Source organism: Stakelama pacifica (genome assembly GCF_004361835.1).
GTDB classification, from domain to species: domain Bacteria; phylum Pseudomonadota; class Alphaproteobacteria; order Sphingomonadales; family Sphingomonadaceae; genus Sphingomonas; species Sphingomonas pacifica.
In genome coordinates this window covers 57,672-115,342 of record NZ_SNWD01000001.1, presented here as the reverse complement: position 1 = coordinate 115,342, position 57,671 = coordinate 57,672, and the positions used below count along the sequence as shown (strand labels likewise).

49 protein-coding genes and 2 tRNA genes (1 of these 51 only partly in view) are annotated in these 57,671 nt (G+C 62.9%); 26 read left to right on the top strand and 25 right to left on the bottom strand.

The window, feature by feature from the left end:
• Both EV664_RS00470 and EV664_RS00465 read right to left on the bottom strand, forming a co-directional pair.
• Positions 1 to 333 carry the start of an exo-beta-N-acetylmuramidase NamZ family protein gene (locus EV664_RS00470; RefSeq protein ID WP_133493740.1) on the bottom strand. The gene continues 864 nt to the left of window position 1, outside the view, so the window shows 333 of its 1,197 coding nt (coding positions 1-333); its start codon is at positions 331 to 333; the stop codon falls past the left edge of the window.
• Positions 330 to 890, bottom strand: a complete 561-nt coding sequence (locus EV664_RS00465) for a DOMON-like domain-containing protein (protein WP_133493739.1) — start codon at positions 888 to 890, stop codon at positions 330 to 332. Before EV664_RS00465 ends, EV664_RS00470 begins: the two co-directional genes overlap by 4 nt.
• Positions 891 to 1,084: 194 nt before the next feature.
• Between EV664_RS00465 and tyrS the strand changes: the two genes are divergently transcribed.
• Both tyrS and EV664_RS00455 read left to right on the top strand, forming a co-directional pair.
• Positions 1,085 to 2,311, top strand: coding sequence for a tyrosine--tRNA ligase (gene tyrS / locus EV664_RS00460; protein ID WP_133493738.1), 1,227 nt, complete (start codon positions 1,085 to 1,087; stop codon positions 2,309 to 2,311).
• A 36-nt stretch (positions 2,312 to 2,347) separates the two neighbouring features.
• A complete protein-coding gene (locus EV664_RS00455; protein ID WP_229668017.1) occupies positions 2,348 to 2,668 on the top strand; it encodes a PilZ domain-containing protein in 321 nt (106 codons plus the stop codon).
• A gap of 15 nt (positions 2,669 to 2,683) precedes the next feature.
• Here the strand turns inward: EV664_RS00455 and recG are convergent, their stop codons facing one another.
• A complete protein-coding gene (recG, locus tag EV664_RS00450; RefSeq protein WP_133493737.1) occupies positions 2,684 to 4,747 on the bottom strand; it encodes an ATP-dependent DNA helicase RecG in 2,064 nt (687 codons plus the stop codon).
• Positions 4,748 to 4,919: 172 nt separating this feature from the next.
• Between recG and EV664_RS00445 the strand changes: the two genes are divergently transcribed.
• Positions 4,920 to 5,186 carry an FAD assembly factor SdhE gene (locus EV664_RS00445; RefSeq protein ID WP_133493736.1) on the top strand — a complete coding sequence of 89 codons (267 nt, stop codon included), beginning with the start codon at positions 4,920 to 4,922 and terminating at the stop codon, positions 5,184 to 5,186.
• 114 nt (positions 5,187 to 5,300) lie between these two features.
• On the top strand, positions 5,301 to 8,756 hold the full coding sequence (gene mfd / locus EV664_RS00440; RefSeq protein WP_133493735.1) for a transcription-repair coupling factor: 3,456 nt from the start codon (positions 5,301 to 5,303) through the stop codon (positions 8,754 to 8,756).
• A 113-nt stretch (positions 8,757 to 8,869) separates the two neighbouring features.
• Here mfd and EV664_RS00435 read toward each other — a convergent pair whose 3' ends face one another.
• Both EV664_RS00435 and EV664_RS00430 read right to left on the bottom strand, forming a co-directional pair.
• On the bottom strand, positions 8,870 to 9,334 hold the full coding sequence (locus EV664_RS00435; RefSeq protein ID WP_133493734.1) for a DoxX family protein: 465 nt from the start codon (positions 9,332 to 9,334) through the stop codon (positions 8,870 to 8,872).
• Positions 9,335 to 9,341: 7 nt separating this feature from the next.
• A complete protein-coding gene (locus EV664_RS00430) occupies positions 9,342 to 11,066 on the bottom strand; it encodes a DUF885 domain-containing protein (protein ID WP_133493733.1) in 1,725 nt (574 codons plus the stop codon).
• Between the two features lie 159 nt (positions 11,067 to 11,225).
• Here EV664_RS00430 and EV664_RS00425 point away from each other — a divergent pair, with 159 nt between their 5' ends.
• Genes EV664_RS00425 through EV664_RS00415 form a run of 3 tightly spaced genes read left to right on the top strand, consistent with a single transcriptional unit; the run spans position 11,226 to position 14,862 of the window.
• Positions 11,226 to 12,551: an MFS transporter gene (locus tag EV664_RS00425; RefSeq protein WP_133493732.1), complete on the top strand. Its 1,326-nt coding sequence runs from the start codon at positions 11,226 to 11,228 to the stop codon at positions 12,549 to 12,551.
• On the top strand, positions 12,548 to 13,468 hold the full coding sequence (cysK, locus tag EV664_RS00420) for a cysteine synthase A (RefSeq protein ID WP_133493731.1): 921 nt from the start codon (positions 12,548 to 12,550) through the stop codon (positions 13,466 to 13,468). Before EV664_RS00425 ends, cysK begins: the two co-directional genes overlap by 4 nt.
• A gap of 11 nt (positions 13,469 to 13,479) precedes the next feature.
• Positions 13,480 to 14,862: a cell wall hydrolase gene (locus tag EV664_RS00415; RefSeq protein WP_229668016.1), complete on the top strand. Its 1,383-nt coding sequence runs from the start codon at positions 13,480 to 13,482 to the stop codon at positions 14,860 to 14,862.
• On the opposite strand, the gene EV664_RS00410 is transcribed toward EV664_RS00415, so the two are convergent.
• The 4 genes from EV664_RS00410 to EV664_RS00395 form a co-directional block, all read right to left on the bottom strand.
• Complete coding sequence (locus EV664_RS00410) at positions 14,859 to 16,661, bottom strand: acyl-CoA dehydrogenase C-terminal domain-containing protein (protein ID WP_133493730.1); 1,803 nt, start codon at positions 16,659 to 16,661, stop codon at positions 14,859 to 14,861. The two genes, EV664_RS00415 and EV664_RS00410, sit on opposite strands and share 4 nt — an antisense overlap.
• A 31-nt stretch (positions 16,662 to 16,692) precedes the next feature.
• Positions 16,693 to 17,124 carry a MerR family transcriptional regulator gene (locus EV664_RS00405; protein WP_133493729.1) on the bottom strand — a complete coding sequence of 144 codons (432 nt, stop codon included), beginning with the start codon at positions 17,122 to 17,124 and terminating at the stop codon, positions 16,693 to 16,695.
• An 81-nt stretch (positions 17,125 to 17,205) separates the two neighbouring features.
• The gene (gene hisI, locus EV664_RS00400; RefSeq protein WP_133493728.1) at positions 17,206 to 17,568 is read right to left on the bottom strand and encodes a phosphoribosyl-AMP cyclohydrolase; all 363 of its coding nucleotides are present in this window, start codon (positions 17,566 to 17,568) and stop codon (positions 17,206 to 17,208) included.
• 40 nt (positions 17,569 to 17,608) lie between these two features.
• A complete protein-coding gene (locus EV664_RS00395; protein WP_133493727.1) occupies positions 17,609 to 17,857 on the bottom strand; it encodes a DUF7218 family protein in 249 nt (82 codons plus the stop codon).
• Between the two features lie 133 nt (positions 17,858 to 17,990).
• On the opposite strand from EV664_RS00395, the gene purF reads away from it, so the two are divergent.
• Positions 17,991 to 19,448 carry an amidophosphoribosyltransferase gene (purF, locus tag EV664_RS00390; RefSeq protein ID WP_133493726.1) on the top strand — a complete coding sequence of 486 codons (1,458 nt, stop codon included), beginning with the start codon at positions 17,991 to 17,993 and terminating at the stop codon, positions 19,446 to 19,448.
• Between the two features lie 45 nt (positions 19,449 to 19,493).
• Positions 19,494 to 20,207 (top strand): SDR family NAD(P)-dependent oxidoreductase, encoded by a 714-nt coding sequence (locus EV664_RS00385; RefSeq protein WP_133493725.1) that lies wholly within the window; start codon positions 19,494 to 19,496, stop codon positions 20,205 to 20,207.
• A gap of 226 nt (positions 20,208 to 20,433) precedes the next feature.
• On the opposite strand, the gene EV664_RS00380 is transcribed toward EV664_RS00385, so the two are convergent.
• The 5 genes from EV664_RS00380 to EV664_RS00360 form a co-directional block, all read right to left on the bottom strand.
• On the bottom strand, positions 20,434 to 21,810 hold the full coding sequence (locus tag EV664_RS00380) for a cryptochrome/photolyase family protein (RefSeq protein ID WP_133493724.1): 1,377 nt from the start codon (positions 21,808 to 21,810) through the stop codon (positions 20,434 to 20,436).
• A 127-nt stretch (positions 21,811 to 21,937) separates the two neighbouring features.
• Positions 21,938 to 22,537, bottom strand: coding sequence for an EF-hand domain-containing protein (locus EV664_RS00375; protein WP_133493723.1), 600 nt, complete (start codon positions 22,535 to 22,537; stop codon positions 21,938 to 21,940).
• An 85-nt stretch (positions 22,538 to 22,622) separates the two neighbouring features.
• Positions 22,623 to 23,648: a 2-oxoacid:ferredoxin oxidoreductase subunit beta gene (locus tag EV664_RS00370; protein ID WP_133493722.1), complete on the bottom strand. Its 1,026-nt coding sequence runs from the start codon at positions 23,646 to 23,648 to the stop codon at positions 22,623 to 22,625.
• Between the two features lie 137 nt (positions 23,649 to 23,785).
• Complete coding sequence (locus EV664_RS00365) at positions 23,786 to 25,654, bottom strand: 2-oxoacid:acceptor oxidoreductase subunit alpha (RefSeq protein ID WP_133493721.1); 1,869 nt, start codon at positions 25,652 to 25,654, stop codon at positions 23,786 to 23,788.
• Positions 25,655 to 25,671: 17 nt separating this feature from the next.
• Entirely contained in the window at positions 25,672 to 26,652 is a 981-nt protein-coding gene (locus EV664_RS00360) for a histone deacetylase family protein (protein WP_133493720.1), read from the bottom strand.
• A 62-nt stretch (positions 26,653 to 26,714) separates the two neighbouring features.
• Between EV664_RS00360 and EV664_RS00355 the strand changes: the two genes are divergently transcribed.
• The 7 genes from EV664_RS00355 to EV664_RS00325 all read left to right on the top strand — a co-directional run bounded on the left by EV664_RS00355 (position 26,715) and on the right by EV664_RS00325 (position 32,954).
• Positions 26,715 to 27,689, top strand: coding sequence for an alpha/beta hydrolase (locus EV664_RS00355; protein ID WP_229668015.1), 975 nt, complete (start codon positions 26,715 to 26,717; stop codon positions 27,687 to 27,689).
• Positions 27,686 to 28,177: an RNA pyrophosphohydrolase gene (locus EV664_RS00350; RefSeq protein ID WP_133493719.1), complete on the top strand. Its 492-nt coding sequence runs from the start codon at positions 27,686 to 27,688 to the stop codon at positions 28,175 to 28,177. The genes EV664_RS00355 and EV664_RS00350 overlap by 4 nt, the downstream gene beginning before the upstream one ends.
• A gap of 59 nt (positions 28,178 to 28,236) precedes the next feature.
• The gene (locus EV664_RS00345) at positions 28,237 to 29,157 is read left to right on the top strand and encodes a DUF481 domain-containing protein (protein ID WP_229668014.1); all 921 of its coding nucleotides are present in this window, start codon (positions 28,237 to 28,239) and stop codon (positions 29,155 to 29,157) included.
• 38 nt (positions 29,158 to 29,195) lie between these two features.
• The gene (locus EV664_RS00340; RefSeq protein WP_133493718.1) at positions 29,196 to 30,401 is read left to right on the top strand and encodes a hydrolase; all 1,206 of its coding nucleotides are present in this window, start codon (positions 29,196 to 29,198) and stop codon (positions 30,399 to 30,401) included.
• Positions 30,398 to 31,411: an arginine N-succinyltransferase gene (locus EV664_RS00335; protein WP_133493717.1), complete on the top strand. Its 1,014-nt coding sequence runs from the start codon at positions 30,398 to 30,400 to the stop codon at positions 31,409 to 31,411. Before EV664_RS00340 ends, EV664_RS00335 begins: the two co-directional genes overlap by 4 nt.
• A gap of 4 nt (positions 31,412 to 31,415) precedes the next feature.
• Entirely contained in the window at positions 31,416 to 32,672 is a 1,257-nt protein-coding gene (locus tag EV664_RS00330; protein WP_133493716.1) for an N-succinylarginine dihydrolase, read from the top strand.
• A gap of 66 nt (positions 32,673 to 32,738) precedes the next feature.
• Positions 32,739 to 32,954, top strand: a complete 216-nt coding sequence (locus EV664_RS00325) for a hypothetical protein (protein WP_133493715.1) — start codon at positions 32,739 to 32,741, stop codon at positions 32,952 to 32,954.
• Positions 32,955 to 32,973: 19 nt separating this feature from the next.
• On the opposite strand, the gene EV664_RS00320 is transcribed toward EV664_RS00325, so the two are convergent.
• The 4 genes from EV664_RS00320 to EV664_RS00305 all read right to left on the bottom strand — a co-directional run bounded on the left by EV664_RS00320 (position 32,974) and on the right by EV664_RS00305 (position 37,785).
• The gene (locus EV664_RS00320; protein WP_133493714.1) at positions 32,974 to 34,413 is read right to left on the bottom strand and encodes a TolC family protein; all 1,440 of its coding nucleotides are present in this window, start codon (positions 34,411 to 34,413) and stop codon (positions 32,974 to 32,976) included.
• Positions 34,413 to 35,507: an efflux RND transporter periplasmic adaptor subunit gene (locus tag EV664_RS00315; RefSeq protein ID WP_211338434.1), complete on the bottom strand. Its 1,095-nt coding sequence runs from the start codon at positions 35,505 to 35,507 to the stop codon at positions 34,413 to 34,415. The genes EV664_RS00320 and EV664_RS00315 overlap by 1 nt, the downstream gene beginning before the upstream one ends.
• Positions 35,500 to 37,179: an ABC transporter transmembrane domain-containing protein gene (locus tag EV664_RS00310; protein ID WP_133493713.1), complete on the bottom strand. Its 1,680-nt coding sequence runs from the start codon at positions 37,177 to 37,179 to the stop codon at positions 35,500 to 35,502. The genes EV664_RS00315 and EV664_RS00310 overlap by 8 nt, the downstream gene beginning before the upstream one ends.
• Positions 37,180 to 37,708: 529 nt before the next feature.
• A tRNA-Arg gene (locus EV664_RS00305) sits at positions 37,709 to 37,785 on the bottom strand.
• Positions 37,786 to 37,867: 82 nt separating this feature from the next.
• Between EV664_RS00305 and EV664_RS00300 the strand changes: the two genes are divergently transcribed.
• Positions 37,868 to 38,365, top strand: coding sequence for a hypothetical protein (locus EV664_RS00300; protein WP_133493712.1), 498 nt, complete (start codon positions 37,868 to 37,870; stop codon positions 38,363 to 38,365).
• A 23-nt stretch (positions 38,366 to 38,388) separates the two neighbouring features.
• On the opposite strand, the gene hemB is transcribed toward EV664_RS00300, so the two are convergent.
• Positions 38,389 to 39,375: a porphobilinogen synthase gene (hemB, locus tag EV664_RS00295; protein WP_133493711.1), complete on the bottom strand. Its 987-nt coding sequence runs from the start codon at positions 39,373 to 39,375 to the stop codon at positions 38,389 to 38,391.
• Here hemB and EV664_RS00290 point away from each other — a divergent pair.
• Positions 39,374 to 40,357 (top strand): diacylglycerol/lipid kinase family protein, encoded by a 984-nt coding sequence (locus tag EV664_RS00290; RefSeq protein WP_425326414.1) that lies wholly within the window; start codon positions 39,374 to 39,376, stop codon positions 40,355 to 40,357. The genes hemB and EV664_RS00290 overlap by 2 nt on opposite strands.
• On the opposite strand, the gene EV664_RS00285 is transcribed toward EV664_RS00290, so the two are convergent.
• The 6 genes from EV664_RS00285 to EV664_RS00260 all read right to left on the bottom strand — a co-directional run bounded on the left by EV664_RS00285 (position 40,342) and on the right by EV664_RS00260 (position 48,761).
• Positions 40,342 to 41,385, bottom strand: coding sequence for a collagen-binding domain-containing protein (locus EV664_RS00285; protein WP_373287479.1), 1,044 nt, complete (start codon positions 41,383 to 41,385; stop codon positions 40,342 to 40,344). The two genes, EV664_RS00290 and EV664_RS00285, sit on opposite strands and share 16 nt — an antisense overlap.
• 111 nt (positions 41,386 to 41,496) lie before the next feature.
• Positions 41,497 to 44,265, bottom strand: coding sequence for a valine--tRNA ligase (locus EV664_RS00280; protein WP_133493709.1), 2,769 nt, complete (start codon positions 44,263 to 44,265; stop codon positions 41,497 to 41,499).
• Positions 44,266 to 44,317: 52 nt separating this feature from the next.
• A complete protein-coding gene (locus EV664_RS00275; RefSeq protein WP_211338433.1) occupies positions 44,318 to 45,928 on the bottom strand; it encodes a histidine kinase famiy protein in 1,611 nt (536 codons plus the stop codon).
• A gap of 34 nt (positions 45,929 to 45,962) precedes the next feature.
• On the bottom strand, positions 45,963 to 46,520 hold the full coding sequence (locus tag EV664_RS00270; protein WP_229668012.1) for a DUF2497 domain-containing protein: 558 nt from the start codon (positions 46,518 to 46,520) through the stop codon (positions 45,963 to 45,965).
• Positions 46,521 to 46,593: 73 nt separating this feature from the next.
• Positions 46,594 to 48,087: a TolC family outer membrane protein gene (locus EV664_RS00265; protein ID WP_133493708.1), complete on the bottom strand. Its 1,494-nt coding sequence runs from the start codon at positions 48,085 to 48,087 to the stop codon at positions 46,594 to 46,596.
• A gap of 5 nt (positions 48,088 to 48,092) precedes the next feature.
• The gene (locus tag EV664_RS00260) at positions 48,093 to 48,761 is read right to left on the bottom strand and encodes a protein-L-isoaspartate O-methyltransferase family protein (RefSeq protein ID WP_133493707.1); all 669 of its coding nucleotides are present in this window, start codon (positions 48,759 to 48,761) and stop codon (positions 48,093 to 48,095) included.
• Between the two features lie 191 nt (positions 48,762 to 48,952).
• On the opposite strand from EV664_RS00260, the gene EV664_RS00255 reads away from it, so the two are divergent.
• From EV664_RS00255 to mobF, 8 genes are all read left to right on the top strand, one after another.
• A tRNA-Cys gene (locus EV664_RS00255) sits at positions 48,953 to 49,026 on the top strand.
• 166 nt (positions 49,027 to 49,192) lie between these two features.
• Positions 49,193 to 50,437, top strand: coding sequence for a tyrosine-type recombinase/integrase (locus tag EV664_RS00250; protein ID WP_133493706.1), 1,245 nt, complete (start codon positions 49,193 to 49,195; stop codon positions 50,435 to 50,437).
• A gap of 92 nt (positions 50,438 to 50,529) precedes the next feature.
• Positions 50,530 to 51,396: a hypothetical protein gene (locus tag EV664_RS00245; RefSeq protein ID WP_133493705.1), complete on the top strand. Its 867-nt coding sequence runs from the start codon at positions 50,530 to 50,532 to the stop codon at positions 51,394 to 51,396.
• A gap of 174 nt (positions 51,397 to 51,570) precedes the next feature.
• The gene (locus EV664_RS00240; protein ID WP_133493704.1) at positions 51,571 to 51,756 is read left to right on the top strand and encodes a helix-turn-helix domain-containing protein; all 186 of its coding nucleotides are present in this window, start codon (positions 51,571 to 51,573) and stop codon (positions 51,754 to 51,756) included.
• Between the two features lie 89 nt (positions 51,757 to 51,845).
• Positions 51,846 to 52,421: a hypothetical protein gene (locus EV664_RS00235; protein WP_188656342.1), complete on the top strand. Its 576-nt coding sequence runs from the start codon at positions 51,846 to 51,848 to the stop codon at positions 52,419 to 52,421.
• Positions 52,422 to 52,619: 198 nt separating this feature from the next.
• Positions 52,620 to 52,991, top strand: a complete 372-nt coding sequence (locus EV664_RS00230) for a hypothetical protein (RefSeq protein WP_133493703.1) — start codon at positions 52,620 to 52,622, stop codon at positions 52,989 to 52,991.
• Positions 52,992 to 53,257: 266 nt separating this feature from the next.
• Positions 53,258 to 54,865, top strand: coding sequence for a type IV secretion system DNA-binding domain-containing protein (locus EV664_RS00225; RefSeq protein WP_308423504.1), 1,608 nt, complete (start codon positions 53,258 to 53,260; stop codon positions 54,863 to 54,865).
• The gene (gene mobF / locus EV664_RS00220) at positions 54,865 to 57,627 is read left to right on the top strand and encodes a MobF family relaxase (protein WP_133493701.1); all 2,763 of its coding nucleotides are present in this window, start codon (positions 54,865 to 54,867) and stop codon (positions 57,625 to 57,627) included. The genes EV664_RS00225 and mobF overlap by 1 nt, the downstream gene beginning before the upstream one ends.
• Positions 57,628 to 57,671: the final 44 nt, after the last annotated feature.

The following is a 57,671-nucleotide window of genomic DNA, read 5'->3' as shown; positions in this document are numbered from 1 at the left end:
CAGATCCTGAAGATCGATGAGGATCGTATCGAAACTCTGCATCGACTGCGCGGTCGGGCGGCGCACTTCGCCATACAGGCTGAACACCGGAACGCCGTACACCGGATCGGCGAAATCGGGCGATTCCATCATATTGTCCTGAAGGTCGCCGCGAACCCCATGCTGCGGCCCGAACACCGCGCTGATGTTCACGCCGCATGCGACCAGCGCGTCGAGCGAATGGGTGAGGTCCGCCGTCAGCGATGCAGGATGCGCAAGCAGCGCGACTCGCTGGCCCTCCAGCGGTTTGCGTAAGGCAGCGTCTTCGAGCAGGCGATCGATACCGAATTTCATGCCGCTTCAGGTGCCGCGATCCGCGCCGCAAAGCAATCGGCATGATGAAAATCGGGTGAACCCGCGGGATGGCGAAGCGCCCAATAGGATTTGGCCCCGTCTTTCGCTTCAATCACCGCAGACAGGCCGACCATCAGATCGGAGCGGCGATATTCGGGCGGCAGTTCGATCAAAGCGTGCAACTCGGCGCGCTCCGGCAATCGCCGCCATTTTCCGGCAAGCAGCGCGACGTCGTCGGCACGCGCCGTGTCCGCGCGATATCCGGAGAAGCGATAGCCCGCCCATTTGTCCGACATGGCGAGGTTGATCTCGCGATAACCCGGCGCGTCGGCACGTGCGATAAAGGCTTCGAAACAGCTGTGCCGCCACAGTTCGTCCGCGCGCGTCCATGGCCCCTCGCCCCGCGGCTCCGTGCCGGGCCAGCATATCGCATCCACCTCGCCGCGCGCGCGGAACGACAGGCTGAGGCATGCGCCCCGGCGCGGGCTGATGGTGACAGTGATGCCGGACAGCGCGCTTTGCGGCGTATCGGGATGACAGGAAAGAGCTAACTGCATGTTTACGGCGTAGAAGAAAGGACGGGCCTTCGACAAGCTCAGGCCCAGCGGGAAAAAACGGCACCTTGCCACACCTGTTGACACTGAGCTCGTCGAAGTGCCGTCCTTCCTGTTTGATAAAAAGCAACCCTCGCCACCATCACGCGCAAACAGGGGTGCAAATATCGCGGACAGCGATTATTCGGCACTTCATCATGACCGAATACAGATCCGACCTCCTCCGCCTGCTCGATTCCCGGGGCTATATCCATCAGCTCACCGATGCCGCCGGGCTGGACCGCCTTGCTGCGAAACAGGTGGTGCCGGGTTATATCGGGTTCGATCCGACCGCGCCTTCGCTCCATGTCGGCAGCCTCGTCCAGATCATGCTGCTGCGCCGCCTGCAACAGGCGGGGCATAAGCCCATCGTGCTGATGGGCGGAGGGACCGGCAAGATCGGCGATCCGAGCTTCAAGGACGAAGCGCGCAAGCTGATGACCGACGACGTCATTGCCGGGAATGTCGCGTCGATCAAACGCGTCTTCGAACGCTTTCTGACCTTTGGCGACGGTCCGAGCGATGCAGTGATGCTCGACAATGCCGAATGGCTCGACCGGCTCGAATATATCCCGTTCCTGCGCGACATTGGCCAGCATTTCTCGGTCAACCGGATGCTGAGTTTCGATTCGGTGAAGCTGCGCCTCGACCGCGAACAGTCGCTCAGCTTCCTCGAATTCAATTACATGATCCTTCAGGCCTATGACTTTCTGGAATTGTCGCGCCGCGCGGCGTGCCGGTTGCAGATGGGCGGATCGGATCAATGGGGCAATATCGTCAACGGCATCGAATTGTCGCGCCGGGTCGACGGGACCGAAGTCTATGGCGTCACCACGCCGCTGATCACCACGGCCGACGGCGGCAAGATGGGCAAGACCATGGCGGGCGCGGTCTGGCTGAACGAAGATCAGCTTCCTGCTTATGAGTATTGGCAATTCTGGCGGAACACCGACGACCGCGATGTCGGGCGGTTCCTGCGCCTGTTCACGGATCTGCCGCTCGACGAAATCACCCGGCTCGAAGCGCTGCAGGGCGCCGAAATCAACGAAGCGAAGAAGATACTCGCCGATGCCGCCACCGCGATGTGCCGCGGCGAGGATGCGGCGCGCGAAGCCGCCGAAACCGCGCGCAAGACCTTTGAAGAGGGGAGCGCGGGCGATGCCTTGCCGAGCATGAACGTATCGGGCGAGATCAATATTCTCGACGCGCTGGTCGGCCTCGGCCTCTGCGCGTCCAAGGGCGAGGCGAAGCGGCTGATCAAGGGCGGCGGCGCGCGCGTTGCGGGCGAGAAAATTTCCGACGAAGCGCATATGATCGCGATTGGCGGCGAAAGCCTGAAAGTGTCGGCGGGTAAAAAGAATCACGGCCTGCTCAACCCGGCATAAGCGCCCCCGACCGATCCGGTTCGAAAAGGAGATAAGGTGACCGAAGGCGACGCGAAGGACAGCGTTTACGACCGTCGTTATGCAGTCCGCGATATGGTCGATCATCGCGCAAGGGCGGTGCTTCCCAAAGGTACGGAGCTGGCGCTGCGCATAATCAATATTTCGCCGGGCGGCCTGATGGCGCGATGCGATCGGGATATCGCGCCCGGCGAATGCATCGGGATCGACCTTCCGGTCGCAGGGACGGTTTCGGCACGGATCAAATGGTCGCTGGACGGGCGGATCGGCTGTCGGTTCGACACCGAATTTGCGCCTCGGGATTTCGAGGCCGTGCTGACCGTGATGCGTATCCGATAGCCGCCCTGTCCGGCGCTATCCCGATCGCAACAAGCCGACCGCCGCGTCGCGTTCGAACAGATAGAGCGCCAGCCGCGCCGCCTGCCCCCGATCGCCCTCCAGCCCGCCGTCGCGGTCCATCAGCAACCGCGCATCGCCGTTCGCAGCCGGAAGCAGCGCGCCTAGGCTTTCCGGCGTGGCGAGGCGGAACTGCATCTCCCCCGATTGCCGCGTACCGAGCAATTCGCCAGCGCCGCGCAACCGCAAATCCTCTTCAGCAATACGGAAACCGTCATTGGTCTCGCGCATCAGCGCAAGCCGCGCGCGCGAGGTTTCGCTGAGATGCTGCCCGCGCAGCAGCAGGCAGATCGAATGCCCGCCGCCGCGCCCTACCCGCCCGCGAAGCTGATGCAACTGGGCCAGCCCGAACCGGTCGGCGCCTTCGATCACGATCAGCGTTGCGTTGGGCACATCCACCCCGACCTCGATCACCGTGGTGGCGACCAGCACGCCGGTTTTGCCGCTCTGAAACGCCTCCATCACTGCATCCTTGGCCGGTCCCTTCATCCGGCCATGAACCAGCCCGACGCGCTCGCCGAAACGCTGACGCAGTGCCTCCGCCCGCGCCTCTGCCGCCGCCTGATCGCTCTTCTCGCTCTCCTCGACCAGCGGGCAGACCCAATAGGCCTGACCGCCGTTCGACAAATGCCGGGCAAGCCCGTCGACCACCGCGTCGAGCCGCTCCTCCGACACCACCCGCGTTTCGATCGGCTCACGACCGGGGGGCATTTCGTCGAGGCGGCTGGTATCCATCTCTCCATACTGCGCGAGTGTCAGGGTGCGCGGGATCGGCGTCGCGGTCATCACCAACAGGTGCGGCGGGCGCTCGGCCTTCGCCTGCAGCATCATCCGCTGCGCGACGCCGAAACGATGCTGTTCATCGACCACGGCAAGGCCGAGATCGTGATAGCGCACCCCTTCCTGAAAAATCGCATGGGTGCCGACCAGAATATGGATCGACCCGTCGGCCACCCCCATCAGCGTCGCCTCGCGCGCCTTGCCCTTGTCGCGCCCGGTCAGGATCGCGATTTCGATCGGCAGCCCGGCAAGCAGCTTGCGCAGCGTCTCATAATGCTGCCGCGCAAGGATTTCTGTGGGAGCAAGAAACGCGCCCTGCGCACCTGCCTCCACTGCCATCAGCAGCGACATCAGCGCGACGAGCGTCTTGCCCGACCCGACATCGCCCTGCAGCAGGCGGAGCATCGGGCGGCTTTGGGCCAGATCGCCCTCAATCTCGCTTATCGTCCGCGCCTGCGCACCGGTGGGCGAATAAGGCAGTTTCAGCATGTCGCGTAGCCGCCCGTCGCCGGTCAGCGGACGCCCCCGCTTCGCCCGCGCCGCGCCGCGCACCAGCAACAGGGCAAGCTGGGTCGCAAAAATCTCGTCATAAGCGAGCCGCTCTCGCGCTTTGGCATCGGCCGGATCGGCATGGATTCGCGCCAGTGCGTCGCGCCAGTCGGGCCAGCCATGTTTCGCCTTCAGCCCCGGCTCGATCCATTCGGGAAGTGTGGGCGCACGCTCGACCGCCTGCGCTGCCAGCCCGGCAAGGCGGCGCGAGGTCATCCCTTCCGACAGCGGATAGATCGCCTCACGCGTAGGATGATCTTCCGCCTCATCCAACGGCACGACATAGTCAGGATGCACGATCTGCAATTCCTGCCCATAGGTTTCGAGCTTGCCCGACACCCGGCGCTTTTCGCCGAGCGGCAGCAATTTCTTCACCCATCCCGAATTGCCGCCGAAATAGACGAGGCTGACCACATTGCCTTTCTCGTCCTGCGCATGCACCCGCACCGGGGACCGGCGCGCGCCGCTGGTGCGGTAATCGATCGCGGTCAGGGTAATCGCGATCACCCGCCCGGCATCGGCCATGTCGAGTTCGTCGCGCGGCATCCGGTCCACCCATCCCGTGGGCAAATGAAAGGCGACGTCCACGACGCGCGCCAGCCCCAGCTTTTCCAGCGGCTTGGCAAGCTGCGCCCCGACCCCTTTCAGGGCCGTGACCTCGGCGAATAACGGATTGAGCAGTTCGGGACGCATGGAAACGACCTAGCCAAAGCAAGGCCCGGCGAAAAGCATCTCTGCTCGCTCCGGGCTGTGCGCACTCGCCACTGGCCTTTTCCGCGCTCGCACCCTATCTGTTCTCCCGAACCGTTCCGCCGACAGCGCATCCTCGCGCCGCCGGCCCTTTGGCTATTGGAAAGCGACGCTTATGGACCGCGAAACCCGCCTGAAACGCCTGCGTTTTCGTGCATGGCATCGGGGCACGAAGGAAGCCGACCTGATGATCGGCGGTTTTTTCGACGCGCACCATCTGGCTTTTACCGATGAGCAGATCGCGCTGTTCGAGGAAATGCTGGAAGAGCAGGATGTCGATATCATGGCCTGGGCATTGGGAACCCAGCCGGTCCCCAAAAAGTTTGACGGCGAGATTATCGCGAAAATGAAGCAACTGAATTTCGTACCGATTTCCAGATAAGTCCTCCCCGTTCGCCCTGACCTTCGAAGGGCCATACTGCCTTCTTCCCGACCAGAAAGAGAAAGACCGTGCTTCGACAGGCTCAGCACCAGCGGGTTTGCGAGGCGTAACGCCATGCCCGATCTGAAAACCGTCCTCACCGCCGCCCGCCCGCTCACGCTCTCGGGCGTTCCGACCGGCTTTCTGCCCCCGCTGCTCGCCGATCTGGCGCGCGGGAGCAAAGGCGGCGCGGTGTTCATCGCGCCGGACGAAAATGCGATGCGGGCGATGGCTTCGACCGCGCCCTATTTCGCCGCCGAGCTGGAGGTTATCAGCTTCCCCGCATGGGACTGTCTGCCCTATGACCGGGCAAGCCCCACGCTGCGCGTTATGGCCGAACGGCTCGCGGCGCTCCACGCGCTGCAACAGCCCGCGAAAAAGCCGCGGCTGATCCTCACCACGGTCAATGCAGCGACGCAGCGCACGCTCACCCGTTTTCGCATTCGCCAGCTGGTCGCCCGGCTCGCGCCCGGTGAGCGGATTTCGCTCGACCGGATTTCCACGCTGCTCGCCGCGAATGGCTATACCCGCGTCGATACGGTCAACGATGCAGGCGAATTCGCGGTGCGCGGCGGACTGGTCGATCTGTTCCCCAGCGGGTCGGAAGCAGCGCTTCGGCTCGATTTCTTCGGCGACGAGATCGAAAGCGTGCGCACCTTCGATCCCGCCGATCAGCGCACCACCGGGCGGATCGACGGCTTCACCCTGCTGCCGGCGAGCGAGACGCTGCTCGATGAGGACAGCATCAAGCGCTTCCGTGCGCGCTATCGTGAGAAGTTCGGCGCGACCGCGACCGGCGATCCGCTCTATCAGGCGATTTCGGAGGGGCGCCGCCTTGCCGGGATGGAGCATTGGCTGCCGCTGTTTGAAGAGAAGATGGAGACGCTGTTCGACCATCTTCCCGACGGCGCGGTGGTCGTTCGCGACGCCAATACCCCCGGCGCCGCAGATGCACGGTTCGAAGGCATCGCCGATTATCAGGCGAACCGCGTGCGCGCCCAGTCGAGCGATGCGGGCAGCTATCGCCCGCTCGGCGCGGATCAGCTTTATTTGCTCAGCGCGGAGTGGAAGGCGAAGCTGGACGAAGCGCCAGCGCATCTCACCTCGCCTTTCCACGAGCCGGAAAGCGATACGGTGCTCGATTTCGGCGTCGACGGACCGCGCGATTTCGCGCCCGAACGCGCGAGCGGCACCAATATTTACGAAGCCGTGGCCGAGCATGTCGCCACGGTGCGGAAGCAGGGCAAGAAGCCGGTGCTGGCGAGCTATTCGCCCGGCGCGCGTGAGCGGCTGACCGGCTTGCTGCAGGACCATGGGCTGACCGGCATCCGCCCCGCCGATGGTTGGCAGGAGGCGCTGGGCGCTGCGGATAAGGGCGTCGCGCTGATCGTCCTGCCGCTCGACCATGGCTTTACCGCGCCCGATATCGCGCTGCTGACCGAACAGGACATGCTGGGCGACCGGCTGGTCCGGCGGCGCAAGCGCAAGAAATCGACCGACGCGTTCCTTAACGAACTGGCGACGCTTTCGCCCGGCGATCTGGTCGTGCATTCGGATCACGGCATCGGCCGCTATGAAGGGCTGATGTCGATTCCGGTCGGCCAGAGCCCGCATGATTGCGTGGCGCTGAGCTATTCGGGCGGCGACAAGCTCTACGTTCCGGTGGAAAATCTCGAAGTGCTTTCGCGCTACGGGTCGAGCGAGGAAGGCGCGAGCCTCGACAAGCTGGGCGGCGAGGCATGGCAGCGCCGCAAGTCGAAGATGAAGGAGCGCATCCGCGAGATTGCGGGTGAGCTGATCGCGACCGCCGCCAAACGTGCGCTCCGCCCGGCAGAGGTCGCCGAGCGTGATACCGGCTATCCCGCCTTTGTCGATCGCTTCCCCTATGAAGAAACCGACGATCAGGATCGCGCAATCGACGATGCACTGAACGATCTTGCTGCGGGCAAGCCGATGGACCGGCTGGTCGTGGGCGATGTCGGTTTCGGCAAGACGGAAGTGGCGCTGCGCGCTGCGTTCGTCGCTGCAATGGCGGGGATGCAGGTCGCGGTCGTGTGCCCGACGACGCTGCTCGCGCGCCAGCATTTCAACCAGTTCACCGCCCGGTTCGAAGGCTTTCCGATCCATATCGGCCGCATGTCGCGGCTCGTCACGGCTTCGGAAATGAAGACGACGAAGGAGCGGCTTGCCTCGGGCGATATCGACGTCATCGTCGGCACCCATGCCGTGCTCGCCAAATCGGTCGAATTCAAACGGCTGGGGCTGGTGATCGTCGATGAGGAACAAAGGTTCGGCGTGACGCACAAGGAGCGGCTGAAGGCGCTCAAAAACGATGTGCATATGCTGACGCTTACCGCGACGCCGATTCCGCGCACGCTGCAAATGGCGATGAGCGGCCTTCGCGAATTGTCGGTGATCCAGACGCCGCCGGTCGATCGGCTCGCGGTGCGGACCTATGTCATGCCCTGGGACCCGGTGGTGCTGCGCGAGGCATTGCTGCGCGAACATTATCGCGGCGGGCAAAGCTATTTCGTCACGCCGCGCGTCGCCGACCTTCCCGATATCGAGCAGTTCCTGCGCGAAGAGGTGCCGGAGGTGCGCTATGTCGTCGCGCATGGCCAGATGAGCCCTGCGCAGGTCGAGGAGCGGATGAGTGCCTTCTACGACAAGAAGTTCGAGGTGCTGGTGTCGACCACCATCGTCGAAAGCGGCCTCGACATTCCGTCGGCGAACACGCTGATCGTCAACCGCGCGGACAAATTTGGTCTGGCGCAACTCTACCAGCTTCGCGGTCGCGTCGGCCGGGCGAAGACGCGGGCCTATGCCTATATGACGACGCCGCCCGAGCGGATGATGACCGATGCCGCCGAAAAGCGGTTGAAGGTGCTGAGCGATCTCGAAAGCCTCGGCGCCGGGTTTCAGCTGGCGAGCCATGACCTCGACATTCGCGGCGCGGGCAATCTGCTCGGCGACGAACAATCGGGGCACATCAAAGAGGTCGGCTACGAACTCTATCAGTCGATGCTGGAGGACGCGATCCTCGACGCGAAATCGGGCGGCCTGCGCGACGAAGCGAAGCAGGATTTTTCGCCGCAGATCACCGTCGATGCGGCCATCCTTATCCCCGAAGACTATGTCCCCGATCTCGACCTGCGCATGGGGCTCTATCGCCGCCTGAACGAAGTCGAGGATCGTCAGGGGATCGAGGCGTTCGCGGCAGAGCTGATCGACCGGTTCGGCAAATTGCCCGAACCGACCGAGAATCTGCTGAAGCTGATCGAGGCGAAGCTCGCCGCGAAGAAAGCGAATATCGCGAAGCTCGATGTCGGGCCAAAGGGCGCGCTCGTCACCTTCTTCAACGACACCTTCCCCAATGTCGAAGGGCTGCTCGCTTATGTCGACCGGCTGGAGGGAACGGCGAAGCTGCGCCCCGATATGAAGCTGGTGATTACCCGCGCATGGGGCGATCCGAAATCGCGGCTCAACGCAGCGCTGAAACTGTCGCGGGGGCTGGCGAAAGCGGCGGGCTAAGGCTCGCTGCTATAGCGCGGTGCATTGATCGGAACCGGGGGCACGATCGTCATTGCGAGTCCGCAGGGCGAAGCAATCCAGAGCAGCGTCCACATCGCCGGATCGCTTCGCCGCTATGCTCCTCGCGATGACGATCTGGTCGGTGAGTTGCGCCTGCCCCGCCACCGTATCAGCCTGACCGGCCAGTCGATCGCGCCGCTCGCCCATAAGGCCCACCAGATGATCAGCGGCTGCGCGAACTGGCGCGGGATATGATACCATGCGGAAAGGCCGGTGCCGCTGCTCAGGTCCATTACCATGTGATGTACATTGGCGGGCCAGACGCATACAGCATAAAGCGCAAGCCCGATCCCGGCCGCACGGCGCAGGGGCGGCAGCATCAGCCCCGCCGCCCCTGCGATCTCGCAAAGCCCGGTCGCGAGCACAGTCAGGCGCGGTACCGGCACCCAGTCGGGAACGATGCCGATAAAGGGCTCAGGGATAGCAAGGTGCAGCACCCCCGCCGCCAGAAACAGGACGGCGAGAACCAGCCGCGCGACTTTGCGCGGCCGACCCTCGTCCTGCCCTGCTATCGCCATGCGCTGATCAGAAAACCGCGCGCGGCTTGGCTTCACCCATCATCTGCTGACGGACCAGCGGGATCGGCGGGCCGCCATAGCTGAGGAACTGATCGTGGAATGCCTTCCACGCCTTGCGCCCGCCCCGGCTCGCCGTCCAGTCGTCCCGCAGCTTGCGGATCATCAGCTTGCCCAGCGTATAGTTGAGATAGGCCGGGTCGTAGGTGCCGCGTGCCGCCTGCTGCTCGGCATTGCCCGGATCAATATAGCATTGCTGTTCGAACATCTCACGCGACTGAGCGACGGTCATGCCGCGTGCATGCAGCCCGATCGCCGACAAGAAGCGGCAATCGCGCAGCAACGCGTTCGAAAGCTGGCCGATATGCACTTCGGGGCTGCCGTCGCCATAGCCCGCATCCCACATCATCTCTTCGGCATAATGTGCCCAGCCCTCGGCAAAGGCATAGCCGACGAACAGGCGACCGAACAGGAAATCCGACCGATTGGCATGGAGGAACTGGACGAAATGGCCGGGCATCACTTCATGCACGGTCACGAACAGCAGATCGTCCTTGCCCGGAATATAGGCCTGCTGCTTTTCCTTCGACCATTCGGGGTTGGGCGGCGAGATATAATAGATCGACGGAATGCCCTTTTCGAACGGCCCCGGCGGATCGATATAAGCGAGATTCTGCCGGTTATAGGGCGGCGCCTCCTCGACCCGGGCCTGTTCGGTGCCGGGGATCGACACCAGATCATGGCTGGTGACAAAGGCGCGAAGCTGCTCCACCTGTTTGCGCGCAGCCGCGACCGGACCGCCTTCGGGTTTGTCGGCATTCATCTTGCCCACGCATTCGGGGATCGTCTTACCCGCCGCATATTCGGCACAGGCAGCGGCAAGCGCCTGCTGATTGCGCTTGAGGTCCGCTCTGCCGATCGCTTCGAGCTGATCGAGCGGGATGTCCACTGCCTCGGTTGTTTTCAGCATCCGCGCGAAGCGTTCCGGCCCCAGCTGGAAATGCTGCGTCGCCTTGCCGCGATTATTGTCGAGCCACTGCGCCAGCCCCTGCAGCGATTTGGCAGCACGCATCGCGGATTCGTCGAACCGCTGGTGCAGACCATCGTCCTTCACATCGGCAAAGGCAGCGCGCGCATCGCCGGTATAATATTCGGCAAAGCCGTTAAACGCAGCCACACCGTAATCGATGAAGGTTTCGGGCAGCGGCATCTGAAGATTGGCGCGGATCTGCTGCGCGCTTTGCGGGACGGCGTTGAAAAATTCGATCATCGCGCGCATCCGAACCTTCGGATCGGCATAATTGCGCGCAACATAGACATTGGGATCGAGCCCGCCGCCGACATAATAGCTGGGATTGCGATGCGGCAGATCGGCATCTTCGAGCCAGAAGAGCTGCCCCTCGGCAACCTTGATGATATAGTCGCGCTCGAACTGCTGCTGCTTGTTAAGATTGTTGAAGGTCCGCGCCTTGCGAACCGTTTCCTTCAGAAACGCCGCTTTGGCATCGAGCCCCTTTTCGCTCCAGTCGGGCAGTTTGCCGTCGAAATCATGCCGCCCCTGATACACCGCGAAGGCCGGATCGAGTTTGAACCATTGCTCGATACTGTTCTTAACGAAATCGTCCCAGCTCATCGTCGCCTGCGCCGTCATATTGCCGCCGACGATCGTATCGCCGCCGGGAGAACATGCCGCGCATCCAAGTGCCACCAGCGCCGTCAACAGCCTGAAACGCATCCACTCCCTCCGGTTCGATCCATAACGGGACTTTGGCAGGTTGCGCCGCCCCGCGCCAGCCCCGAAAGCGGCTTTTTCGCAGCGGAAAATAGCCGGGCTTTATACCGCATCACCGTTCGTAGATTGCCAATCGCCGACAATTGGCCATAGACCCGTCGCATGCCCAGCCATCCCTTTGCCATCCACAATTTCCGCGCCTATTTTCTGGCCCGCCTCGCCACCACGCTGGCTCAGATGTCGATGGTCATCGTCATCGGCTGGCAGGTATATGACATTGCCCGCCGGACGATGAGCGTGAAGGAAGCGTCCTTCCAGCTGGGCCTGATCGGCGTCGCGCAATTCGTGCCGCTGCTGCTGCTCACGTTGTTCGCCGGATGGGTCGCCGACCGGGTTGACCGGCGCTGGATCGCTCGCGGATCGGTGGCGCTGGAATGCGGCTGTGCGGCGGCGCTTGGCTGGCTCACCTGGAGCGGGACGATCACCCTTCCCGCTTTGTTCGCGATCGCCGCGCTGCTGGGCGTCGCACGCGCCTTTGCCGGTCCGGCGCTTCAGGCGCTCGCCCCCAATCTGGTACCCGCACCGCTCCTCCCCACTGCGATCGCGATCAGCTCGATCGCCTGGCAGGCGGGATCGGTCGTCGGCCCCGCGCTGGGCGGCTATCTCTATGCCGGAGCACGCTGGCTGCCTTATGCAGTCTCCGCCGGGCTGTTCGGTTTCGCCTTTCTGATGCTGCTGCTCGTGACGCCGGTAGTGCGCAGCAATATTCGCGGCAAGCGCAATCCATGGGCGCAGATGATCGACGGACTTGCCTATGTCCGCCGCAACCGGCTGGTTCTCGGCGCGATCTCGCTCGATCTGTTCGCGGTGCTGCTGGGCGGAGCGACGGCGATGCTGCCGGTCTATGCGCGCGATATCTTGCAGGTCGGCGCCGACGGCCTCGGCCATCTGCGCGCCGCGCCGGCGCTGGGCGCGGTGGCGATGGCTGCGCTGTTTTCATGGAAGCCCTTAAAGACCGAAGTGGGCAAGAAAATGCTGCTGGGCGTCGCCGCCTTCGGCGCGGCGACCATTGTCTTCGGCCTTGCCGCGCCGGTCCTGGTGCCGCTGTTCGGCCCGGGCATGATCGGCAGCGATTTCGCGCCCGCCGTACTCGTCTCGCTCGCCGCTTTGTTCGTGCTGGGCGCTGCCGATATGGTGTCGGTCTATATCCGCCAGTCGCTGATCCAGCTGTACACGCCCGATGAGATGCGCGGCCGCGTCGGCGCGGTGTCGACATTGTTCGTTTCTGGCTCGAACGAACTGGGCGAAGCGGAAAGCGGGTTTCTCGCCGCGCTGATCGGTCCGGTTGCGGCGGTTGTCGCAGGCGGGGTGGGCGCAATCATCGTTACCGGGCTATGGGCGCGGATTTTCCCGGAACTCAGAAGCGCGCGGACCTTTGACCCCCCGAAGAGTTTTGAATTTACCGATCAGGAGGAGAAACCAGCATGAAGGCGAACACGATCCTGGAGACGATCGGCAACACGCCGCATATCCGCGTACAGCGGCTGTTCGGCGATTCCGAAGTGTGGATCAAATCCGAACGCTCGAACCCCGGCGGGTCGATCAAGGACCGCATCGCCCTCGCCATGATCGAGGCTGCGGAAAAGGACGGCAGCCTGAAACCCGGCGGGACGATCATCGAACCGACCAGCGGCAATACCGGGGTCGGCCTTGCCATGGTCGCGGCGGTGAAGGGCTATAAGCTGATCCTCGTCATGCCCGAAAGCATGTCGATCGAACGCCGCCGCCTGATGCTGGCTTATGGCGCGACCTTCGACCTTACCCCCCGCGAGGGCGGGATGAAGGGCGCGATCGAGCGCGCGACCGAACTGGTCGAACAGACCGAGGGCGCATGGATGCCGCAGCAATTCGAAAACCCGGCCAATGTCGCGGTGCATGTCGAAACGACCGCGCAGGAAATCCTCAATGATTTCAAGGATGCGCCGATCGACGTCATCATTACCGGGGTCGGCACCGGCGGGCATATCACCGGCGTTGCCGAGCGGTTGAAAAAGGAATGGCCCGACCTGAAAGTCTATGCCGTCGAACCCGAAGGGTCGCCGGTAATTTCGGGCGGCCAGCCCGGCCCGCATCCTATTCAGGGGATCGGCGCGGGCTTCATTCCCAGCAACCTGCATACCCAGGCGATTGACGGCGCGATCAGGGTCGAGCCCGAAGTCGCCAAGGATATGGCCCGCCGCGCCGCGCGCGAAGAGGGAATGCTGGTCGGGATCAGTTCGGGTGCGACGCTCGCCGCTATCCTTCAGAAACTGCCTGATCTGCCGGAGGGCAGCCGCGTGCTCGGCTTCAACTATGACACGGGCGAGCGTTATCTGTCGGTGCCCGACTTCCTGCCCGAACACTGATCGCATCGCCGATGGCGTCCTCGCCTTCGGTCCCGGTGGGGGGCGGCGTACCCGGTAATGGCGCGCGGCTGCATTCGATGCGGCTGCGCGCTGTCCTCTGGATGCTGGGGGCAGCCGCCGTCGCCCTGCCCGCGTTGCTGGTCGCTTATGGCCCGGACGTGCCGATGCAGCCGAGCCGCGCGCCGGTCCGGCACGGCAAGGTCGTGCCGCCGACCGTGCTTCCTCCGGTCGAGCCGGTCGAGATGAAGCCGGTAACGCCGGACGAGGCACGCGCCTATAACGCCTCCATCCCCTTTGTGCGCGGTCCAACACCGCCCGCACGCCCGTTCCGGTTCAAAGGCAATGATCTCGACCGCCAGCGTGCGCTCGACTGCCTCGCCACCGCCGAACTCTATGAGGCGGGAGATGACAGCGACGGCGAACGTGCGGTGGCGCAGGTCGTCCTCAACCGCGTCCGCCATCCGGCATTTCAGCGCACGGTTTGCGGGGTGGTGTTCGAAGGGTCGGAGCGCAGCACCGGATGTCAGTTCACTTTCACCTGCGACGGTGCGCTGGCGCATGTCTGGAGCGATACAGCGTGGAAGCGCGCCCGCACGGTCGCCGAACAGGCGCTTTCGGGCCGGGTGGACCGCCGCGTCGGCACCGCGACCCATTATCACACCGACTGGGTAGTCCCTTATTGGAGCGCCAGCCTTGACAAGATCGCCAGGGTCGGCAGTCATCTCTTCTTCCGCTGGACCGGCTGGTGGGGAACTCCGCCCGCCTTCCGCATGGTCTATAGCGGTGGCGAACCGCGCATCGCTGCGCTGGGCGATCGCTTTCCCGCCCATGCAGGCGATGATGCAGGCGCGGCGACCGATCCGTCGGGCGCGACCGGACAGGACGCGGCAACGCTCGCGGATGCGGAGCTTCCCAGACCGACCGCGACCAATGACGATCTGTTCCTCGTCACGCTCGACCCGAAGCTTGATCCGGCCACGTTGTCGACACTGGCCTTAAGGGCCTGCGGTGCCCGAAAATATTGCAAATTCCTCGCCTGGCTGCCCGACGGACAAAAGCCCTCGGCGCTGCCGCTATCGCCGTCGGCACTCAACGGCATGGCGTTCAGCTATCTGCGCGACCGGTCGCTGGGATATGAAAAGTCGCTATGGAATTGCCGCATCTATCCGACGATCGCCGATGCAACCTGCATGGTGCGCAGACCCGGCGATATGCTGTCCGACGATGGCAAAAATGCACAAAAGCGGCCGGCCGAGGCGCAGCCGCTTGCCGGGACGCCGAAAGACGCCGTGCCGGACAGCCCGGTCTTGTCGGGCGTACGGCGGAAATCCGAAACCCCGTCGGTTCCCGCCGCGACCAGCGCGGCGGGCACCAGAGGCGATGACAAAGGTTAGGCGCGAACGAACATTTCGGGTTCGAGCGCCATGATGCTGTCCGAGCCGCCCTCGATCTTGCGACGCAGCGCGCCGGCATCGGGCATCACCCGCTCGGCGAAGAAGCGCGCAGTGACGAGCTTGGCTTCATAGAACGCCGTATCGCCCTCGCCCGCATCGATCGCCTTTTGCGCGGCGGTCGCCATGCGCAGCCACATCAGCCCGGTCGCGACGATACCCATCAGGTGCATATAGCTGTGCGCGCCCGCGCCGACCTGATCGGGATTCTTCATGCCGTTCGCCATGAACCACATGGTTGCCGCCTGAAGCTGGCCCAGCGCCTTTTCCAGCGCTTCGACGATATCGTTCAGCTTCGCATTGCCCTTCGCCTCGGCAACTTCATCGGTCACCAGCTTGAAGAACGCCTGTACCGCGCGGCCGCCATTGCGGGGCAGCTTGCGCCCGACAAGGTCCATCGCCTGCACGCCGTTGGTGCCTTCATAGATCATCGCGATCCGCGCATCGCGGACATATTGCTCCATGCCCCATTCGGCGATGTAGCCATGGCCGCCATAGACCTGCTGCGCATTGGTCGCGATGTCATAGCCCTTGTCGGTGCCATAGCCCTTGATGACCGGGGTCAGCAGGCCGATCAGATCGTCGGCGAGCTGACGCGCTTCCTCGTCCTCCGCTTCGTGCGAAAGGTCGACCTGAAGCGCACCCCACAGGCACAGCGCGCGTAAGCCTTCGGTCAGCGCCTTTGCTTCCATCAGCATGCGGCGGACATCGGGATGGACGAACAGCGTATCGGCCTTTTCCTCCGGCTCTTTTGGGCCGGTCAGTGCACGGCCCTGACGCCGGTCCTGTGCATATTGCACCGCATTCTGATAGGCGGTTTCCGCAACGCCAAGCCCCTGAAGGCCAACGCCCAGACGCGCCGCGTTCATCATGATGAACATCGCGGCCAGCCCCTTCATCTCCTCGCCGACCAGATATCCGGTCGCATCGTCATAATTCATGACGCAGGTCGAATTGGCGTGGATGCCCATCTTATGTTCGATCGAGCCGCAGCTAACGCCGTTCCGCTCGCCCAGCGAACCATCGTCGTGCACGATGAATTTGGGCACGATGAACAGCGAAATACCCTTCGACGTATCCGGCGCGCCCGGCGTCTTGGCCAGCACCAGATGGATGATATTGTCGGTAAGGTCATGCTCGCCCGACGAGATGAAAATCTTCGTGCCGGTGATCTTGTAGCTGCCATCCGCCTGAGGCTCAGCCTTGGTGCGGATCAGGCCCAGATCGGTGCCGCATTGCGGCTCGGTCAGGTTCATGGTGCCGCCCCATTCGCCCGACACCATCTTCGGAACGAACTTTTCCTTCTGCTCCTGCGAGCCGGTGGCGAGGATCGCGGCAATCGCGCCATGCGTCAGGCCGGGATACATGGCAAAGGCCATGTTCGCGGAGATCATATATTCCTGATAGGCGGTCGAAACGGTGTGCGGCATGCCCTGCCCGCCAAATTCCTCGGGCGCGGACAAGGTGCCCCAGCCGCTTTCGACGAATTGCTTGTAGGCTTCCTTGAACCCCTTGGGCGTGGTGACGCTGCCGTCGTCATGCCGGGTGCAGCCTTCGTGATCGCCGCTCTGGTTCAGCGGGAACAGCACCTCGGCGACGAACTTGCCGCCTTCTTCCAGAACCGCGTTCACGATATCGGGCGTGGCACCGGCAAAACCGGGAATGCTGGAATATTTTTCGAGCCCGATCACCTCATCCAGGATGAAGCGGGTGTCGCGGACGGGGGGAGTATATTGCGGCATGCCTTTATGATCCTTGCCTGTGATTTTGTGATTAGTGGTTTTGCGAAGCCTTCTGGTCGATCAGCTCGAGAAATTCCTGAAGCTCTGCGATCGCCGCATCGATGTCGCGGCGCTGCGACTGCAGCGTGTCGATACGCTCGCGGCATTTCTGGATCGTGACTTCACGCTGGACGCGGCGATCATCCCCGACATCGTAGAGATCGATCATTTCGCGAATTTCGGCGAGGCTGAACCCCACCCGCTTGCCGCGTAAAATCCAGGCGAGCCGCGCCCGGTCGCGATGCGAATAGATACGCGAAAGGCCGCGCCGCTCGGGCGAGATCAGCCCTTCATCCTCGTAAAAACGCAGCGCCCGCGCGGTGACGCCGAATTCGCTCGACAGGTCGGAAATCGAAAAAGTCTCGCGGTCGGTCCGCTGCGCGATCGGTGCGAGCGCCGCACCCAATGCATGATTCGAAGCCATATTCCGGATATAGCTTCCCTTTACGTGAACGTCAATGCGATGCGCGAGCACGGGCCTTGCAATGCGGCCCGCACATGCGCCTCAATCGACGCGGTGCAGTCCGTCCGGCTGTATCTGACGATAGAAGCAGCTGCGCGCTCCGGTATGGCAGGTCGGTCCGGCAGGTTCGACGCGCAGCCATACCGAGTCCTGATCGCAATCGATGCGCGCCTCGACCACGCGAAGCACATTGCCGCTGCTCTCGCCCTTTTTCCAAAGCCGGGCGCGGCTGCGCGAATAGAAATGCGCCTCGCCGGTTTCGCGGGTCCGCTCCAGCGCCTCGGCATCCATATGCGCGACCATCAGCACCTCACCGGTGACGGCATCGGTCGCAACGGCCGTAATCAGGCCGGAGGCATCATATTTGGGGTCGAGCACCGCCCCGGTTTCGCGATTCTTGTTCATGGTCAGGACATAGGCCAGCCCGGGGCGGAGGGAAACGCCGTCAATGCGATCGGATGGCGTCGATCAGCTCGTCCTTGCTCATCTTCGACCGGCCTTCAATGCCGATTTCCTGCGCCTCTTCGTACAATTCGTCTTTCGTCCGGTCCTCAAGCCTGGTGCCCTTATGGTCCAGATTGTCATTGGATTTGGCATTTGCGATTCGCGCCGCCTTTTCCTTGGACGCGCCGTCCTCGCGCAGATCCTCGTAGAGCTTATCGTCCTTGATCTGGCTGCCATGATTCTTCGTCATTGCCCGTCTCCTTCGCTTTCCTGCCCCAAAAACGCGCGGAAAACGGGGGAGTTCAACAACATATGACAAAAGGGCGACAAAGCGCTCAACAATCCCTATATGCCGCGCCAAGGCAGTAACGCGATGGGATCGCATGTTTACCACCAATCCATTTGACGACGACAAGCTGCGCGAAGAGTGCGGCGTATTCGGCATCTCCGGCGCAACGGACGCTTCCGCCCTCGCAGCGCTTGGCCTGCACGCGCTGCAGCATCGCGGGCAGGAGGCCGCCGGGATCGTCAGTTTCGACGGCGGCGAATTCCATGTTCACCGCGCAATGGGGCATGTCGCGGGCAATTTCGACCGCGACGATGTGATCCGCGCGCTGCCCGGCGAAGCGGCGGTGGGGCATGTCCGCTACTCCACCACCGGCGAAACGGCACTGCGCAATGTGCAGCCGCTTTATGCCGACCTCGCCAGCGGCGGATTCGCGGTGGCGCATAACGGCAATCTGTCGAATGCGATGCGCCTGCGCCGCGATCTGGTCCGGCAGGGATCGATCTTCCAGTCGACGAGCGATACCGAGGTGATCATCCACCTCGTCGCGACAAGCAGCTATCGCACGCTGCTCGACAAGTTCATCGACGCGCTGAAGCGGGTCGAGGGCGCCTATTCGCTGATCTGCATGACGCCCGAAGGCATGATCGCCTGCCGCGATCCGCTGGGCATCCGGCCGCTGGTGATGGGGCGTCTGGGCGATTCGGTGATCTTTGCATCCGAATCGGTCGCGCTCGATGTCTGCGGCGCGACGTTCGAACGCGAGGTGGAGCCGGGCGAGTTGATCATCGTGCAGGGCACCGAAACGCGTTCGCTTCACCCCTTCGGCAAACAGCCTTCGCGGCCGTGCATCTTCGAATGGGTCTATTTCTCACGCCCCGATTCGATTGCCGATGACCGCTCGGTCTATTCGGTACGCAAGGAAATCGGTGCGCAGCTCGCGATCGAAAGCCCGGTCGAGGCCGACCTTGTCATTCCGGTTCCCGATTCGGGCGTTCCAGCTGCGATCGGCTATGCCCAGCAATCGGGCATTCCCTTCGAACTGGGGATCATCCGCTCGCATTATGTCGGCCGGACCTTCATTCAGCCGCGCGATGAGGTGCGCCATCTCGGCGTGAAGCTGAAGCACAATGCCAATCGCGCGCTGATCAGCGGCAAGCGGGTGGTGCTGATCGATGATTCGATCGTTCGCGGCACGACCAGCCTGAAGATCGTGCAGATGATGCGCGATGCGGGCGCTGCCGAAGTGCATATGCGGATCGCCAGCCCGCCGACCCGGCATAGCTGCTATTACGGCGTCGATACGCCGGAACGGGCGAAACTGCTCGCGGCGCGGCTCAACACGCCGGAAATGACCGACTATATCCATGCCGACAGCCTGTCGTTCATTTCGATCGACGGTCTGTACAAGGCGCTGGGCGAAGCGGCGCGCGCCGATGTGCGCCCCAAATATTGCGATGCCTGCTTCACCGGCGATTATCCGACGAACCTCACCGATCAGGACGATGTCGCTGCGGTGGACCAGTTCGCGGTATTGAAAGAGCGGGTCGGCTGATCCGCACCCTTCCCTACGAACAGCCAATTCGTCTTCGGAGCTTCGATGACCGACCGTCCGCTCGCCGATAAAATCGCGCTCGTCACCGGTGCCAGCCGGGGGATCGGCGCTGCCACCGCCATCGCGCTGGGTAAGGCAGGCGCGCATGTCATTCTGACCGCACGGACGGCGGGCGGGCTGGAAGCGGTCGAGGAGGCGATCCACGATGCGGGCGGCACCGCCACGATCGCGCCGATGGATCTGGCCGAAGGCGACAGCGTCGCTCGCCTCGCCGCTGCGATCGAGGAACGGTGGAACCGGCTCGACATATTGGTGCTCAACGCTGCTTCGCTCGGCTCACTGGGCGCAGTGAATGCGTTCGACCCGAAGGAACTGGCGCAGGTGCTCACGCTGAACGTCAGCGCACAGGCAGCGCTGATCGGATCGTTCGACGCGATGCTGCGCAAATCGGTGGCGGGGCGCGTCATCGGCCTGACGTCGAGTGTCGCCCGCGATCCGCGTGCCTATTGGGGCATGTATGGTGCGTCCAAGGCGGCGTTCGAAAATCTGCTGCTCAGCTATGGCAAGGAAGTCGAGAATATCGCCGCCGTCCGCGTCGCGGTGATTGATCCCGGCGCCACTCGCACCAAAATGCGCGCGCGCGCATTTCCGGGTGAAGATCCGAACACGCTGAAGACCCCGGAAGTGGTGGCGGATCGTATTGCCGCGCTGCTGGCCGGGGAGTTCGAACCGGGCCATTTCGAACGCGTCGAGGGATAGGTACGGCGCTTCGACAGGTCAGGGCAAGCGGTACTTACTCCGGGCCATCGTCATGCCGGACCTGTTCCGGCATCTACGGTGCGACTTGGAAAACAGCTGATAGCTGTGCGGAACGGTGGACCCCGGAACAAGTCCGGGGTGACGACGGGCGGGCGCACAAATGTCACTGCCTGTAGACCCTCGTTGGTGCTGAGCCTGTCGAAGCACGGTCCTTCTTCCGCCCCCCTCACCGTATCTTACTATTCGCCGCCAGAGCCCGCTCGCGCGCCGGCTTATGCCCGATCAGCTTTTCGGGATAATCGTCCGGCCTGCACCCCGCCGCCTCCGGATCGTGGATCGCGTCGTCCGACAGATCGGCAAGCTCGGGCACCCATAAGCGGATATAGTCCGCCGCACCGAACTTCTCTGACTGTTTCAGCGGCGCCATGATCCGCCCGAACATGTTCGAATCGATCCCCGTCCCCGACACCCATTGCCAGTTGGTCGCGTTCGATGCGTAATCGGCATCGACCAGCGTGTCCCAGAACCATTTTTCACCCTCGCGCCAGTCGATCAGCAGATGTTTGATGAGGAAACTCGCCGCGATCATCCGCACGCGATTGTGCATCCATCCCGTCGCCCATAGCTGCCGCATCCCGGCATCGACGATCGGATAGCCGGTCCGCCCCGCCTTCCAGGCGTCGAACTCATCCCGCACGGTCGAGGAGCGAAAGTCGCGCCAGTTGAAATCGTCGAAGCGTTCGCGCGCATTTTCCGACGCATATTTCGGGAATTGCAGGATGACATTCTGCGCATAATCGCGCCAGCCAAGCTCGCCCAGAAACACATCGACCGATCCGCCGGCATCAGCGGTGCGGTGCCAGACATAGCCGGGCGATACCTCGCCGAAATGGAGATGCGGCGACAGGCGCGACGTTCCCTCCACGCCCGGCAGATCGCGCTGCCCGTCATATTCGGCGGCCGCGTTCAGAAACGCATCGATCCGCTTGCGCGCGCCGCTCTCGCCCGGCTCCCAGTCCGAAAACCCTTTTGCCCAGTTCGGACTGGTCGGAAGCAGCTTCCATTCATTCAGATCGTCGCTCTCCGGCCACTGGTCCGGCGCGTCGATCCTGTGCGGCCGTTCGAGCGGTTCGTCCGGCGGCATAACCTCTTTCAGAGCGCGCCAGAACGGCGTGTAGATTTTGTACGGATCGCCCGATTGGGTTGTCACCATGCCGGGCGGGCGGAGATAATTGCCGTCATGGCAGCACAGGTCGAGTACCTTTGCCACCGCACGTTCGGCGTTGCGCCACCAGGGTTCGTAATGACGGATGCAGTGCACACGTGTCGCGCCCATGGCTTCGGCCACCTGTGCCAGCTCCTCTTCGCACCGTCCGCGCCGCAGGATCAGCCGCGATCCTTTTTCGCGCAGCGACGCATCGAGGCTTTTCAGGCTATGGTGCAGCCACCAGCGCGAAGCAGCACCCATTTTGCGATGCTGCGCGGTGTCGTCATCGAGCACATAGACGGGCACCACCGGTCCTTCGTGCGCGGCGGCAACCAGCGCGCGCTGATCCGACAGGCGGAGGTCGCGCCGCAGCCACAGCAAAACGGGGTCGCTCATTCAGATATTCCTGTGTTCACGCCAGTGGCGCGCACGCTAGCAAATCCCGCTCCGATCGCAATTCGGCCCCTTCCCCCTGCCGGGAAGGGAGAAGGGGCGCAGAGGATCGACACCCCGTCGTCAGGTGCTAGCGATTTCCCCCGGAAGCCATCGCAGTCTTTGCAGCGGCAAATTCACCGGGCTGCAAATAGCTGTCGCCATTGGTGTCGAAGTGGAAAAACCCGTCCGCCGCGCGATTGAGCTGATCGTCGGTCGCATAGGGCTTGTTCTGATCGTTCGGCTTTTGCGCATCGGCGTCGAGACCGACCGAATAGATAGCGAATTCAGCGACTGACAGCTTGCCGTCATCATTGCGGTCGAGCTGGTCGAAGCTCATGGTTGCCGCCTGCCCCTGCCCGGCGGCGCTCTGCATATTGCCCATCGTGCCGTTGTCGGCGCCGCTATCGCCCATCGCCTGATCGCCCGACATTCCGGAATCGCCGTTCCGTCCGCTGCGATCCTCGTCCTGATATTTCTGCACCTCGGTGCGATAGGCGGTCATATCTACCGCGTCGCGGCGTGTCTGCTGTTCGGGAGTAAGGTCGTAATCGACCACTGCGACCGTCTCTACCGGCACCGCAGCAACGATATTCCCGTTCGCATTGGTGGCGGTTTCGTTGTCCGGATCACCACAGCCGCTCAGCAGTGCCGCTGCCGCACATCCGGCGACGAGATAGGATATACGCATTATTTTCTCCCTAATCGTTCAACGCGTTAGGAGAGAATGTCCGCCCGCCGGTGCTTGTTCCGTGGCATCGAAGGGCGGTGCCCGGTCACATCTCGTGCGGCTGCTTGGTTACCTGCCAGGTCTGGCCCTGCGACACCAGCTTCTGCAGGTCCGGTTTCTTGCCCTCGCTCACCGCGCGGTTCTGCTCGATCACTGCGCTGTCGAATGTCGGTCGGGGGTCATCATACAGCACACCCAGCGCGACCGGACCATCGGTCATTTCGACCAGCATATGCGCCATGGTTCGGTTCGTCCGGTCATGCACCAGCACGCCCGCTGATTTCCAGTCACGGTCTGCCACATCGACGACCTTCAGCGACAGGCTGGCGATATCGAGCGCGATCCCCTTGCTGCCCTTGTCGAACAGCATCGGTTCGCCGTGCGTGAGCCATAGCTGGTTCGCCGCTGCATTGGGCTTTGCCGTGAAGGGCGCGAAGACATCGTCATTATAGACGATGCAATTCTGGAAGATTTCGACAAAGGCAGCGCCCTGATGGGCATGCGCGGCTTTCAGCACGTCGGGCAAATTCTTGTGCACATCGATACCGCGCGCAACGAAACGTGCGCCCGAACCAAGCGCGAAGGCGCAGGGACTTGCCGGGCTGTCGACCGATCCGAAGGGGGTTGAGGGGCTGCGCGTGCCCACCCGGCTGGTCGGCGAATATTGCCCCTTGGTCAGGCCATAAATCTCGTTGTTAAACAACAGGATCTGCGTGTTCAGGTTACGGCGCAGCAAATGCATCATATGGTTGCCGCCGATCGACAGCGCATCGCCGTCGCCGGTGATGATCCACACATCGAGATCGGGATTGGCGAGCTTCACGCCCGTAGCCACGGCGGGTGCCCGACCGTGAATCGTGTGGAAGCCATAGGTTTCCATATAATAAGGAAAGCGGCTGGAGCAGCCTATCCCTGAAATGAACACGGTATTCTCGCGCGCCACGCCCAGATCGGGCATCGTCCGCTGCACCGCTTTCAACACCGCATAATCGCCGCAACCGGGGCACCAGCGGACCTCCTGGTCGCTTTCCCAATCCTTCAGCGTCGTCTTGACGGGGGTCATCTCGTTCATGGCGCTTTGCCTTCGTGGTTTACTGTCGTCGTCCCGCCCCGGTGCTCCTGCGAAAGCAGGAGCCCAGAGCAGCAGTCGCTATATTCCGGTGCACTGGATTCCTGCATTCGCAGCAATGCGGTTATGGGCGTTGCGGATCATGCCAGCGCCGCCCCGATCGCATCCTCGATCTCGGCGATGCGGAAGGGCTGGCCCGATACCTTGTTCAGCGATCGGGCGTCGATCAGATATTGATCGCGCAGCAATGTTTTGAGCTGGCCGGTATTCATTTCCGGCACCAGCACCTGATCGTAGCTTTTCAGCAATTCGCCCAGATTGGCGGGCAAGGGCCAGATATGGCGGATGTGGATATGGCTGACGTCCAGCCCGCGCTTGCGCGCGCGGCGCACCGCCTGCGTGATCGGGCCGAAGGTCGATCCCCAGCCGACCACGGCAAGCTTGCCGCCCGCTTCGCCGATTTCGATTGCCTGATCGGGCACGCTGATCCCGGCGACCTTGCGCGCACGAAGATCGGTCATCGCCTGATGGTTTTCGGGGCTGTAATCGATATTGCCGCTGCCCGCCTTCTTCTCGATCCCACCGATCCGATGGAGCAGGCCCGGCGTCCCCGGTTTGACCCAGGGCCGTGCGAGCCTGTCATTACGGGCATAGGGCTGGAACCCGCCCTCGGGCGCTTCTTCCAGAAACTGCACCGGGAAAGCTTCATAGGTGCTCATATCGGGCACCTTCCACGGCTCGGCGGCATTGGCGATATAGCCGTCGGTCAGCAGCATCACCGGGGTCATATATTGGGTGGCGATCCGGCACGCCTCGATCGCGACATCGAAACAATCGGCTGCGGAGCGCGCGGCGATCACCGGCATCGGCGCATCGCCGTTGCGGCCATAGACCGCCTGATACAGGTCGGACTGCTCGGTCTTGGTCGGCAGGCCGGTCGAAGGGCCGCCGCGCTGCGAATTGACGACGACCAGCGGCAATTCGGTCATGATGGCAAGGCCGATCGCTTCGGTCTTCAGCGCAATGCCCGGCCCGGACGAAGAAGTAACGCCGAGCTGCCCGGCATAGCTGCTGCCGATCGCCGCAGCGACCGCCGCAATCTCATCCTCCGCCTGAAAGGTCGTGACGCCGAACTCCTTCAGCCGCGACAGATGGTGCAGGATCGCGCTGGCAGGCGTGATCGGATAGCCGCCGAAAAACATCGGCAGCCGGGCGAGCTGCGCCCCCGCGACCAGCCCCATGCTGATCGATTCCGCACCGGTGACCGTGCGGTACAGCCCCGCCTCCACCGCAGCGGCGGGCACCGACATCTGCCCGACCTGACCGCCGAGCTCGGCCGTCTCGCCATAAGCATGGCCCGCATTCAGCGCTGCAATGTTCGCCTCGGCAAGCTCGGGCGCCCTTGCGAATTTCGCTTTCAGCCAATCGATAATCGGCTGGCGATCGCGGTCGAACATCCAGAGCGCAAGGCCCAGCGTCCACATATTCTTGCAACGCAGCGCCTCTTTATTGCCGAGGCCGAACGGCTTTACGGCGTCGAGCGTCAGCTGCGAAATGTTGAGCTTCATCAGCTGCCATCTGGCGAGGCTGTCATCCTCCAGCGGATTGGCATCATATTTCGCCTTGGCGAGATTGCGGTCCGAAAACTCGCCCTCATCGGCAATAATGAGCCCGCCGGGCTTCAGCGCCTCGACATTCACTTTCAGCGCGGCGGGGTTCATTGCGATCAGCACATCGGGCGCATCGCCCGCGGTTTCGATCGCGGTCGAACCGAAATTGATCTGAAAGGCAGACACGCCGAACAAGGTGCCCTGCGGCGCCCGGATTTCCGCCGGAAAGTCGGGAAAGGTGGCAAGATCATTGCCGGTCAGCGCGGTCGAAAGCGTGAACTGGCCGCCGGTCAGCTGCATGCCGTCACCCGAATCGCCGGCGAAACGGACCACGACGGCCTCGGGCGGCGGACTGGCCCCGGCGTCCTGCGGAGTTACCTTATGCACGGCAGTTGCCATTGCGGATCTTCCTGTAGTCACGTTTTTGTAATCGTGGGAATCTCTACGCCTCTCCCGGACCGACCTAAAGGTAGAAAACCCCTCTCCCCCTGCAACCAATGCTTTTCAAAGGCGCTGCCGAGGGTGAGGATCGTCGCGACATGGCGGCGCGCGACTTCCAGCGCGTCGATGCCGTATCCGCCGCCGACCACGCTCGCCAGCGGCACCCGGCGCGCAATTGCCGCATGCGCGATCCAACGGTCGCGCCGGACCAGCCCGTCCAGCGTCAGCGACAGCCGCCCCAGCCGGTCCCCGGCAAACGGATCGACGCCCGCCTGATACAGGATCAGATCGGGTGCGAACATATCGATCATCGGGGTCAGGCTGTCCGACAGTGCGGCGAGATACGCGTCATCCCCGGTCCCGTCCGGCAGGGCGATATCCAGTGTCGATTGCGCCTTTCGCGCCGGAAAATTCTTCTCGGCATGGATCGAATAGGTGGCGATATCCGATCGTCCGGCGAGCAGCGATGCAGTACCGTCCCCTTGATGCACATCGCAATCGACGATCAGGATGCGTTCGGCGAGGCGCTCCTCAGCGATCCGATGCGCGGCGACGGCCAGATCATTGAACACGCAATATCCCGCTCCCGTGCTGTGCAGCGCATGATGGCTTCCGCCCGCGCTGTTCGCGGCAAAGCCCTGCGCCATGGCGATCCGCGCGGCGAGATAGGTGCCGCCCGCCACCGCCTGCGACCGGCGCGCCACCTGCGCCGTTACCGGAAAGCCGATGCGCCGGGTCTTTTCGGGCGGCATCCGCTCCTCCAGCACCTCAGCGACATAATCGGGGTCGTGCACTGCCTCCAGCCATTCGACAGGGCTGGCTTGCGGTTCGTGCCAGTCGATCCGCTCACCTTCACAATGCAGAAGGTCGCGGATCAGGCCGTTCTTATTCCATTGATAGGTGCTGCGCGCCGGGGCCGGAGCGACATAATCGGGGTGATGGACGATGGCGATCACCGCCCCTATCTAGGGGCCCGGCCCGGCTTTCGCCATGCCGACCGTCAGATCAGGAGAAGCAGTTGAGCGATCCGTTTGTCCGCCAGGATGTCCGAACGTTTCTCGACTTTGTCGAAAATGTCCCGGCACCGAAAATGCATGAGCTCGACGCCCCTGCGGCGCGCAAGCAATATCTGGGCATGCGCGACCTGGCCGATCTGCCGACGGGCGAACTGGCGGTGGTCCGCGACCTGACCCTGCCCGGCCCTGCCGGCGAGCTTCGCGCGCAGCTGTTCGATGCGCGTGCGGAGCGCGTACCCGGCCCGGCGGTCGTATTCTTCCATGGCGGCGGGTTCGTCATCGGCGATATCGACACCCATGCACCCGCCTGTGCGGAGATGGCGCGCACGCTCGACCTGCCGGTGATTTCGATCGACTATCGGCTCGCGCCCGAACATCGCTGGCCCGCCGCCCCGGACGATTGCGAGGCAGCGGCGCGCTGGGTCGCGGGCAGCCCTGAAGCGCTTGGCCGATCGGTCACCGGACTGGTGCTGAGCGGCGACAGCGCGGGCGGTTCGCTCACCATCATCACCGCGATGGCGCTTCGCGATGTCCCGGCCGCCGTTCCGGTGATCGCGCAATTCCCCATCTATCCCGCCGCCGATATGGCCAAGGAATATCCTTCCTTCCGCGAATTTGCCGAGGGCTATCTGCTCACCCGCGATTCGATGCGCTGGTTCGACCGCGCCTATCAGGCCGATGTGAACGATCCGCGCGGATCGCCGATGCAGGGCAGCATTGAGGGGCTTCCGCCCGCTTTGGTGCTCACCGCCGGGCTCGACCCCTTACGCGATCAGGGCAGAGCCTATGCCGCCGCGCTGATCGAGGCGGGCATCCCTACCGCCTATCGCGAGGCGAAGGGCAATATCCACGGCTTCATCACGCTGCGAAAGGCGATCCCGTCGAGCCAGAGCGATTATCGAAGCGCGCTGCTCGCACTCAAACAGATGCTCGCCGAGGCTGAGGGTGAGCGCGTCATGGAACAGGCTGCACGATGACCGACCCCAAAGACCTTCCCTATCGCCCATGTGCGGGCGTGATGCTGGTGAACCGGCATGGCAATATCTTTGTCGGACAGCGGCTCGATTCGACGCTGGAGGCGTGGCAAATGCCGCAGGGCGGGATCGATCCGGGCGAACGTCCCCGCGACACCGCGCTTCGCGAATTGCGGGAGGAAACCGGTATCGCCCCCGAGAAGGTCGAATTCATCGCCGATGCGGGCGAGGAGCTTTATTATGACCTTCCGCCTGAGCTGGTAGGAAAGATCTGGGGCGGCAAATATCGCGGTCAGCGGCAGCATTGGTTCCTGTTCCGCTTCACCGGCGAGGACAGCGATATCGATATTCAGACCGAACATCCCGAATTTCGCGCATGGCGCTGGGCCGAACCGAGCGAGGTGCCGGAAGCGATCGTGACGTTCAAGCGCGACCTGTATCGCCGACTGTTCGAACTTTTCGACGAACCGCTATCCCGGATCGGCGGATAGCGCCGCCTTGCGAAACGGCGTCCTTCAAATCGCCTTAAACCGGACTTAATAGTTTCGCCGTGCGTACTTTTTTCTCCTTTCTGATTGCCCTTGCCGGGTTTCCCGCCATCGCCTCGGCTCAGGCGGCATTGCCGCCCGAACCATTGCCGATCTCTCCGCGGATTCAGGCGATGCTGAGCGCCGCGATGGATTCGGGGAATGAGGGAGAAGTGAATACGGTTGCCAAATATGCGAGCCTCGCCGATCCCGACAGCGCCGATGAGATCAACAAACTCGTCAGCGACTGGAAATCGGCACGCACCGCACAGCGCAAAAAGCATCTGAAAGAGGCCGATTTCTTCGAACTGGTCAAAGGATCGGTGCAGATCGGCGGCTATTTCACCACCGGCAATACCAACAATACCGGCCTCAGCGGCCAGGCCAATCTGACGCGCGAAGGGCTTGACTGGCGTCACCGGCTGAAGCTCGTCGCCGATTATCAGCGCAGCGCCGGCACCACCACGCGTCGCCATTATCTCGCCGCCTATGAGCCGAACTACAAGCTGCACGACGACCTCTATATTTATGGCGCGTTTCAGTATGAAAGCGATCATTTCCTCGGCTATGACAATCGCTATTCGGCATCGACCGGTGCTGGTTATTCGGCGATCAACCGGCCGGGGATGAGTCTCGATCTCGAACTCGGCCCCGCCTATCGCCGCACCGATTATGTGACCGAGGGTCTGGACAGCAGCCCGGCGCTGCGCGGTTCGGCCAGCTTTCGCTGGAAACTGAGCCCGGCGGTTTCCTTTTCGCAGGACGCATCGGGCTATCTTCAGCGCGGCAACAGCACGGTTTCGACCAACACCGGCCTGAACGCGAAACTGTTCGGACCGGTATCGGGCCAGCTTTCTTATCAGATTCAGTATGAGAGCCAGCCGCGCGACAAGGTGCAGTCGATGGATACGATCAGCCGCGCATCGGTCGTCTACGAGTTCTGACCCTTCACCCCGTCGCGCCTTGGGGTTACACCCGGCCCATGACGCTTTCAAAAGATGAAACTATCGCGATCGAACGAATCGCGGATGAACCGATGCTGGCGAATGTCGAAAAATGGGTCGCGGTGAACAGCGGCACCCGCAATATCGACGGGCTGGCAACGATGGCGCGTATGCTGAGCGATGCCTTTTCGGCCTTGCCGGGGGAGGTCGAGCTGGTCGAACCCGACCCGCATGACTCAGTCGATGTTGCGGGGGAAAGTCACCCGCTCGACCATGGCCGGCATCTCCACCTGACTGTGCGCCCCGACGCCCCGGTGCAGATGCTGTTCACCGGCCATATGGACACGGTGTTTCAGGTCGACCATCCCTTTCAGGACAGCCGCTGGCTGGATGACGGCAGTCTGAACGCACCGGGCGCTGCCGACATGAAGGGGGGGCTTGCGCTGCTGCTCGCCGCGCTGAAATCGGTCGAGGCGACCTCGCTCGCCGATCGGATCGGCTATGAAGTGGTGATCAATTCGGACGAGGAAACGGGCTCCTTCTCCTCCGCCGCGCTGCTTGCCCGTTCGGCGAAGAACAAGGTCGCGGCGCTGACCTATGAGCCTGCGCTTCCCGACGGCACGCTTGCCGGAGCGCGCGGCGGGACCGGCAATTTCTCGATCGTGGTGCATGGCAAGAGCGCGCATGCCGGACGCAATCCCGATGACGGCCGCAATGCTATCGTCGCTGCCGCCGACATCGCCGTTCGGCTGATGGCGGAAAAGGGGCCTGAGCTTTCGGTCAATCCCGCCCGGATCGACGGCGGCGGACCGAACAATGTCGTCCCCGACCTTGCCGTGCTGCGCGTCAATTTCCGCCCGCGAGCCGAGGCGGAGATCGAACGCGCCAAAGGCTTTATCGACCGGATCGTCGGCGAAGCGGAGACGCGCCACGATGTCCGCATCCATGTCCATGGCGGCTTCAACCGCCCGCCCAAACCGATCGATGCGGGGGCGGAGCGGCTGTTCGGGCTGGTCAAACAGGTCGGCCAGGATCTTTCGATCCCGGTCGCGTGGAAAGCCACCGGCGGGGTGTGCGACGGCAACAATATCGCTGCTTGCGGGGTTCCTGTGGTCGACACCATGGGCGTTCGCGGCGGCGCCATTCACTCTTCGGAAGAGTTCATGATCCCCGAAAGCCTGAACGAACGCGCGGCGCTTTCCGCCGTCACCATGTTGCGCATTGCCGAACGGGGGCAGCTATGAGCTTTCGCATTCGCGCCGCGCGGCAGGACGATCTGCAATATCTGTATGAAATGGCGAAGCTGACCGGCGGGGGGTTCACCAACCTGCCGCCCGACCGCGACGCACTTCGCGGCAAGCTGACGCGCAGCGAGGCCGCCTTTGCCCGCACCGATGACGGGATCGAGGACGAACTGTTCGTCCTCGTCCTCGAAAATATCGAAACCGGCGAGGTGCGCGGCACGTGCCAGATTTTCACCCAGGTAGGGCAGCGCTGGCCCTTTTACAGCTATCGCATCGGCACACTGACCAAACATAGCGAGGAGCTGGGCCGCACCTTTCGCGCCGAACTGCTCAACCTGACCAATGATCTGGAAGGCTGTTCCGAGGTCGGCGGCCTGTTCCTCCACCCCAATGAACGTGCCGGGGGGCTGGGCATGCTGCTCGCGCGCAGCCGCTATCTCTTCATCCGCGCGCATCGCGCCCGCTTCGCCGACCGGGTGCTCGCCGAGCTTCGCGGGATCATCGATGAAGGCGGCGGATCGCCCTTCTGGGACGGGGTCGCCGGGCGGTTTTTCGGCATGAGCTTTCAGGAAGCCGACGAATTCAATGCCGTGCACGGCAATCAGTTCATCGCCGATCTGATGCCCAAACATCCGATCTATATCGCGATGCTGCCCGACAGCGCGCGGCAGGTGATCGGCCTGCCCCATCCCACCGGTCGCGCCGCGATGCGGATGCTGGAGCGCGAAGGATTTCAGTATGAGAAATATGTCGATATTTTCGACGGCGGCCCGACCATGATCGCGCCGACCGATCGCGTCCGTACCATCGAAAATGCGCGCGATGCAGAAATTGCGCATATCGGGGAGGGCAGCGAGGACGTGTTGCTCGCCACCGGCAGGCTGACCGATTTCCGTGCCGCATATGGCCGGGTCTCGGCCGAGGACGACGGCGCAATCACGCTCGACGTCGCCGGGGCGCAGGCGCTGGGCGTCGCGGCCGGTGACACGCTCTCTTATATCGAACGGTGATCTTATGGCGCTGATGGAAATCAATTTCGACGGCCTGATCGGCCCCAGCCATAATTATGCGGGGCTGAGCCTCGGCAATCTGGCCGCGACGACCAATCGCGGTCGCCCCTCATCACCGCGCGCCGCCGCGCTGGAGGGGGTGGGCAAGATGCGCGCCAATCTCGCGCTCGGCCTTTCTCAGGGCATTTTCGTGCCGCAGCCGCGTCCCGATCATCGCTGGCTCGCCTCGCTTGCCACCAATTATGCCGATGCGCCGCCGCATCTGAAAGCACAGGCGCTCTCCGCGTCATCGATGTGGGCAGCGAATGCGGCGACGGTGTCCCCTGCCCCGGACACGCTGGACGGCCGGTGCCATCTGACGCCCGCCAATCTCGTCACCATGCCGCATCGCAGCCATGAATGGCCCTTCACGCTGGCGCAGCTTCGCCTCGCCTTCGCCAATCCCGCCTTTGCGGTGCACGACCCCGTTCCGGCACCCTTTGGCGATGAGGGCGCGGCCAACCATATGCGGCTGTGTCCGCAGCATGGCCGGCCGGGCGTCGAAATCTTCGTGTACGGCGTATCGGGCGGCCCCTTCCCTGCGCGCCAGCATCGCGAAGCCAGCGAAGCGATTGCGCGCGCGCATCGGCTGAACCCCGATCAGACGATCTTTGTCCAGCAGTCCGAGGAAGCCATTGCGGCTGGCGCGTTCCACAATGACGTGGTGGCGGTCGCCAACGAAAATGTCCTTTTCACCCATCAGCTCGCCTTTGCGAAACCAGCCGAGTTTCAGGTCGCGCTATACGAGAAAATGCCCGGTGTTCAGGTCGTCGAAGTGCCCGCCGACCGGGTGTCGCTGCGCGAAGCCGTTGCTTCCTATCTCTTCAATGCGCAGCTGGTGAGCCTGCCTGAAGGCGGCATGGCGCTGGTCCTTCCGGCAGAAGCGCGCGAGCTCACCAATGTGTGGAACTGGCTTCAGGAAATGGTCGCCGGCAACGGCCCGATCCGAAGGCTGGAGGTCGTCGATGTCCGCCAGTCGATGACGAATGGCGGCGGCCCCGCCTGTTTGCGGCTGCGCGTCGTCGCCGATCCCGCGACGATTGATCCGCGCTTTCTGGTCGATGACGAAAAGCTCGACGCGATCGCGAAGGTGGTCGAGGCGCATTGGCCCGAAGCGATCGACCATGATTCGATCGGCGACCCTGCGCTCATCGCCGATATCGAACGGGCGCATCGCACGCTGCTCGAAACGCTCGACCTTGTCGGGTTACTTGACAGTTAACCACTTGTCGCGGCGGACATAGCCCTTATTTCCGCCCCTGGCCCGGACCTTGCTTGGGTTCGGGCCATGTGGACCCGCATCAAACGCCTCTTCGTCATCAAGACCAAGTTCGAGGCCTATCTGGTCATTTACGGGCTCGCCACCGGCGCGGTCGAACGCGGGTTGCATTATGTGGAACAAATGCCCGGCTATCCCGGCTGGATCATGTTCGCAGCCTGCCCCGTCGCGGTGTTCATGGCGGGCGGGCGGCTGATCGATTCGGTCAGCGATCGCGTCGATTGATCGTCCTGAGCGCCGGTCCCTATCGTTCCTCCAGTCCGAGCGCGCGCTCGTCAGCGGTGGCGGCGGACAGTTCGGCCTTCGCCCCGGCAATGCGGGCCTGCGCTTCGATCAGCCGGATTTGCGCATCAGCGGCGGTTTCCTCGCGCTGATTGACGAGGAAGAAGTCGCTTGACCCCAGTTCGAACCTGCGCCGTTCGGCAGCGGCAAGCCGGCGGGCAAGGTCGCGTTCGCGCTCTGCGATCCCGGCCAGCTTTTCGGCACCGTCGACCGCGATATTCAGGCTCTGCACCTCAGTACGAATCTGATCGGTCAGATAGCGCTGCCGCGCGGTAAGCGCGTCGATCTCCGCCTGAGCCTGCGCGATCTTTCCACGCGCGGCGCGGTTTTGCAGCGGCACCGAAAAATGCACGCCGACAATCGCCTCCAGCGGAGTCCGGCTGCTCCCGCCCGGACCGATCGCGCCGAAATCCTTGCCCACTGTGCCGCTAAGGTCGAGCCGCGGCTTCAGTGCATTTTCGGCCACGGCAAGACGGAGCATCGACTGGTCGATCTGTGCGAGCAGCGTCTGCACATCGGGACGCTCCTCGACCAGAAATCGCGGATCGGGAGCAAGCGGCGCCAGCGCGCTGGCATCACCGGGCAGCCGCTCCGGGCCGACCACGACCGGATTGCCCGATGCGTCGCGATAATAAAGCGACAGCTTATTGGCAGCTATGGCGAAATTCTGCTCAGCCTGAGCGACGAGCGCACGGCGGCGAATCAGATTCTGCTCATTTTCGACCAGCAGAATATCGGGCCGCGCGCCCAGTTCGACCTGCCGCCGGATGCCGCTGCGCCTGCTTTCGGCAAGGTCGAGCAGCTCCTGATAGACGTGCAGACGAAGCCCCGCCGCGACCCAGCTCTGATAGGCATCGATCGCGCGACTCTGCACACCGATCGCGGCGGCCTGCGCTTCGAACCGGGCAATGTCGATATCCTGCGCGGCAAGCGCGCGGCCCGACCGGCGTTCATCAATCAGCCGGTCGCGCAGCAGCGAATAAAGACCGCCGATCTTAATCTCGCCCAGCTGATTGGTGTAATTCTCATTCTCATAGACCGGGAATTCACCACGCGAGACGCGATAGCCGCCATAGGTATAGCCGCCATTATCGGTTAGCGGACGCTTTGCACGCCCTTCGATGATCGTCCCGTCATAATAGCCGAGCACGCGGCTTTTGCCGTCGACATCGAAAACGGTGTCGAACGCCCCTTCGGCGGTCAGCGCGGCGCCGTCCGCCTTGCGCACCTTTGCCAGCGCCTCAATAATCTGCGGCGACATGCGCGCGGACGAGCGCAGCACCTCTTGCAGCGTCAACATATCGGTGCGCTCGGCCGGGGATCGCGGCAGCGGTTCGACCGTTTGCGCCGACAACGCAGCAGGGGCGCACAATGCCAGCGACAGAAGCAACAAGGTGCGCATCACTTCCCCTTCTTGCCGCCGCTCTCGGCCGGGCTTTTGCTGCCCGCATTGCTATTGCCGCCGCCTTCGCCGCCGGCGCTGTTCGTCGCTTGCTGACCGAAATTCAGCGGGAAATCGTTCAGCTGCCGCCATAGTTCATAGCCGATCGATACGGTATCGCCCTGAACCCAGCCCATGACCTTGCTGCCCTGACGAATGAACCGCCGGTCGGGCCATGCGGACTTGCCGGGCGCGGGTTCGACCAGCACGCGCACCAGCCCCGAAGGCTGCGCAGTAGGGTCGACATTGCGGACCCGCCCGTCGAACACGCCCTGCGCGATTGACGGCCATCCGCTGAACTGAATCGCGGGAAAGCCTTCGAATTCCAGCCGCACCGGGCTACCCGGCTGCACCAGCGGGACGTCGCGGCCGTTGATGAACAGTTCGACCGCACGCTCGATTCGTTCGGGCGCGATCACGGCGAGGACCGTGCCTGCGGAAATCAGCGCGCCACCGGCAGCCGCATTGATCTGCTGCACCCGCCCGTCGCGCGGGGCACGCACGACCTGCGCCGAATTGCGGTTGAGTTCGATATTGATCTGGTTGAGGCCCGCTCTCGCCTCGGCAAGCTTGGCGTCGGCTTCGGAAACCTTGATCTGCGCCAGTTCATAATCGCGGCGCGACCCCAGCCCTTCGGCGAGCAGCTGCCGCGTTCGCCGGACATCGATGCCCGCCACCGATCGCGCCTGCTCGATCGCGGCAATCTGCGCCCGGATCTGCGCCCGTTCCGCCTCCAGCCGATCGATCAGATTGGGGTCGAGATCGACGACGCGTGCGATCGGATCGCCTTTCTCGACATGCTGGCCGTCATGCACATAGAATTGCGTGACGCGGCCGGGGACCAGCGACGACACCTGCCGGATGCGATCGCCGGGGTCGAGCGCGATCACCTGACCCTGACCCTGCGCCGTCTGGACCCAGGGGACGAAGAACAGGATCGCGACCGAGATCGCGATACCGATCACCACCATCCATGCGAAGGCGCGCATGATGCGCGGCGGCTTCATCGCCGCCAGCGTCCTGAAATGCTCCTGATAGAGCGGCTGATCAGCCATTGCGCGCCTCCCGCGCCTTAAGGAAGCCGCTCAGCGCCTGCTCGCTTTCGAACCGGCGCTGTTCCTTCCATCCGATCCACTTATAGCCGTCGGCTGCCATCGCGCCCGGACGGACCGTCGACAACAGCACCGTCGTTTCGGTATCACGGAACAGTGTCAGCACGCGTTGCAGCCGCTCGGTCGGCATCATGTCGAACAGCTGCGACAGCACCAGAACCTTGGGCCGGCGAAGCAGGGCGTTGGCGAGTTTGAGCGACATCACCTCGCTGATCGAAAGCGGTGCGCCCGACGAGCCGAGCTGCGTATCCAGCCCCTCGGGCAGCATGCCGATGCGCTCGGTCAGCCCGACCTCGTCGAGCACATCCATGATGTCGCCGCCGGAGGACGGCACGGCAAGCGAGAGATACTCGCGGATCGTCACCTCTACGATCGTCGGCCGGTCGAGCACGACAATGTCGGTGCGCAGCAGATACATGTCGAATTCGCCGAGCTCACGTCCGCCCACCGAAACGATACCCCGTTCCGGGCTGGCATGGCGTTTCAGCGTCAGCGCCAGGACCCGCTCGATCCCCGGTTCGACGACCGCGACAATCTGTTCGCCGCTGGCCATTTCGAAATTCAGCCGTGCACCCGAAATCTCGACATCGCGCAGCTTCACCGCACCGCCGCGCGGCGCAGTGCCGGAGGCGACGCCGCTTTCCTGCGGAATGCTGAACACCAGCGACAATTCTTCCGAGCTCGCGACCAGATCGTAAAAAGTGTCGAGATACCAGCCGAGCTGATAAATGCCGTAAAACACCCCCGACAGAATCAGCTCGGCGGCGACCAGCTGGCCCAGCGACAATTCCATGCGAAGGATCAGCGTGCCGCCCAGTAGCAGCAACGCGGCACTCGCCACGGCATAGAGCAGGAAAAAGCCGAGCGTCTGTGCGAAGCTGTAGCGGAAATAGCGCTGGTGCGTCGTCACATAGTTTCGGGTGACCTGTTCCGAGCGGTCCATCGCGAAGTTCATATGCCGGCTGGATTTATAAAAGCCGTTCGACGCGCCGACGCTTTCCAGCCAGCGCGCCGCCTCATGCTTGGCATGCGAAAGCGCCACGGCGGACGTAATTGCCCCGCGCCGCCACAGGGCCCAGATGCCGAAAACGATCAGCACCAATATCGCGTTGAACGCGAGGAAAAAGGGATGATAGAAACTGGTGACGGCCAGCCCGACTGCGGCGCGAAGCAGGATCGTGAACGCGCCGATCACCAGACTCGGCACCGCTTTCTGTACGACCGTCAGGTCGAAATAGCGGTTGAACAAATGGCCCCGGTTTTCATCGGCAAAGAACGGGTTCTGCGCATGCACCGCGCGAACCGTAATCTCCGCAACGACCCGGGCGAACAGTCTCTGTTCGAACAGATACATCACATATACGCGAAACGAACTCAGCGCCGCGACCAGCAGCAACAGCAAAAACAGCATTGCCGATAACGTCCATAACGGCGCCGGCAGCGCGGTTCGCGCCACGCTGTTGATCAGCAATTGCACCGAAATCGGCGTCGCCAACGAAAGCAGGCTGATCGCCACAGTATAGACAATACCCAGCTTGATATAAGCCGAATCCGGTCCGATGATTTCACGAAGCCAGGCCGCAGCATCGCGAAAACCGTATCGCTGAGTTGCCACAATATCTCCCAAAAATCGTTCGCGATCGGAAACAGGATCGCTGATATGGTCCGATAATTATGCGCCTTGCACCGCACAACGGGGATTTTTGTAACGAATTTTTTCTGCCCAAAGGCATTTTTGGCAGTTTTCCAACAATACTAAAGGCTTCGGTGCGCTAAGGTCTTAGCGCATATGCTGCTTTCTGTCCCTTGCTTCCCACTCCGTGCCGGATACGCTGCAAGGTCGGAACCAAGCGACGACCGTATTGCAATGACGAAGGCTGCGCCTGTCGATTGACCGCTTGGTACCCGGACAGGGCAAGCAGCGGGCACATACTCGCTTTCCCCAAACCATCCATTTTCAGCACTTATCGCGGAAACCGGGTAATCGCGACACGCGCAGAAACGTTTTGGACACAAGGCAACGTGATGAAGCCGAAAACTATCAAAATGTCTTGAGATTTTTTAGCGCGGCGGAGACCGGAGCGTGCGCGTGGCAAACGCTCCGGTCTCCTGTCGCCAGCCGTTCATTTTCATGAAGCGGGAAATGGCGCGCCCGAAAGGATTCGAACCTCTGACCCCCAGATTCGTAGTCTGGTGCTCTATCCAGCTGAGCTACGGGCGCTCAAGAGATGGGCCTGATAGAAGGGGATTCGGGGTATGGCAACCCCGTTGCGCCACCTTTTTTTGCCGCATAGAGAAAAAATATGAAACGCCCTTTGCTCGCGCTTGCCCTGTTCGCTTTCGCCACCGGCTGCGCCGGTCGCCAGGGCGATTATCCCTCGCTGCTTCCCCGCGATGTTGAGCGGCCCGACGCGCCGGTGGCTGAGGTGCCACCGCAACCGGTCGCGCCCGCCCCCGCGCTGGACGCAAAGATCGACGCCGCCATGAAGCGATTTGACTCGGCAGTTGCAGCCTTTGACCGTGCGGCCGGGCAGGCGCGCCCTGCTGTCCGCGCGGCGCGGGGTGCAGCGACGGGAAGCGAGGCATGGATTGCGGGGCAAAATGCGCTGGCCGATCTCGGATCGCGACGCGCGGCGATCCTTGCGCCGCTCGCCGATCTGGAGGCGCTCGCCATCGACCGGGCGCAGGCGGGCGAGCCGCCCTATCCCGCGCTGGAAAGCGCGCTCGAAAAAGCCGAGGCCGGCGATGCGGCGGCAGCGAAGCAGCTTCAGGCGATCGACGCCATGGCCCCGCCTGCCTGAACCCGCTCTCCGCCTGAATCCCGTCAGCGTGCGAGCAGCCGCGCGGCATGCGCTGCGTGATAGGTCAACACGCCCGCACAGCCGGCCCGCCGGAACGCAGTCAGCGTCTCGATCACCAGCGCGTCGCGATCCGCCACCCCGGCGGCGACGCCAGCCTCGATCATCGCATATTCGCCTGACACCTGATACGCGAAGACCGGCACGGCGAACGCGTCCTTCACTTCGCGGATAATGTCGAGATAGGGCAGCCCCGGCTTCACCATCACGCTGTCCGCGCCTTCGGCAAGGTCGAGTTCGACCTCGCGCAGCGCCTCTTCGCGATTGGCGAAATCCATCTGATAGGTTTTCTTGTCGCCGGTGAGCAGCCCCCGGCTCCCCACCGCATCGCGGAACGGCCCGTAAAAGGCGCTGGCATATTTGGCGGCATAGGCCATGATCTGCACATTGCTGTGCCCCGCCGATTCCAGCGCGTCGCGGATCGCGGCGACGCGCCCGTCCATCATGTCGCTGGGCGCGACGATATCGGCCCCTGCCTCTGCCTGAACCATCGCCTGACGCACCAGCACCTCGCTGGTCGCGTCGTTCAGCACATAGCCCTTATCGTCGATCAGGCCGTCATGGCCGTGGCTGGTATAGGGATCGAGCGCGACATCGGTCAGCACGCCGATTTCCGGCACTGCGTCCTTCAGCGCGCGGATGGTGCGGCACATCAGATTGTCGGGATTATACGCCTCGGCCCCGTCTTCGCTGCGCAATTCGGGCGGCGTATTGGGGAACAGCGCAAGGCACGGAATGCCGAGGTCCCGCGCTTCTTTCGCACGTTCGACAATACCGGCGATCGACCAGCGCGACACCCCCGGCAAGGTCGGGATCGGCTCTTCTGCTGAGCCTTCGGTGACGAACAACGGCCAGATCAGGTTGGCGGGGGTCAGCACCGTTTCGCGATGGAGCGCTCGGCTCCAGGGGGCGGAACGGGTGCGACGCATGCGAAGCGCGGGATAGTGACTCATGGCGCGGATTAGTGCGCTTCCCGTGCCCGCTTCGCAAGGCGGATATGCTTTGGGCCGGATGCGCTTTTCGTGCGTTACAAATGCGATGAACGAAATCCGCAGCGCCGCCATGATCGTCAATGCCCAGTCGCGAAAGGGCCGCGACCTGTTCAAGCGCGCGTGCAGCGCGATGAAGGACCTGCCCTTCCCGGTCGATCCGCATGCGGTGCGCAATCCCAAAACGCTTGACGCGGTAATGGAGGCAGCGCTCGCCAAAAAGCCCGACCTTGTCATTCTGGGCGGCGGCGACGGCACGATCAGCGGGCTGGTCGATCATCTGGTCGGCACCGATGTGATATTGGGCGTGCTGCCCTTCGGCACGGCAAACAGCTTTGCCCGCTCGCTCGGCCTGCCGCTCGATGTGGAGGGCGCGGTCGAGGTGCTCGCCAGCGGAAGGCCGCATCGCATCGACCTCGGGAAGATCGACGGCGATCATTATGCCAGTTGTGCCGCGATCGGCATTTCGCCCAAAATCGCGCAGAGCGTGCCGCACTGGCTGAAGCGCTATTTCGGGCGGCTGGGCTATCTCGGCTGGGCGGCGCTGCAATATGCGAAGTTTCAGCCCTTCACGCTGATCGCGACTCGCGAGGACGGGCGCGAGGAGCGGATGAAGGCGGTCGAGGTCCGCATTTCCAACGGCCCCTATCATGGCGGTACCGAAATCGTCGAATGCGCCTCGGTCGACAGCGGCGAAATCGTCGTCGAGGTGGTGCAGGGCAATGTCCGCCGCCGCCTGCTCGAAAACTGGGCGGAGATCGTGCTCCGCCTCGACGCGCGGCATGAGGATGTGATCGACCTTACCGGCAAATCGATTCACATCCGCACCGAACCGCCGCTCCCCATCTCGATCGACGGCGAAGTGCTGGCCCGCACCCCGGTCACCGCCAGCGTTGCGGCAGGCGCAATTCGGGTGATGGTGCCCGCCGGTCAGTCCGCCAGCTGACGGCGGCGTCGGGCCACGAATACGCCCAGACCGAGCATCCCGATCAGGAACATCGCCCAGCTCGATGGCTCTGGAACCGGCTTCGGTCCGCCGCTGTCGGGCGGCGTGACCGGCGGGACATAGCCGCCGGTATAGGTGCCGAGATGGAATTCGCCATTCTGCACCAGCGAGCCGAATACGGACGACCCCTGAATATAATTACGGGTGATAGCCGCGGCTCCCGGCGCGAGCACCGAACCGCCCCAGGCAGTGCTCACGTCGATATTGGTCGCATCCGGAAAGTTCCAGATGACATGCTCACCCAGCCCCGCCGTGCCGCCGAGAAAATTGTCGTTCAGCCGGACGAACCCGCCCGACACATTCACGATCGCGGTGTCGGCGCCATTCAGATTGAAGCTGATCTCACCGATCCGGTCGAGATCGGCCGCGGAAATGTTGAATACTGCTTTGCCGTCGCCCCCCGGCGTAGCGGTAAAAATGCCGCGATTGCCCTGCACGCTGAACACGCTGTTCGCACTTTCATGCGCCATGTCGCGCGACAGGTCGGTCAGGCTGCTGGTAAGCAGGCTGCGCTCCTGTTTGAGGTTTTGCGCAAAGGCCGGATCGCTGCCGGCAAGATCGGACCGAACCGTGTTCTGATTGACATTGGTTTTGAAAATGCTGCCGCCGACCTTCACCGTCTGCGCCGCGCCGTTCAGGTTGAACCCGCTAAACACGGTACCGCCGATCAGCGCGCCCGATCCGTTATTCAGATTTTTGGTGCCGCCCAGCACATCGCCGACAACGATCAGCCCCGGCGTGCCATAAGCAGAGCTTGCGGGCGTCCGAATCTGATAATTGGACGAATTACCGCCGAGATTGCCGCCGACAAAGGTGCGCCCCTCTACTTCCGATGACGAAGTCAGGTTGCCCAGGACGATCAGATTCCATTCGCGCAGCGCGTCGATGCCGCTGATGCTTTGCGCGCATACCGGTGCCGAAGCTGCAAGAGCAGCGGCAGCGGCCGCAAGTCCGGCAATGCGATAGATCGATAGCAAGCCTGATACCCCCGAAAACCATACCTGAACGGACTGGTTATAACGTCTGCAGCGAAAATTACGCATAACGTAACATGGTTAACAGTTCCCGAAATGGTGCGATCAGCCGAGCCGCTCCAGCGCCTCGCGCAGCCGCTCTGCTTCGGCTGCCTTTTCGGCATGGTCGCTGCGCGCCTTTTCGACTGCCTCCGGCTTGGCCTTTTCGACAAAAGCGGGATTTTCCAGCCGTTTGGCGAGCGCGTCGCGTTCCTTCTCGATCGCTGCCACCGTTTTGGTCAGCCGCGTACGCTCTACATCGAAATCGATGACATCGGCCAGCGGGAGCATATAGGTCTGATCATCGACCACGAATGTCGCACACCCCTGCGCTTCATGCGTGACCCCCTGTCGCTCCAGCCGCTCACCGGTCGCTGTGTCGAACACCAGCCCGGAGCGTAAGAATTCGACCCAGTCCACCCGCGCCAGCCGGTTGATATAGACGGCATTGGCGAGGATGCGGCCTTCGACATCGGTCACCGGCGGTGCCGCTTGCGCCTCGCGGTCCGCAACCTCGGCTTCGATCCACAAATGGGTGCGCGCGCCCGGCGGGACGTTCAGCTCGCTGCGCGTGCGGCGAAGTTCGGAGATGAAACGGATCAGCCAGTCCATCTCCTTCATCGCTTCCGGATAGAGCGCACGCGCATCGGCGATCGGCCACCTCGCGACGATCAGATCATGCTCGCGCGGTCCCAGCGCGTGCCACAGTTCCTCGGTGATGAACGGCATGAACGGGTGGAGCATCACCAGAATCTGGTCGAGCACCCAGCCCGCAACCTTGCGCGTTTCGGCGGAATCCAGTCCGCGCTCGCCCTGCAATATCGGCTTGATCAGTTCCAGATACCAGTCGCAGAACCGGTCCCAGACAAAATGATAGACGGTGTTCGCCGCCCCGTCGAAGCGCAGATCGGCAAAGGCGAGGTCAAGCTGCTGCACCGTCTTGATCGTTTCGGCGATGATCCAGCGATTGACCGACAGATTGGCCTCAGGTGCCTCGATCGTATCGCTGCCGCCGATCCCGTTCGCCTGACAGAAACGCGCCGCATTCCAGAGCTTGGTCGCGAAGTTGCGATAGCCCTCGACCCGGCCCTGATCCATCTTGATGTCGCGGCCCTGACTTTCCATCGCCGCCATGAAGAAGCGCAATGCGTCCGCGCCATATTGGTCGATCAGACCGAGCGGATCGATCGTATTGCCCTTCGACTTCGACATTTTGGAGCCGTCGGCAGCACGCACCAGCCCGTGCAGATAGAGTTTGCGGAACGGCACTTCGTTCAGGAAATGCATCCCCTGCATCAGCATCCGCGCATCCCAGAAGAACAGAATGTCGAACCCGGAAATCAGGATGTCATTGGGATAGCGCCCCGCCGCACGGACGTCTTCGTCGGGCCAGCCCATCGTCGCGAAGGGCCAGAGCGCCGAGGAGAACCACGTGTCGAGCACATCCTCATCGCGCCGAAGCGAAACGCCCTCGCCCGCCTTTGCCTGCGCCGCTTCCTCGGTCTCGGCGACGAAGATGCTGCCATCCTCGGCATACCATGCCGGGATCCGGTGCCCCCACCAGAGCTGACGCGACACGCACCAGGGCTGGATATTCTCCATCCAGTTGAAATAGGTCTTTTCCCAGGCTTTGGGCACGATCTCGACCGCGCCTGAGCGCACCGCCTCGATCGCGGGACCGGCAAGCGTTTCGGCATCGACATACCATTGATCGGTCAGCCAGGGTTCGATCACCACCCCCGATCGGTCGCCATAGGGCGTCTGGATCGTGCGCGGCTCGGCGTCATGCTCCGCCCCGTCCTTGTCGACATGCGGGATCAGAGCGCCCGCCGCTTTCAGCGCCTCGACCACCGCAGCGCGCGCATCTTCGCGAGACAGGCCGATAAAGGCGTCGGGGATGAGCCCATCCGCCGTCTGTACCACCCGCGCTTTGGCATCGAGCATGTTGTACATTTCGGCCGCTTTGAACCCGTAACGCCGCCCGACTTCGAAATCGTTGAAGTCATGCCCCGGCGTGATCTTCACCGCGCCCGAGCCAAGTTCGGGGTCGGCATGTTCATCGGCGATGATCGGAATTTCGCGGCCCGTAATCGGCAGCTTCACCATCTTCCCGATCAGCGCCTTGTAGCGGTCATCGTCAGGATGCACCGCGACCGCCATATCGGCGAGCATGGTTTCGGGCCGCGTCGTCGCCACCCGGATATGCCCCGACCCGTCGGCGAGCGGATAGGCAAGGTGCCAGAATTTGCCCTGAACTTCGCGGGTCTCCACCTCAAGATCGCTGATCGCGGTGCCGAGGCCGGGGTCCCAGTTCACCAGCCGTTTGTCGCGATAGATCAGCCCCTGTTCGTGCAGGTCGACGAACACCTTGATAACGGCCTTCGAAAAGCCCTCATCCATGGTGAAGCGTTCGTTCGCCCAGTCCATCGAACAGCCGAGGCGACGAAGCTGGCGGGTAATCTGTCCGCCGCTCTCCGCCTTCCACTCCCAGACCTTGTCGACAAAGGCGTCGCGGTCATAATCGGTGCGCTTCTCACCCTGCGCGTTCAGCTGCCGCTCGACGACCATTTGCGTCGCGATGCCCGCATGGTCGGTGCCGACCACCCAGCGCGCATCCTTGCCCTGCAACCGGGCGTGGCGCACCAGAATGTCCTGAAGCGTATTGTCGAGCGCATGGCCGATATGCAGGCTGCCGGTGACGTTGGGCGGCGGATTGACGATCGTCCAGGGCTCGGCACCCGGACGGTCGGGCCGGAACAATCCCTTATCTTCCCAATGTTCATACCAGCGCTGTTCAATAGCGGCGGGGTCGAATGTCTTTGGCAGCTCGCTCATAGCATCCGCACTTAGCGCACCCATGGCATGGTGCAAGAGCGCGATGCGCGGTTCAGGCGATGCCGTTCGGTCCCTCCAGCAGCGCGCGGATCTTTCCCGACAGATCGGCACGGCGATAGGGTTTGCGCACCAGTTCGAACGAACGGCTGTCCTCATCCAGCGCACGATCCGAATAGCCGGTGGTCAGCAGGATCGGCAGCGACGGGATCATCTGGCGCACCTGCCGCGCCAGCTCGACGCCGCTCATCCCGCCCGGCATCACGATGTCGGTGAACAGCAATGCGAAATCGCGTTTGTGTTGCAACAGATCATAGGCTTTCGACGCGCTGGACACATGAGTCACCGAATAGCCGAGATCCTCAAGGATCGCCTTGCCCAGCTCGGCGACCTCGGGCTGATCCTCGACCATCAATATATGCTCGCCGCCGCCGCCTTCATGGATCAGCTGAACATGATCGGCCTCGACCATGCCGCGCGCACGCGGAAAATATAGAGCGAAGCGCGCGCCGCCATCGGGGACGTTGCGCGCTTCCACGCCGCCGCCCGATTGGCGAACAAAGCCATAGACCATCGACAGGCCAAGCCCCGTCCCCTGCCCGACCTCCTTGGTCGAAAAGAAAGGATCGAAAATCCGGTCGATCGTCTCTTCGGCAATGCCGTCGCCCTGATCCTGGATCGAAAGGCAGGCATATTCGCCCGGCGCCAGCCCGGCGGCGAGCGGCTCCTCCTCGGTGGAAACCAGATTTTCGGTCTTCATTTGCACCACGCCCTTGCCATGCATGGCATCGCGCGCATTGCTGAGAATATTGAGCAGCGCCATTTCGCACTGAACGGGGTCGAGCCGGCAATTCCACAGATCGTCGGCAAGGTCGGTGCGCACCTCCACCCCGTCGCCCAGATTGCGGTCGATGATCGGGCGGAAATCGCCGATCAGCGTATTGAGGTTCAGCAACCGGTCGCGCAATTCCTGCTTACGGGCAAAGGCGAGCAATTGCTGAGTCAGCTTCGCACCGCGATCCGCCGCAGTTCCGATCGCTTCGATCGCCCGCCGCGCCGCGCGGTTGCTGTCATCCACCCGCGATTCGAGCAGATCGACATAGCCGAGAATGACCTGCAGCAGATTGTTGAAATCATGCGCGATGCCGCCGGTCAGCTTGCCGACCGCTTCCATCTTCTGCGCCTGATGCAGCGCTTCTTCGGCTTCCTTGCGGCGCGAAATGTCGAGCTGGCTGCCGAAATAATAAAGCAGATCGCCGTTGTCGCCGAACACCGGCGACACGAACAGAGCGTTCCAGAAGGTCGATCCGTTTTTGCGGTAATTCAGGATTTCGACCGCGACTTCCTCTTTGCGTGCAATCGCATCGCGCACCAGCCCGATCGAATCTTTATCGGTCTCCGGTCCCTGCAGGAACCGGCAATTCGATCCGACGATCTCCGACTGTTTATACCCCGTCATCCGTTCGAACGCGGCGTTGCAAAAGATGATCGGGTTATCCTCGCGATGCGGATCGGTGACGATCATCGGCATTCGCGTCGTCTTGACGGCAGCAAAGAAGATATCCGCGCGCGCTTCGCCCGGCATGGTGTCGTCCGCGATATGCGGAGCCGGCGGAATCTCCGGCTGCGCCTTTAGCGGGGTTTCGCGGTCCTCACTCATACGCATACAAACTTTCTAAGGGCCGCGAGGTTTCGCGAATTCAGGAACCGCGCTCAGTAATGCGTTCGATCTCGCGCTGGACCATCCGTTCGACCAGACCGGGAAGATTGGCATCCATCCATTCGCGCAGCATCGGGCGCAGCATTTCGCGGACCATCCCCTCCAGCGTGTCGGAACCGGGCGTTTCGGGTTTCACCACCATGCGCGACAGCGATTCCAGCTTGCCCCGGCTGGCATCGGCTGCCTGCCGCGAAACGATCGTCTCTTCTTCGGCTTTGCCGCTATCGGCGCCCGATCCCGCTGCATCGTCTTTGCCGAGCGCACGGTTCGCCGCGCGTTCGCCAACGCCTTCGTCGATCAGAAAGCGCGATCGCGCCAGCGCATCTTCACCGGCTTCGGCGATTGCTTCGCGCAGTTCGAGCACCGCATCGGCAGGGTCGCGTCCGCCCGCACGCTCGTCCTCGTCCGGCGCATCGGCGGAGCGTCGCTGGCGACGCGAGGCCGAACGCGAAGGCGCACCCTCACCATCATCGGCGATGATGCGTTTGATGGAGGAGAGAATATCCTCCATCGATGTCTCGTTGCTGATATCCCTCATGACGTCCTCGGGATTTCGTACAGATATATGACACGTGCGGGAAAACTCGGCGCACTGTCAATCATCTATCGCACTATTCGCCCGCATCGCCGACGCCGAGATCCAGCGTCTCATCCTCGCCCAGCGGCGCGACATCCGACGTCTGGGCGGGTGTGCCCGTGGTCGTGGTGGCGACGGGCATGGCATCCTTGCCCTCGCTCCAGTCCCATATCTGCCCGCGCACATCGTCATAATGCGCCACCGGATCATAGAGGCCGCCGCCGTCGAGCCCAAGGTCCTTGGCCTCGGCCCGGCCCATCGCGGCGAGCAGCGCGAAACCGGCGACATAGGCATTGCGCTGCGCCGTCACGAGCTGGACCTGCGAATTGAGCAGTTCCTGCTCGGCATTCAGAATGTCGAGCACGGTACGCGTACCGACGCTGTTTTCCGCGCGCACGCCCTCCAGCGACAATTGGTTGGCCTTCACTGCCGCGCGCGACGAGCGGATCAGATAGAGCGAGGATTGCCATGCGGCATAGGCCGAACGCGTATTCTGGACCACCTGCCGTTCGGCAGCGGTCGCCTGCTCGATCGCCTGACCGCGACGCGCCTTGGCCTGACGCACCTGCGCGGCGGGGCGCCCGCCCTGAAACAGCGGCAGGGTCAGCTGCACGCCCGCAGTCGCGCCATTGCCCGTATTCCGCACCCCCTGCGCCTGCGCCAGCGGCGGAAGCGAACCGAGATAGTTATAATATTGCCCGCCGACGACGACGCTCAGCTTCGGCAATTTACCCGCCTTTGCCGCATCCACATCGAAACCCGCTGCCTTCAACGCTTCTCGCGCCTGATCGAGCTGCGGATTTTCGCGCAGCGCGGTGTCGACCGCAACTTCGGTCGAATCGGGCAGGTTGGGCAAATCGGGCGGCGACTGAAGATTGTCGGGCGTGGTGCCGACCACGCTGATATAGGTTTCGCGGCTGGTGATCAGCTGCGCCTGTGCGTCGCGAAGCTGCCCCTTGGCCTGTGCGAGCCGCGCCTCGGACTGGGCGACATCGGTGCGGGTCAGATCGCCGACCTGAAACCGGTCCTGGCTTGCCTGAAGATTAATCTCCAGCACATGGACATTTTCCTGATTCAACCGGACCACCGCCGCATCGCGGATGACGTCCATATAGGCCGCGACGACCCGCGTGAAGAGATCCGATTCGGTGCTGCGCAGTCCCGCGCGCCCCGCCTCGACCCGGGTTTCGGCCGCGCGGACGCTGTTCTTCACCGCACCGCCCTGAAACACAGGGACGCTCAGCTGCGCTCCGGCAGTAAGCTGGCGCGGCGGCGCGAGGAAGCTGTTCGTCGGCGTGACCAGCGTCTCGCTATATCCGCCGCTCGCATCGAGCGCGGGCAGTCCGTTCGCTTTGGCGAGCGGCACATTCTCGTCGGTCGCGCGCAACTCGGCGCGCGCACCCGTGATCGAGGGGTTGGTCTGATAAGCACGCATCAGCGCGTCGCGAAGCGTGTCCGCCTGCGCCGACTGAACCGCACAGGCGAAAAGGCCGACCCCCGCCGCTACCTTTGAAAACCGCCCCCCCATGGCGCTCAGAACCGGAAGCCGTGCGGCTTGGCAAAGCCGGGCAGGACGCAGCAATCGCTATCCGCGAAATCGAACAGACCGAAACCGCCCTCGGTCTTGCTTCCCGCCGCCAGCCGGGTAACGCCGCGATCGACAAGGCCAGTCGAAATCCGCGCGCCCGGCGACGCCTGAGCAACGATTTCGGGGGGCAATTGCTCGACCGCACCGTCGAGGATGATCGCATTATACGGCCCGTTTTTGGCGTACCCATCGCGCAGCGGCCCGGCGACCAGCTCGACATTGCGGATTGGGGCGAGCGATTCGCGCGCCATGGCAAGCAGCGCCTCGTCTTCTTCCAGCGCAACGACATGGTCGACGATCAGCGCAAGCACCGCCGCCGTATATCCACCCGCCGCACCGATCAGCAGCACCTTGTCGGTCGGCTCCAGCCATGCCTCATTGATCAGCCGTCCGGTCGCGAGCGGCGTGTTCTGAAACCGTCCGTTGCCCAAAGCAAGCTGCGTGTCGCGATAACAGACATCGCGAACCCCCTCCGGGACATAGCGTTCGCGCGGCACCGCTGCCATCGCTTCGATCACGCGGACATCGTCGACCGCGCTGGTGCGAAGCTGGCTGGCGACCATCGATCGGCGCATCGCCTCGAAGCTGTTCGAATCGGGGTTTTTATTCATCATGACGTTCCTGTCGCACGGCTGTGTTATGGATGCAATACACATTGACGGTTGCAACCGGCTTTTATCGCGCCCCTGTCGCTTCGCCAAGCAAGCTGTGCCTGCTTTTCTTATGCCCCCATCGCCGCGCGGGCGATTATTCTTCGCCGCGCATATTGACAGCGAAGCACTCTCCGCGCATTTGCGTGCCCCTCGGCCCGATGGCGGAGTGGTTACGCAGAGGACTGCAAATCCTTGCACGCCGGTTCGATTCCGGCTCGGGCCTCCAAATTCTCGTCTGACAGTGACTGTCGGCGGTTGAAAAATCCCTGATTTCAGCTAGTTTTAAGGCATTCACCGGTTGCCGGTGGCTGCCTCTGTTCGCCTGTAGTTACAGAAGATGGGGGCCTAATCTGGGGGCATTGAAAAGCCCCTCCCAGAAGCGAGGCCCCCAAATGGCATTGACCGATACCGCGATCCGAAATGCCAAGCCCAAGGACAAACCCTATAAGGTGGCGGACGCGCAGGGGCTTTATCTGCTGGTCAACCCGAGGGGCAGCAAGCTGTGGCGGCTCAAATACCGAATCAACGGTGTTGAGCGAAAGCTGGCGTTGGGCTCCTATCCTGAAATCACGCTGGCCGAGGCCCGCTCGGCGCGCGATGCGGCACGCAGGCAAGTCGCCCATGCTATCGATCCGAACATAGCCAGACGGCAGGCGCGCATTGAGGCCAGCATTCGGGCGAGCAACAGCTTCGGCAGCGTGGCCGAAGAGCTGATCGAGAAAAAGACCCGTGAAGGGCTGGCAGAACCGACGCTGGTCAAGCTGCGCTGGTTCGTGACGCTGTTGGGCGCGGATTTCGGCAAGCGTCCTGTCGCCGAAATCACACCGCAGGAACTGTTGCACGAACTGCGCAAGCATGAGCGGCGGGGCCGACTGGAAACGGCCAATCTCCTTCGTTCGTTCGCGAGTCGGGTGTTTCGCTATGCGGTGGCGACCGCGCGGGCCGAGCGCGATCCTGCTCAATTGCTGATTGGGGCGCTTACCTCCCCCAAGGTCAAGCACTTCGCGGCCATCACGGACCCTGTTGTTTTTGGGGCGTTGTTGCGGGCGATTGACGATTATCAGGGCGACCCGGCTGTCATGTATGCGTTGAAGCTGACCCCACATTTGTTCCAACGCCCCGGCGAAATCCGGCAAATGGAATGGAGGGAGATCGACGTTGACAAGGCGGTCTGGATCATCCCGGAAGGCAAGATGAAGATGCGTCAGTCGCATTCGGTGCCGCTTTCGCGACAGGCGCTGGCCCTGCTGGATGAGATGCGCGCCTTGTCCGGTTCGGGGCGCTATGTGTTCCCGTCGATCAGGTCGCGGGCGCGACCGATCAGCGACAACACGGTCAATGCCGCCTTGCGGCGCATGGGCTATGCGAAAGACCAGATGACGGCACATGGGTTCCGCACGTCTGCATCGTCGCTGCTGAACGAATCCGGCAAGTGGAATCCCGACGCCATCGAGCGTGCCTTAGCACATATGGTCGCAGGGAGCGTTCGGCGCATTTACAACCAGTCCGCCTATTGGGGTGAACGCGTCGAGATGGCGCAGTGGTGGAGCGACTATTTAGGCAGTCTCCGGGACGGAGGCAATGTTGTGCAGCTGCGGTCAGGAAAGCGGGATGGCGCTGCTGACGACGGCAAATAGCTGAAGATGGTCAAATTTGCGCAACATGAGCCACCCGCCTGTCTATCTTTACGATGTAGGCTAAACTGGCCTTCATTGCGAAAGAAGCGCTAATGAAAAACGAATTTATAACTGAAGGTAAATTTTCAACTATTGCCTTGAGACTCGTGGCGGCACGGTTCATTCATAAGAATGAAGACGAAGGCGTCCTTGAAATCGATCGCATTGCTCGCGGCGTGCGCTCGCAGGTTGCCATGCAATATTTAATCCTATGGGCCGCCTTGATGCTGGCGACGTCCTTCTTTCTGATATTCGCTCTGGCGGCGATTACGCTTGTCTTCGTAAATGAAGAATATGGCCATGTTGCTGGCGTCATCGCGCTTCTGCAATTCGCAATCGTGATCGGTATTCTGAGCTATTGGCGGAGTCTCCAATATGGCGGTTTGACCGTAGGTAAGCCGCAACCTGCGATCTACGCGAACCCCGAGGACCCGGCAGCGCAGAATCTGGAACGGCTATTCACCGAGCTTCAAAAGGAAAGCACTCCCCGTGCTTTCTACCGGTCGAGGAATGGCGTGAAGCGATATGTTGACGAGCGCTATTTCTTCGGCGCGTTGCGCGTGGCGCTGGTGTCCAAGAATCCGGAACTGCGGGACATGTTTTTCCCACCGATAGGTGTCTGGTTTTCCCGAGAGCTTTTCATGGAGGTCGATGTTTCTGCGTTGATCGTCAAGGCCAAAGCCAAGCCGAATGCCGCCGGGGTGAAAAAGACCTACGATTATACCGATGCGGCCATGTCCTTGATCGAGCATCCCGCGATCCGAGAACTCGACCCGAACAAGCGTGGCAGCCAGATGCTCGTCAAGGGCCTTCTGCACGATTGGTATGAAAGTAACCGCCAGACCCCGCCGGGCGAGACGCAGCTTGCCCTCTATGCAAAGATGATCTTGGACGTCATTCGGAAAAATCGTGCGCGGTAATTCCGATCCGGATTACCGATAAATGACGGAAATCAGGCATTCCGGTTGCCGGGCAATTACCGGGAAGGTGCTGTGAGTGGCTGATTTCCTCAGTATTGACCACCGTTCGTATGCCCGCAGTCCCGTGGATATGGACATGTCTCCCGCCGCCAATCGGCAACCAAGGAGACGCACATGAAGCCACTTGCGCTTTCTATCAACGACACGGCCAAGGCGCTCGGCATCGGCAGATCGCTGACCTATGCGCTGATCAAAACCGGTAAGCTCGATGCCGTCAAAATGGGCACGCGCACGCTGGTCACGACCGCATCCATCGCCCGCCTGATCCAGACCAACAAGGACGGCACGCAGGCGTCCTGATCCGGTCTGATTGATCGGCGGGCTAATCCTGCCCGTCACACTCCGACAATCCAATCCACGTCACTCGTGATTTCACGAAAGGAAGAATTATGTCCTTTTTCCGTCGCTTCAAGGCCCGGCTGGGCTTCCGTCTCTCGCCTCATGCCCCCGTCACCCTACGCTTCCAGACCGATGCGAGGACGGCTGATTATGCGGTCCCGCTCATTCGCAAGCTGCTTGACGGCAGCAAGGACGGCGAGACCTACCGCGTCGCGGTGGCGCACTGGTTCCGCGCTGAGCGCCCGCCGCTCGATTATTATCTGGGCTCGGTCAGCCTGTGCCGAATTGACGGGCCGCTGGTCGAGGCGCCGCTTGACTATCCGCATGGGTGGTTCCTGCCGATGGGCGGGTTAATCCAGTCCCCCGGTGTTACGGCACACCTCACCCCATTCGAGGCGGACGCGCTGCGAGATCGCATCCGCGAGGCCATCGAGGTCCAAATTGTCGAGTGGGTGGAGGAGCATCGTCTACACGAACGCCCGCCGGTCCTTGCGGATTTTGATCGCGCCACCGCCGATGCGCAAGCAATGGCTTGGATCTCGGCTGGCGTGCCGGAATGGATGTCCAGTTACGAGCCGTCTAGCGCCGCACAAGACCCGCAGGTGGGAGGCACCGAGCATGACTGAGCCCTCCACCCGGATCGCTGCTTCGCGGGGCGACGAGGCTTTGCCTCGCGCCTGCAATAAGGGATCACACCTCACGCACGGGTGCATGGCGGTTTTCCGCCCCTGCGCGAGGGTGCGCCGAGGGTGCGCGGGGGGTGTCGGTCACGCGGTTCCGCCGCTTGTCGAGGGTGCGCCGCGCACCCTCGCAGGGGGCGCCGCATGAAGCAGGCGCACCACTCCATCCGTCTGTCCCAGCCGCTCGATAGAGTGCTCAGGAACCTCGCCGAGCGCCATGGCGTCGGTCATTATGCGATGCTCCAGCGTTGCGTGAAGGCGGGCCTTGCGGCGCTCACCGACGCGCCCGACCCGGACGCCGGCAATCGCGAGCTTGTCACCGAACTGGCCGCGCTCAGCGTTCGCATGACGGAGGTCGAGCGGCTGCTGGACAGGGCGCTGTTCACCGCCTGCGCAGCCTATGCATATTCCCGCAGCGCGGCGCTGGCCGCACGGGCGAGCGACGAAGCCATCACCGAAGAAATCCACAAAGCCTATGAGCGTCAGCGTCTGCTGGCGCGGGAGACGAAGCCATGATCCACGCCCATGATCACCACATCCATGCTGGCGCGCTTGCGCGCCAGCGCCGCAACAATCTTCTCGCCCAATTCAAACTGCATAGCGGCCTCATGCTCCTGTCCTGCGCGCTGGGGGGCGCCACTACGTCCTATGTGTTGCGAGCTCCGGGCGATGCCGAGGCGATTTCGACCTACATGCTTGCAGAAACGAAGGTTGCGCTGCTTGGGGGACTCGTTCGCGATCCGGTCTTGCGGATCGAGGATGGTGGGCAAGGCTATAATGCATTGGCCCGCGCCGTGATTGCGCACCCCTATTACCATCGGGCGGTCGATACGACGCTCGCTCACGCTATGGCGGGGGGCGGTCTTGGCCTTGCGGGCTGGCTCGCCGGCCTGCTGTTGCTGCGAAAGGTCATGGCGCGGCGACGGGCGCAAGCGCTGCAAGACCGAATCATCGGCGGGACGGTCGTTACGACCGAGGCGGCGCTTGCCAAGCGGCTCCGCGCCGAGGCGGGACCCTACACGCTCACCATCGCTTCCGTGCCAATCCCGGCCCGCTTGGAGACACGCCACATTGCCATGATCGGCACCACCGGATCGGGCAAAACGACGGTCCTGCGCCAGATGCTGGATAGGATCGAGGGACGGGGCGAAGCCGCTTTGGTCTATGACACGTCAGGCGAGTTCATCGAAAACTACTACAATCCGGCTCGGGGTGACGTGATCTTGAACTCCTTCGATGCCCGGTGCGCCTTCTGGTCCCCGTTCGCCGAAATCGGCCACCCGGCGGACGCGGACCGGATCGCCACGCAGCTTGTTCCGCAGACTGGCGATCATGACCATGATGTGTGGCTCCAGACCACCCGCATCTTGGTCGCCAACATGCTGCGTGATCTGTCGCAGCGCGGCAATCCTACGCTGACCGGCCTGCTGACTATGCTCCAGATGAGCAGCAAGGAAGAATTGCGGGAGCGGCTGGCGCATACGTCATCAGCGCGGACCTTCGCGGATGATGCCGATCGCGCGACGGGCAGCGTGTTGTTCATGCTGGCCAAGACCGCGAACCTCATCCAGTTCCTGCGCGCCGAGGAAAGCGGGGCCGAGCCCTTCGCGTTTCGGACGTACTTCCGCAATCTGGACCAGCGCAATGGCCCGAAGCCGTGGATATTTGTGCCGAGGAAGGAAGATTACTTCGAGGCCTCCAAGCCCCTCTTAGCGTGCTGGCTCGAATGCGCGGCCAGCGCCGTGCTGGGCCTCTCGCCATCGGGCTCCCGGCGCGTCTGGTTCATCCTCGACGAGCTCGCCGACCTGCCCCGCGTCGATAATCTCGCGCGGCTCCTGCCCGAGGGTCGCAAATTCGGGGCGGCGGTCGTGCTGACCTTTCAGGCGATCGGCCAGATGAGCCATCGCTACGGCCCGCAGATCGCCGAAGCGATGTTGGGCAACTGCAATAGCAAGCTGTTCCTGCAACTCGTCGATGCGGAAACGCGCGAATGGGCCAGCGAGACGATTGGCACCCAAGAGGTGGAAATCGCCACGATGAACCACACGCTGCCGTCCGGCACCACAGCAGGCGGTCCCAGCCTGAGCCGTGATCGCCAGACCCGCCCTGCCGTGCTTGAAAGCGAATTGCGCCTGCCACCGCATGCCGGCTATTTGTTGCTGCCGGATGGCTTGCCCGTGGCGCGGATCAAGTTAACCGCCGACCATATCGCGCAGCGAGGGGCACCCCGCCAGCCCGGATATATCGCGGGCGATCCCGACGCGACCTTGTGGAAGGAAGCAGCGCGCATCGCGCCCGTACCGCCTGCCGCTCCGCCCGCAGGCCAGCCCTCGGCTTCGTCAGCACCGCCGCCATCGCCTGCCGGGCCGGCCGGGCAGGGGCCGGTTTGATGGTCGCGTCCGTTTCCGCGCTGACCAGCGCCGCACAGGCCGCGAGCTATTACGAGGCCGATGACTATTATTCGGAAGACGGGCTCGCCCCATCGCAATGGCGGGGCCAAGGTGCACAGGCGCTAGGCCTGTCCGGCGAAGTGGACCGGGAGCGCTTCCGCGAGGCGCTGGACGGGAAGATCGGCAATCAGATGCTTGGCACCATGCGCGGCGGCGAATTGGAACATCGCCCCGGCTGGGACGTGACGCTGAGCGCGCCTAAATCCGTGTCGATCATGGCCGAGGTGGCAGGCGACCGGCGTTTGATCGCCGCCCATGACGAAGCGGTCAGCATCGCCATGGCTCATGTCGAACGTCACATGGCCGCCACCCGTATCCGGGACGGCGGAAGCGTTGCCCGCGAGTCCACCGGCAATCTGGTGATCGCCAGCTTTCAACATGGGACCAGCCGAGCTCAGGACCCGCAATTGCACACGCATAATGTGGTGATGAACGCGACCCAAAGCGCCGATGGCGAATGGCGCAGCCTTGAACCGAGAGCGATCTACCAGCTTCAGAAGCAGATCGGTTCAATCTACCGGCAGGAACTAAGCGTGAAGGTGCGCGAGCTTGGCTATCAGATCGAGACGGCCAAAGGCTCGATGTTCGAGATTGCAGGCGTGCCCGCCGAGGTGCTTGAGGCATTTAGCACCCGCAGCGCGCAGATCGAAGCGGCCTTGGCAGAGCGCGGCGCTTCCCGCGATACGGCCAGCGCTGCTCAGAAGCAGGTTATCGCGCTCGACACGCGCGAGACTAAATTTTTCGTAGATCAGGGCGCGCTTGTCGCCGACTGGCGCGAGACGGCGAGCGATGCCGGGTTCCGGGCGTCCGAGCGTCTGGCGATCGTCGCAGCGGCCGAGGCCAAGGCAGCCGATCCGGCCTATCTCGCCGCCCTTGCGCGGCAGGGCCATCAGGCCGCTTTCCGGGCCATCGCACAGGCCAGCGCACATCTTGGCGAACGGCAATCGGTCTTCTCGCACGCTGCCCTGCAAGCGGAGGCCGGCCGGTTCAGTCTTGGTAAGGCTAGCCATGCGCAGATCGCCAGCGCTATCGCGGAGGAAACGCGAGGCGGGGCATTGATCGACCGGACCTTTCTTGATCGGCGCGGCGCAAAGTTCGACGGGTTCACCACGCGCCGTAATGTCGAAACCGAAACCACCCTGTTGCGCGTCGAGGCGCAAGGACGCGGCGCGTGTGCGCCCATTGCTTCACCGCTTGAAGCCGCCAAGGCGGTCGGCAGCGCCGCCATGCAGGCCGAGCGGGCCGGGTTCGCGTGGAATGTCGAGCAGCGGGAGGCCACCACGCAGCTTTTGACCAGCCGCAACCGCATCACGGCTATCCAAGGTTTTGCAGGGACGGCCAAAACCACAACGGTTCTGGCTACCTTCGCCCGCGAGGCCGGGGCGAAAGGCCTGTCGGTCGTCGCCTTGGCTCCCACATCATCAGCGGCGATGGTGCTCGGAGAGGCGCTGGAGACGCGCTCCGATACGGTCGCGCGTCACCTGCGCCTGCCCGAGCGACCCGACCCGACGCGGCCCGTCCTATGGATCGTGGACGAGGCGTCCTTGCTCTCGGCACAGGACACGGCGCAACTGTTCGACCTGGCTGAAAAGCATCACGCCCGCATCGTGCTGGTGGGTGACGTGCAGCAGCTTGGATCGGTCGCAGCTGGTGCGGCGTTCGAGCAGCTACAGCAGGCGGGCATGGAGACGGCGAAGCTGACCGAGATTGTCCGACAGACCAACGAGGCAACAAAGGAGGCTGTGCTGGCGTCTATCCAAGGAGACGCCCAAAAGGCACTGGCCGCGCTCGACCGGGGCGGGGGCACAGTCATCGAGCATGAAGAGCGGGCAGCACGGTTCGCCATGATGGCCACGCGCTATACCGCGATGGACGAGGTGGCGCGTGCCCGTACACTAGTAGTCGAGCCCTCCCGCGAGGGGCGTGACAGGCTCATTGCGGACATACGCGAAGCCCTGAGCGAAGCAGGTGCGATCACCGGGCCTGCGGTTCCCATTCAGCGTCTCGACAGCAAGGGGCTAACTCGTGCCGATGCGCATGACCCCATGTCCTACAATAAAGGTGATGTGATCCGGTTCTTCCGAGACTATCAGCATAAGGGGGTGATGCGCGGCGAAGCCTATACGGTTGAATCCATCGATGCGGCCAAGGCGGCGATCATGCTCAGATCGGAAGATGGTCGCGAAGTGGACTGGCGTCTGCGCCAATGGGGTGCGAGCCATGTGCAGGCGTTCGCCCCGCAGGCGATGGACCTCAAAACCGGCGATGCCATCCGGTTCACGCGCAATGACCGCGAGGCCGGACGGAACAATGGCACGCTCGGTGCGGTAATAGCGCTCGACGCACAGAACCGCACCGCGACGGTGCGCACCGAGCGCGGCAAGGTCCAGACGCTCGATCTTGACGCTGCCCGTGACCGGCACATCGCCCATGCTTACGTGTCCACCACCTTCACCGCCCAAGGCCGCACGGTCGATCATATCATCGTTCACGCGGACAGCGCGGCCACCAATCTCGTCGATCAGAAGAGCTTCTACACCAAACTGTCCCGCGCCAAGGCGTTCGTAACGTTGTTCACGAACGACCGCGCCAGACTGGAGGGCGCGATTGCCGAGCGAACCGGCGAGAAGCAGACCGCGCTTGTGCAGCACGCCGCGCCCAACCCAGCCGCCCGCAAGGATTTTGGCGCGGGGTTGGGATAAAGATGGGGTTTATCCGCTCGCCGACAACTGTATAGCGTCGCCCA

Bases quoted from the DNA above. Each gene is read 5' to 3' on its own strand.
- EV664_RS00465 (WP_133493739.1), bottom strand. From the start codon at position 890: ATGCAGTTAGCTCTTTCCTGTCATCCCGATACGCCGCAAAGCGCGCTG.
- tyrS (WP_133493738.1), top strand. From the start codon at position 1,085: ATGACCGAATACAGATCCGACCTCCTCCGCCTGCTCGATTCCCGGGGC.
- recG (WP_133493737.1), bottom strand. From the start codon at position 4,747: ATGCGTCCCGAACTGCTCAATCCGTTATTCGCCGAGGTCACGGCCCTG.
- EV664_RS00445 (WP_133493736.1), top strand. From the start codon at position 4,920: ATGGACCGCGAAACCCGCCTGAAACGCCTGCGTTTTCGTGCATGGCAT.
- mfd (WP_133493735.1), top strand. From the start codon at position 5,301: ATGCCCGATCTGAAAACCGTCCTCACCGCCGCCCGCCCGCTCACGCTC.
- EV664_RS00435 (WP_133493734.1), bottom strand. From the start codon at position 9,334: ATGGCGATAGCAGGGCAGGACGAGGGTCGGCCGCGCAAAGTCGCGCGG.
- EV664_RS00430 (WP_133493733.1), bottom strand. From the start codon at position 11,066: ATGCGTTTCAGGCTGTTGACGGCGCTGGTGGCACTTGGATGCGCGGCA.
- EV664_RS00425 (WP_133493732.1), top strand. From the start codon at position 11,226: ATGCCCAGCCATCCCTTTGCCATCCACAATTTCCGCGCCTATTTTCTG.
- cysK (WP_133493731.1), top strand. From the start codon at position 12,548: ATGAAGGCGAACACGATCCTGGAGACGATCGGCAACACGCCGCATATC.
- EV664_RS00415 (WP_229668016.1), top strand. From the start codon at position 13,480: ATGGCGTCCTCGCCTTCGGTCCCGGTGGGGGGCGGCGTACCCGGTAAT.
- EV664_RS00410 (WP_133493730.1), bottom strand. From the start codon at position 16,661: ATGCCGCAATATACTCCCCCCGTCCGCGACACCCGCTTCATCCTGGAT.
- EV664_RS00405 (WP_133493729.1), bottom strand. From the start codon at position 17,124: ATGGCTTCGAATCATGCATTGGGTGCGGCGCTCGCACCGATCGCGCAG.
- hisI (WP_133493728.1), bottom strand. From the start codon at position 17,568: ATGAACAAGAATCGCGAAACCGGGGCGGTGCTCGACCCCAAATATGAT.
- EV664_RS00395 (WP_133493727.1), bottom strand. From the start codon at position 17,857: ATGACGAAGAATCATGGCAGCCAGATCAAGGACGATAAGCTCTACGAG.
- purF (WP_133493726.1), top strand. From the start codon at position 17,991: ATGTTTACCACCAATCCATTTGACGACGACAAGCTGCGCGAAGAGTGC.
- EV664_RS00385 (WP_133493725.1), top strand. From the start codon at position 19,494: ATGACCGACCGTCCGCTCGCCGATAAAATCGCGCTCGTCACCGGTGCC.
- EV664_RS00380 (WP_133493724.1), bottom strand. From the start codon at position 21,810: ATGAGCGACCCCGTTTTGCTGTGGCTGCGGCGCGACCTCCGCCTGTCG.
- EV664_RS00375 (WP_133493723.1), bottom strand. From the start codon at position 22,537: ATGCGTATATCCTATCTCGTCGCCGGATGTGCGGCAGCGGCACTGCTG.
- EV664_RS00370 (WP_133493722.1), bottom strand. From the start codon at position 23,648: ATGAACGAGATGACCCCCGTCAAGACGACGCTGAAGGATTGGGAAAGC.
- EV664_RS00365 (WP_133493721.1), bottom strand. From the start codon at position 25,654: ATGGCAACTGCCGTGCATAAGGTAACTCCGCAGGACGCCGGGGCCAGT.
- EV664_RS00350 (WP_133493719.1), top strand. From the start codon at position 27,686: ATGACCGACCCCAAAGACCTTCCCTATCGCCCATGTGCGGGCGTGATG.
- EV664_RS00340 (WP_133493718.1), top strand. From the start codon at position 29,196: ATGACGCTTTCAAAAGATGAAACTATCGCGATCGAACGAATCGCGGAT.
- EV664_RS00335 (WP_133493717.1), top strand. From the start codon at position 30,398: ATGAGCTTTCGCATTCGCGCCGCGCGGCAGGACGATCTGCAATATCTG.
- EV664_RS00330 (WP_133493716.1), top strand. From the start codon at position 31,416: ATGGCGCTGATGGAAATCAATTTCGACGGCCTGATCGGCCCCAGCCAT.
- EV664_RS00325 (WP_133493715.1), top strand. From the start codon at position 32,739: ATGTGGACCCGCATCAAACGCCTCTTCGTCATCAAGACCAAGTTCGAG.
- EV664_RS00320 (WP_133493714.1), bottom strand. From the start codon at position 34,413: ATGCGCACCTTGTTGCTTCTGTCGCTGGCATTGTGCGCCCCTGCTGCG.
- EV664_RS00315 (WP_211338434.1), bottom strand. From the start codon at position 35,507: ATGGCTGATCAGCCGCTCTATCAGGAGCATTTCAGGACGCTGGCGGCG.
- EV664_RS00300 (WP_133493712.1), top strand. From the start codon at position 37,868: ATGAAACGCCCTTTGCTCGCGCTTGCCCTGTTCGCTTTCGCCACCGGC.
- EV664_RS00290 (WP_425326414.1), top strand. From the start codon at position 39,374: ATGGCGCGGATTAGTGCGCTTCCCGTGCCCGCTTCGCAAGGCGGATAT.
- hemB (WP_133493711.1), bottom strand. From the start codon at position 39,375: ATGAGTCACTATCCCGCGCTTCGCATGCGTCGCACCCGTTCCGCCCCC.
- EV664_RS00280 (WP_133493709.1), bottom strand. From the start codon at position 44,265: ATGAGCGAGCTGCCAAAGACATTCGACCCCGCCGCTATTGAACAGCGC.
- EV664_RS00275 (WP_211338433.1), bottom strand. From the start codon at position 45,928: ATGCGTATGAGTGAGGACCGCGAAACCCCGCTAAAGGCGCAGCCGGAG.
- EV664_RS00270 (WP_229668012.1), bottom strand. From the start codon at position 46,520: ATGAGGGATATCAGCAACGAGACATCGATGGAGGATATTCTCTCCTCC.
- EV664_RS00265 (WP_133493708.1), bottom strand. From the start codon at position 48,087: ATGGGGGGGCGGTTTTCAAAGGTAGCGGCGGGGGTCGGCCTTTTCGCC.
- EV664_RS00260 (WP_133493707.1), bottom strand. From the start codon at position 48,761: ATGATGAATAAAAACCCCGATTCGAACAGCTTCGAGGCGATGCGCCGA.
- EV664_RS00250 (WP_133493706.1), top strand. From the start codon at position 49,193: ATGGCATTGACCGATACCGCGATCCGAAATGCCAAGCCCAAGGACAAA.
- EV664_RS00245 (WP_133493705.1), top strand. From the start codon at position 50,530: ATGAAAAACGAATTTATAACTGAAGGTAAATTTTCAACTATTGCCTTG.
- EV664_RS00240 (WP_133493704.1), top strand. From the start codon at position 51,571: ATGAAGCCACTTGCGCTTTCTATCAACGACACGGCCAAGGCGCTCGGC.
- EV664_RS00235 (WP_188656342.1), top strand. From the start codon at position 51,846: ATGTCCTTTTTCCGTCGCTTCAAGGCCCGGCTGGGCTTCCGTCTCTCG.
- EV664_RS00230 (WP_133493703.1), top strand. From the start codon at position 52,620: ATGAAGCAGGCGCACCACTCCATCCGTCTGTCCCAGCCGCTCGATAGA.
- mobF (WP_133493701.1), top strand. From the start codon at position 54,865: ATGGTCGCGTCCGTTTCCGCGCTGACCAGCGCCGCACAGGCCGCGAGC.